We start from the raw sequence: 56,685 nt of genomic DNA, 5'->3' as shown, positions 1-56,685 counted from the left end.
GCGTCAGGCGTGCGCGCCACAGGTCCCACCACAACCACCCACCCCTGCCCCGTGTCCACCGGTCGCACGCTTCCCTCGGCCTCGAGCAGATTAACCACCACCCGAGGTGCGGGCCCGCCTTCCGGCAGGCCCAGAAGTCGCGTGGCCTGTTGGACGGGGGCATCCAGCAGCGGGAGCCAGGCGCGCTGCTCGAAGCGGAAGTCCGGCAGCGTCTCCGCGCGCAGCGCCGTCACCGGCCACTCCTGCTCGGCGCGGGCCAGCAGCTCCTCCAACCCCATGAGGCTCGCGGCGCGGCCTGGAGCCTTCGGTCCTCCCAGGACGCGGGCCAGGTAGACCTCCACCGGCTCCGGGTGCGCGGCGAAGTACGCGCGGGCCTCGGTGAGCACGGCGTCCGGCGCGGAGGCCAGCACCTGGCGGACCCGGGCGCGGGCGCGGGTGTAGCGGATGACGGGGACGGGGTGGGCCCGCTCGACGGGGCCCGCGTCGTAGCCCGCGCGGTTGAGCAGCGCATAGAGCGTGAAGACGCGGACATCCGCGCGCACCTCCAGGCCACCGGGGGTGTACTGGCTGGCGAACCAGTCCTCCTCCGAGGCGATGGAAACCTGGGCGGCCGACCCCGCGAACGCCGGGGGCGACGCCAGGAGCCCGAGCAGTGGGAGGACGGCCAGGTGGGGGGCTCGCATACGGAGCCCCCAGGCTAGCACGCGCCCTTCAGGCGGCCGGCGCCTTTCCGATGAGGGTGCGAATCATGTCCCGGTTGTCCCGGGCCTTCTGGCCGAAGAAGCCGACGATGCCCATCAGCAGCTTCACGCAGGCCTGGGGCTTGGTGGCCAGCAGCTTCTGGAAGTCCGCCGCGCGAATCTCCAGCGCGGACACGTCCGTGACGGCCGTCGCGGTGCAGAGCCGCTCACCCTTCTGCACCAGGGCCAGCTCGCCCAGGGGTTCTCCCGTGCCCACCTCGCCCAGCGACACGTCCTCGCCGGAGGGGCTCCTGGCGCTCAGCCGCACCGTGCCCTCGCCGACGATGATGAGCGACTCGCCCGTCTTGCCCTCGACGAACAACGCGGTGCCCTTGGGGAAGGCCCGAGGCACGGCCACACCCGCGAAGATCTGGATGCCGGTGTCGGTGAAGCCCTTGAAGAGAGGGCACGCCTTGAGGGTGTTCGCAGGCACGAGAGCCATGGTGCCAGGGTCCTAACACGGGCCGCGCGGGCCGGCGAGTCAACGGCTGGCGCGGTACTCGGAGGCGATGTGGACGTAGTGCTGAGCGGACAACAACAGGAACTCCCGCTCTTCCGGAGTCACCGCGCGCTTCACCTTGCCGGGGGAGCCCACCACGAGCGACCCGGGGGGAATCTTCGTCCCGGGCGTCAAGAGCGTCCCGGCGCCGATGATGCAGTCGTCCCCCACCTCCACGTCGTCCAGGAGGATGGCGCCCATCCCGACGAGCACGCGGTTGCCCACGGTGCAGCCGTGCAACACCACGTGGTGCCCCACCGTCACGTCGTCACCGACGACGGTGCTGGAGCGGCCGCCGGTGACGTGGATGAGGGACAGGTCCTGGATGTTGGTGCGCTGGCCGATGCGGATGGGGTTCACGTCCCCGCGCATCACGGTGTTGATCCACACCGAGGAGTCCTCGCCCAGGTGCACGTCGCCCACGACCTGGGCGGACTCGTCCACGAAGCAGCTGGGGTGGACGGTGGGGAGCACGCCGCGAAACGGCCTGAGCGCCATGTCTCAGGCCTCCGCGACGACGTGGAACGGCGAGTCGGGACGCGGCACGGGCAGCGGCTCCACGGTGGGCAGCTGCAGCACCGCCACCTGCTTGCCGGCGAGCTGGTTGGGCGTGGAGCGGTCCACCTTCACCGTGACGAACGCGCCCGCGGGGGCGTCGCCGTCGAAGTTGACGGTGCGGTTCTCCGGCGTGCGGCCGAAGCGCTTGGCGGCGTCGTAGCGCGAGTGGCCCTCCACCATGACCTCCACCTCGGTGCCCACGAGGGCGGCGGTGGTCTCCGCGCTGATGCGGCGCTGCAGCTTCTGCAGGCGCTCCAGGCGGGCGATCTTCACCTCGTGCTCCACCGGGCCCCAGTCCTTCTCGCGCAGCGCGGCGCCCGTCTTGGGACGCGGGCTGTAGATGAAGGAGAACTGGTTGTCGAAGCGGACCTGCTCGGTCAGCTTCATCGTCATCTCGAAGTCCTCCTCCGTCTCGCCGGGGAAGCCCACGATGATGTCGGTGGTGACGGCGATGCCGGGCCGCGCGTCGCGCAGCTTCCGCAGCCGCTCCAGGTACTGCTCCACGGTGTAGTCGCGGCGCATCATCTTCAGGATGCGATCACTCCCGCACTGCACGGGCAGGTGGAAGTGCGGGGCGATCTTGGGCTGCGTGCGGAACGCCTCGATGAGCTCGTCCGACAGGTCATGCGGGTGGCTGGTGGTGAAGCGCACGCGCTCGATGCCCGGCACCTCCGCGCAGCGCAGCAGCAGCTGGGCGAAGGACACGCCGCCCAGGTACGAGTTCACGTTCTGCCCGATGAGCGTCACCTCGCGCACGCCCACCTTGGCCAGCCCGTCCACCTCCTGGAGCACGTCCGGGAAGGCGCGGCTCACCTCGCGGCCGCGCGTGTGCGGCACGATGCAGAAGGAGCAGACGTTGTCGCAGCCCTTCATCACCGTGACGAACTCGGTGACCTTGCCGCGGGACGTCTCCGGGTCGGCGCGCGGGAAGACGTACTCCTCGGAGTCGACGAAGGCCGTCTCGACGACGCGCGCGCGCTCCGACTCGACGCGGCCGATGATGTCCGGCAGGCGCGCGATGTTGTCGGGGCCGAAGACGAAGTCCAGGTACGGCACCTTCTTGATGAGGCGGTCCTTCTCCTGCTGGGCCACGCAGCCGCCCACGCCGATGAGCGCGCCGCGGCTGGCCTTCACCGGCTTGTAGCGGCCCAGCGCGGACAGCATCTTGTCCTCGGCCTTCTCGCGGATGGAGCAGGTGTTGAGGATGATGAGGTCGGCGTTCTCCGGCACCGGCGTCGGCTCGTAGGACATCTTCGCCAGCACCTCGCTCATGCGGAGCGAGTCGTTGACGTTCATCTGGCAGCCGAAGGTGTGGATGAAGTAGCGCTTCATGGGATTTCTCTGAGCAAGAACGTGCCCTTATGCGACGGCCGGGCGTGGAAATCAACCGAACCGGGGACGGCGGTCATCCCTGGCTGAAGAGGCCGGTCATCCGGGTGTGCAGGTCCACCAGCCGCGCCTCGTGGGCCTTGAGGAGCGCCAGGGTGTCCTCGCCATAGCGGCGCGCCAGGGCGTCCGTGGCCTGCTCCTGCTTGACCAGCTCCCCGCGGAGGCGGGCCCTCAGCTCGTCCGTCTCGGGGCTCGGGGGGTGGGACTCGAGCTGACGCAGCTTGTCGTCCAGCTTGCGAGCCGTCCACCGGCGGCCTCCGAAGGCGCGCAGCAGGGACACGCCCTGCTCCAGCGTCTTGGCGTCCAGGCCGGAGGCGTCCTGAGCCTGGCGGTGGGCGGTGGCGAGGGCCTGGGCGCTCCGGTCCGAGCCTGCGTGGGAGAGGAAGGACTCCTGGAAGCGCACCAGGGCGTCGAGCAGCGAGGTGTCCACGCGGGGCGTGGCCATGCGGAGGGTCCGGTCATCCGCCGCGGAGAGGTCCGTGCTGTGGACCTCGCGGTTGGGGACGTCCTGGTAGCCGTGGTCGTCGAAGAGAGAGGGGGCCATGGGCGCTCCTGGGGAAATCGCGGGGATGTGTAACAGGGCCTGGTGCGCCACGGTAGGCTCGTGGCGCGCCGGGTCTCGGGTGGGGGCATGTCGGTCGAGGGCCCGTCAGGCAGGTCGGCTCCTCGTCCCTGCTCCTCCCGGCCGACCGGAATCCGGGGGCGGTTGCGTATCAGGCGATATGACTTCTTGGACAGCACCTGTGGTGGGGCGGTGGTGGTGGTTGGGTCTGCTGGGTGCCCTGCCCGCGTGGGCCGAGCCGGTGCGACTGGCGGATGTGTCGACTCCCGGGAGCGTCGTCAACACGGGGCCCATGGGGCTGACGGCGATGGAGGGGTACGCGCTCTTCTTCGGGGAGAACTCGCGCGAGCTCTATCGGACGGATGGGACGCCCGAGGGGACGAAGCTGCTGCGCACGCTCGCGTGGCGGCCCGAGCCGCTCGGCCCCGACAACTTCGGCTGGCAGCCTCCGCCCCGCTTCGCCGTCCTGGGCGCGAGCGCCTGGTGGCGAGGCCCCGAGGGACTGTGGACCACGGACGGCACCCCCGAGGGCACGCGCTTCATGGGGAGCCTGGGGCTCGCCGAGTCGCCGACCACGCCCGTCTCCTTCGGTGGCGCGCTCTACTTCTCGGCCGGCTCGCGGCTGTATCGCTCGGACGGCACGGCGCAGGGGACGCGGGAACTCGCGGCGTTCGCGATGAAGGACCTCGGCGTGACGCCGGCCGTGGAGGCGGGAGGCCAGCTCTTCTTCGGGTGTGAGTCCGGGACGTCGGGCCTGGAGCTGTGCCGGACGGATGGCACGTCCGCGGGCACGACGGTGGTCTCGGACCTGGTGCCCGGCTCCGGCGGTGGCGCACCTCGGCTGCTGGGCGCGGTGGCGGGCCGGGTGCTCTTCTCCGCGAGCGCGGGGACGGCGACGAGCCCTCGTCGGCTCTACGCGAGTGACGGCACGGCGACGGGCACTGTCCTGCTGCATGCCTCCGCGTCGCTGGGGGACGATGGCGTGGAGGCTCCGCTGGGTCTCCAGGGGCTCGCGCAGTCCCCCACCCTGTTGGACGGCGTGGCGTACTTCCCCTGCGTGAGCGAGGCGACGGGCGAGGAGCTCTGTCGAACCGAGGGCACGGCGGAGAGCACGACGATCCTGGACCTGAATCCAGGCACGGGCGCCACGTCGCCGCGCAAGCCGGCCGTACTCGGTGGGAGGCTCATCTTCCAGGCGTGCGCGTCACTGGGCGTGGGCAACGGTCAGGAGTGTCGGCTCCATGCGAGTGACGGCACGGTGGGCGGCAGCGAGGTTGTCTGGGGGGCGAAGCCCTTCGCGGGAATCGGGATGCGTGCCGGATTGAGCGCGGTGGGCAACCACCTCGTCTTCTACGGTCATCAGGGAGGGGGCTCGAGCTCGCTGTGGGCGACGGATGGCACGCAGGATGGAACGAGGCTGTTGCTGCAGCTCTCACCCGTCGAGCAGTTCGTCATCGCGGACCTGCGACGGGACGCGGTCGTCTTCGGGGGCAAGCTGCTCTTCCCCGCGAGCGATGGACTGCGTGGGTTGGAGCTGCACTTCACGGATGGCACGCAGCAGGGCACGAACATCGTGGCGGACCCCACCCCGAGGCGGGGTACGGGTCGGGTCCTGGACATGGCGGCGCTCGACGAGCGGCTCTATGTGACATCGCACCTGGGGGCGGGCCAGCGACTGATTCGGCTCGACGGCACGACGATGGCCAAGAACCTCCACTTCGCGACGAACAGCCTCAACGATTGGATCCAGCTGGCGCCCTTCCAGGGCCAAGCGTTGCTCTCCACGGCGTCGGGCCTGTGGGCCACGGATGACAGCGCCTCGGGCATCCACCACGTGACGGGGGATGTCTCCTCGGCCCGCATCATCCCCGGCGGGGACAAGGCCTTCCTCACGGTGGGAGGCCAGCTCTGGCGCACGGACGCCACACAGTCGGGGACCTGGCGCATCTCGGATGCCCCTGAGGGCGTGTCCGAGCCGGCGTACGTCCAGGGGAGTCTCTGGTTCAGCGGCAAGACGGAGGATGGTCGCCTGGAGCCCTGGACGACGACGGGAGAGCTCGGCCTGACGCGCAAGCTCAAGGACATCCACGTCGTCACCAGCGACGGGGGCTCGGCTCCACGCGAGTTCACGGGGCTGGGCGCGCTGACGTTCTTCTCCGCGAGGGACCAGGCCGGCCGCGAGCTGTGGAAGTCCGACGGCACCACGAGCGGCACGGTGCGCGTGGCGGACCTCCGTCCGGGGGAGGCCGGTGCGTCACCCGAGCAGCTCTTCGCGTGGAAGGGCCACCTCTACTTCTGGGCGACGGCGACGGAAGGTGTCACGACGCTGTGGAAGACGGATGGGACGGAGGCGGGCACGGTGTCGCTGCGCGCGGCGACGTTGCGGCGTGCTGCCACGGCATATGGATTGGACGACGCGAACTTCGTGGCGTGGGGCGACCACCTGTTCTTCAGCGGCGCGGACGCGGAAGGTGGCCGCGAGCTGTGGCGCACGGATGGGACGGAGGAAGGCACGGTGCGCGTCGCGGACCTGATGCCCGGAGTCGACTCGTCACATCCGAACGCGTTGCTCCTGGCGTCGCCCGAGGGTCCGCTGGTGTTCGCGGCGCTCGGTCCCACGACGGGGCGCGAGCTGTGGCGGCTGGATTCGCCCACGGGGGCGCCGACCCTGCTCGCGGAGATGATTCCGGGGGCGAGAGGCTCGAACCCGAGCCGCCTCACAATGGTGGGCTCGACGCTCTACTTCCAGGCGGATTACGGGCAGGGCATGACGGTCTACAAGCTGGCGGGCCTCATCGCGGACACCTTCCCGCCGAGGGTCAGCTGTCCGCCCAACCAGTCCGTGCAGGCGACGAGCACTCGAGGCGCCGAGGTCCGCTTCGAGGACGCCACGGCCTACGACGACTCGGGTGAAGTGCTCACGCTCGACGCAAGCCACGCCTCCGGAGCGACGTTCCCAGTGGGCACCACGGAGGTGACGTTCACGGCCAAGGACCTCGCGAGCAACGAGGGCACGTGCTCCTTCTCGGTGACGGTGACGGGGACCTCCCAGCCCGACGCGGGCCCGTCCACGCCGGATGCGGGAGGTCCTCCGCCCACGCAGCCGCCGGGCGAGGACAGCGGCTGTGGCTGCCAGAGCGGTGCCTCTTCCCTTCCCTGGGCGATGGCGCTGTTCGCGCTGCTCGGCCTGTCGCGGCGTCGCCCTCGCGTGATGCCCAGGTAGGCATTTGTCGCAGGCCCGGCCTTCCGAGCCGCGCTGAAAGCCGCCTTGCAATCCGTTGGATATATAGCTAGCTATATATCGCGCTATGAATTGGAGGTTCGGCATGGAAGTCGATTTCCTCGCGGGGCTCGGAGTGGGTTTCCTGGGCAGTCGTCTCAAGCGGTTGGCGGAGCGGATGCAGGCCGACGCTGGGGAGGTGGCCCGTTCGTTGGACCTGCCGGTGATGCCCGCGCAGATGTCGTTGTTGATGACGCTGCGGCTGCACGGGCCGATGACGGTGGGCGAGGTGGCGGAGCGTCTGGGGGTGGCGCAGCCGACGGTGACGCGGGCGCTCGGGTCGCTGGAGGAGTTCATCGAGACGCGGCGCTCGCCGGACGATCAGCGCGCGAAGGTGCTGGCGCTGACGGAGAAAGGCGAGGCGCTGCTGGTCCGGGTGCAGACGCAGCTGCTGGCGCGCATCGAGCCCGCAGCGGCCCAGCTGGTCGAGGGCCTGTCGGGGGACTTCATGCAGGGCCTGGCGAAGGTGGAGGCGCGGCTGGCCGAGTCCTCGATGCTGAAGCGGATTGAGGCCGCGGGCCCGCCGGCGATGTGGGTGCGAGACTTCTCCGATGACCAGGCGGAGGCCTTCCACCGCATCAACGCCGAGTGGATCCAGGAGATGTTCAAGCTCGAGGAGAACGACATCGCGCTGCTGTCGAAGCCGCGCGAGTTGATCCTCGACAAGGGCGGCGTGGTGCTGTTCGCGGAGACGCCGCAGTTGGGGGTGGTCGGCACCTGCGCGCTGATGGTGTCGAAGGACGGCTGGGTGGAGCTGACGAAGATGGGCGTGCTGAAGAGCGCGCGCGGTCTGAAGGTCGGTGAGTTCCTGCTCGCGAAGACGCTGGAGCGGGCGTCCAGCCTGGGCATGGACAAGATCTACCTGCTGACGAACAAGAAGTGCGGCCCGGCCATCCATCTGTACGAGAAGCTGGGCTTCGTGCACGACGCCGAAATCATGCAGCGGTTCGGCGCACGCTACGCGCGCTGCGACGTGGCGATGTCGTATCAGCCGAGGAGCCGCTCGTGAGTCCCCTGCCCGGCCATTCAGGCGGCAGCCCGCTCAAGCCGGAACGAGCTGGTCCGCGATGCGCGCCAGGTCCGACACGGAGGTCACCACCACGGCCTGGTGACAGTGCTTCTCGTAGGTGAGCATCTCGCTGTCACCGATGCCCCAGTTGCCGCGCTCCTCGGGGCAGATCCACAGCACGCGCTTCGCCTTGCGACGCAAGTCCTTCAGCGCCCAGACGTTGTTCGCGTTGTAGTTGTTCCGCCCATCCCCAATCACCATCACCGTGGTCCGCCGGGTGATGCTGCCCAGGTGGTCGCGGGTGAAGTCCGCCAGCGCACGGCCATAGTTCGAGTTGGCGCTCAGGGACACCGTCTTCCCCGCCGTCGCCATGTCGATGGCCTCGTCCACGTCCAGGTCCTTGAAGTACTGCGTCACCTCGCCCACGTCGGACACGAAGACGAACGAGCGCACGCGCACGAACAGCGACTGCATCGTGTGCATGAACAGCAGCATCATCCGCGAAGCGTTCCGGACCGAGTCCGACACGTCGCACAGCACCACCAGCTCCGGACGCTCGGGCCTGCGGCTGCGGAACTGGGGCACCATCGGCACCCCACCCCACGTCATGTTCCGACGCAGCGTCCTGCGCACGTTCAGCGCCCCCTTGCGGTGCGAGCGCTGCCGACGAATCAACCGGCTGCGCAGCTTCTCCGCCAGCGTGCGCACGGCGGACTCCATCTGGTCCACCTCCGCCTGCGAGAGCAGGTGCAGCGGCTTGTCCTGCGCCGTGTCCGTCCGCCGACGGATGCGAGCCTCCGCCTGCCGCTTCACCTCCTGCCGCGCGGCGTCTTCAATCTTCCGCATCGCCGCGGCCACGTGCCGCGAGACGATCTCCACGCCCTCCGGCGCCAGCCCACGCGCCTTCAGCTCCGCCTCCAGCGACTTCATGTCGGACCGGGCCTTGTCGATGCCCGCCCCCGCCAGCATCCGCCGCGCGAAGAACCCCGCCTGCAGCGGACTCTCCAGCTGAGACAGGTCCAACTGCAGCGACGCCATCCGGAAGATCTGCGCCAGCCGCGCCCTGTCCCCCTCCAGCACCGCCTGCGCCAACGGCGACATCTCCGGCAGCAACAGGTTCATCTGGTAGGTGACCATCTTCAGCAGGTCCCCATCCAGGTACCCCTCCTCCTGGAGCTGCGCGGCCAGCGACTTGTCGATGGCCTCGAACGTCGCCGCCGCCCCCGAGAAGAAGAAGTCGAACGCGCGGTTGAACGTGTCCACGTCCAGCTCACGCTTCACCAGCGTGGTCCGCAGCACCGCCCGGAACAGCGCCCGGTCCGTCAGTCCCACCTCGGCCGCCGCCTTCAGCGCGTCCTGCACCTCGGACGTGCTCACCCGCACGCCGTTCTGCCGCAGCACCTCCGCGAACTCGACGATGCGCGCGTCCATCAGCCCTGCCCCACCCGCTCGAAGGACATCACCGCCTCCACGTGGTGCGTCTGGGGGAACATGTCCACCACCTGCAGCGCCACGGGCCGATAGCCCGCCTCCACCAACCCCGCCGCGTCCCGCGCCAGCGAGGCCGGGTCACACGCCACGTACACCACCCGCCGGACCCCCAGCGCCACCATCCACTTCGCCAGCCCCGGAGCTCCGGCGCGAGGCGGGTCCGCCAGGCACACGTCGAACCGACGCCCCTCGGCCACCAGCCCGTCGCAGACCTTCCGCGCATCGCCCTGCACGAAGCGCACGTTGCTCACGCCCGCCTCACGCGCACTGCGCTGAGCCAGCTCCACGCCCAACGGGCTCGACTCCACTCCGAGCACCGACTGCACGCCCGCCGCCAACGGGAACGTGAAGTTTCCGTTGCCCGAATACAGCTCCAGCACCGACTCCTCGTCCCGCCCCGCCAGCTCGAAGATGGCCGACGTCACCAGCCCCACGTTCGCCTCCGCGTGCGCCTGGGCAAAGGCATCCGGCCGCAGATACAGCGGCACCTCCGGCCGCAACGGCGAGAGCGAGCGCAGCACCGGCCTGCCCACCAGCCTCGGCGAGCCCTCCTTCGGCACCAGCACCGCCCCTTCCAACCGCAGCGCCCGGACCGCGCCCTCCGCGGCCTCCAGGTGCCGCGCCGTCACCGGCCCCGTCAACGTCACGGCGAAGGCCGCCTTGTCGCCCTCGGCCAGCAGCAACACCTCCTCGGTGTCCTTCGCCAGCGGCTTGAGCAGCGGCACCAGCTTCCCGGGCAGCGCCGTCAGCACGGGCGTCAACGCGCCACACTCGGACACCGCGAGCCGCTCATGGCTGCGCCGGCTGAAGTACCCGAGCGTTCCCTTGCCCGCCGGGTGCAGCACCGCGCGCCGCCGGTAGCCCCAGTCCCGAGGCGCCACCATCAGCGGCCGGACGGTGAAGTCCTCGCGCCGCAGGTGCCCCAGGTGCTCGAGCGTCGAGAGGACGATCTCCTGCTTCGCCTCACGCTGCGCGGACTCCGCGAGCCCCAACCAGTCACACCCACCACACTCTCCGGCCAGGGTGCACGGCGCCGGACGCCGGGCGGGCCCCGGGGTGACGACCTCGCGCAGCACCCCGCGCAGCACCCGTCCCTGGGTTTCCAGATGGACGCGGACGGTGTCGCCGGGAAACGCGCCCGGGATGAAGACGGTGCGCCCCTGCCAGGACGCGACGCCTTCGCCGAGCTGCCCGAGGCGCTCGATGACCAGTGGAATGGGTGTCTCGGGGAGGGGCAGCATGCAGGCGCTCGATGGGGCGCCCTCAGGCGGGCCGCCCTACTTCCGGGTCGCGTCCGACGGGAGCTCCGAGCGCAACCGCTCCACGAACTCGCCGATCCGCGACCGCTTGTCGTCGTCAACGTCCAGGAACTCCACCGCCATCCCCGGGGACTGGGAGGACGCGGCGCCGAGCGCGTTGGTGCGCGTCACCCGGCCCTTCAACTCCACCGGGAAGTGCGCCCCCGGCAACGTCACCAGCAGCTTCACCACCGTGTCGACCGGCAGCGGCTTGTCGGTGTTGATGTAGAGCCCGCCTCGCGACAGGTTGACGGCCCAGTCCGTCACGAACCCCGCCACGCTCCGGTACGCCACCGGCAGCTCGTACTCCACCCGCGGCGCGCGGTGGTCGATGGGGTTCTGCTTCTCCGAGGTATCGGCCATTCGAGGGGCTCCGCCGGGGAAGTCGTCCGTACCACCCTCCCCCAGCGGCGCACCTTAGCCTCGGTCGCTCAGACTTTCATCTCGCGCACGTCCGGGGCGATCTTCAGCTTGGGCTCGGTGAGCTTCTGCACCAGCTCCACCGTCACGCCCGGGGCCACCTCGCGCAGCACCAGGCCCTCTGGCGTCACGTCGATGTAGGCGTGGTCCGTGACGATGTGGTGCACGCACTTGAGGCCCGTCAGCGGCAGCGAGCACTTCTTGAGGATCTTCGGCTGACCCTCCTTGTTCGCGTGCTCCATGGCCACGTAGATGCGCTTGGCGCCCACCGCCAGGTCCATGGCCCCGCCCATGCCCTTGATCATCTTCCCGGGGATCATCCAGTTCGCCAGGTCCCCCTCCTCGGAGACCTCCATCGCGCCCAGGACGGCCATGTCGATGTGGCCCCCGCGGATCATCCCGAACGACAGCGCCGAGTCGAAGAACGACGCGCCCTTCACCGTCGTCACCGTCTCCTTGCCCGCGTTGATGAGGTCCGGGTCTTCCTTGCCCGCCTCGGGATAGGGCCCGATGCCGAGCAGGCCGTTCTCCGACTGGAGCACCACCTCCACGCCCTCGGGGATGTAGTTGGGGACGAGCGTGGGGATGCCGATGCCCAGGTTCACGTAGAAGCCATCCCGCAGCTCCTGGGCGATGCGCTTCGCAAGCTGTTCACGAGTCAGTGGCATGGGGTCCTCAGGCCGTCTTGCGGACGGTGCGCCGCTCGATCCACTTCTGGAGGTTCTTCGCCTGGACGATGCGCTTCACGAAGATGCTCGGGATGTGCACCTGGTCGGGGTCCAGCTCGCCCGGCTGAACAATCTCCTCCGCCTCGACGATGGTGACCTTGGCCGCCATGCACATCATCGGGGAGAAGTTGCGCGCGGTCTTGTTGAACACCAGGTTGCCCCACGTGTCCGCCTTGGCCGCGTGGATGATGGCGAAGTCCGCCTTCAGCGGCGTCTCCAGCACGTGCAGCCGCCCGTCGATGACGCGCGTCTCCTTGCCCTCGGCCACCTGGGTGCCCGCGCCCGTCGGCGTGAAGAACCCGCCGATGCCGCAGCCGCCCGCGCGGATGCGCTCGGCCAGCGTGCCCTGCGGGTTGAGCTCCACGTCCAGCTCGCCGGAGAGGAACTGGCGCTCGAACTCCTTGTTCTCCCCCACGTAGCTCGACACCATCTTCTTCACCTGCTTGTTCTGGAGCAGGATGCCCAGCCCGAGCTCGGTGGTGCCGCAGTTGTTGGAGATGATGGTGAGGTTCTTCACGCCCTTGCGATGAATCGCCTCGATGAGATTCTCGGGGTTGCCACACAACCCGAAGCCGCCGCTCATCAGCGTACAGCCGTCCGGGATGTCGGCGACCGCCTCGTCCGCGCTCGCGTAGACCTTGTTCATGCGCCCTCCTGATAACGGAAACGGGGTGAAGGCCCGTCGAAGGCCCTCACCCCGCCCCTCTCCCCGTGGGGAGAGGGTGGACTACCGCTCCACCATCAGCGCGATGCCCTCGCCGCCGCCGATGCACAGCGACGCGACGCCCCGCTTCTTGCCCTGGTCCTTCATCGTCTGCAGCAGCGTCACCAGCACGCGCGCGCCCGAGGCGCCAATCGGGTGGCCCAGCACCACGCCGCCGCCGCGCACGTTCACCTTCGCCGGGTCCAGGCCGAGGATGCGGTTGTTGGCGATGGACACCACCGCGAACGCCTCGTTGATCTCCCACAGGTCCACGTCCGCCGCCTTCACGCCCTTCTTCGTCAGCAGCGTGTTGATGGCGTCCGCCGGCGCGATGGTGAACTCCACGGGCTTGCGCGCCGCCTGCGCGTAGCCGGTGATGCGGCCGAGGATGGTCTTCCCCTCCGCCTTCGCCCGCTCCTCGCTCATCAGCACCAGCGCCGCGGCGCCGTCGTTGATGGAGGACGCGTTGGCGGCCGTCACCGTGCCGTCCTTCTTGAACACGGGCTTGAGGCCGGGAATCTTGTCCGGCTTGGCGTTGCGAGGACCCTCGTCCTCGGACACCGTCGTCTCCTCACCGGGCTTCTTGCCGGGGATGACCACGGGGACGATCTCCGCGGCGAACAGGCCCTCCTTCTGGGACTGGATGGCGCGGCGGGTGGACTCCAGCGCGAACTCGTCCTGCTGCGCGCGGCTGATGTTCTGCGACGTGGCGCACTCCTCGGCGCAGTTGCCCATGTGGACGTTGCCGTACACGTCCCAGAGGCCGTCGTGGATCATCGCGTCCTTGAACTCCACGTTCCCCATGCGCGCGCCGCCACGCATCGTGTGGCTGATGTACGGCGCGTTGCTCATGGACTCCATGCCGCCCACGACGACGACGTCCGCCTCGCCCAGCGCAATGGCCTGCGCGCCCGCGATGACGGCCTTCAGGCCGGAGCCACAGACCTTGTTGAGCGTGGTGGCGGGAACTCCCTCGGGCAGGCCGGCGAACAGCGTGGCCTGACGGGCGGGCGCCTGGCCGACGCCGGCCTGGAGCACGTTGCCCATGATGACTTCCTGTACGGCCTCGGGCTTGACGCCCGCGCGCTCGAGCGCGGCCTTGATGGCCACAGCGCCCAGCTGCGGAGCCGTCAGCTTGGAGAGCGCCCCCTGGAAGGAGCCGATGGGGGTACGGGCCGCGCCCACGATGACGACTTCACGAGCCATGAATCTGTCTCCCTTGAGGATGTACGGAGGTCCTTCGATAACAGCGGCGCTCGCCCTTATCACCGGGCGTTCCCCGGAGTTCAAGCGTCCTCGCTCGCCGTCCGGGCCGGAGCGTCGCCTGTCCGACCGGTCGGGAGGTCGGCGCCCATTCCCCCGAAAAGGCAACGGCCGGGCCCCCTTGCGGGAACCCGGCCGTCACGCCGTGAAGCGGCTCGCTGACTACTTCTTGGTCAGCTTGCCCATCACGTCGCCGAGGCGCGCCTTGGAGCCTTCCGCCTGCTTGCGGAGGTACTCGCGGTAGTCGTCGCCCTCGCCGATCAGCGCCTTCATGGACAGCGCGACCTTCCGGTCCGGCGTGTTGATGTCGATGATCTTCACCTCGACATCCTGGTTCTCCTGCACCACGTCACGCGGGTTCTCGACACGCTCCTCCTTCAGCTCGGAGACGTGGACGAGGCCCTCGATGCCCGGCTCGATCTCCACGAACGCGCCGAAGTCGGTGACCTTGGTGACCTTGCCCTTCACGCGGCTGCCCACAGGCAGGCGCTCGGACAGCGTCTCCCAGGGGTCCGGCTGGAGCTGCTTGATGCCCAGGCTGAAGCGCTCGTTCTCGACGTCGATGTTGAGGACCACCGCCTCGACCTCGTCGCCCTTCTTGAACATCTCGCCCGGGTGCTTGATGCGCTGGGTCCAGGAGATGTCGGACACGTGCACCAGGCCGTCCACGCCCTCCTCGACGCCGACGAACACGCCGAAGTCGGTGACGTTGCGGATCTGACCCTTGATGACGGAGCCGATCGGGTACTTGTCCTCGAGCAGCGTCCAGGGGTTCTGCTCGATCTGCTTCATGCCCAGCGCGATGCGCTTGGCCTTCGGATCGATGTCCAGGACGACGGCCTCCACCTCCTGGCCGACCTCCAGGATCTTGGACGGGTGCTTGAGGCGCTTGGTCCAGGACATCTCGGACACGTGCACCAGACCCTCGACGCCCTGCTCGATCTCGATGAACGCGCCGTAGTCGGTGATGCTGACGACCTTGCCCTTGACGCGCGTGCCGACCGGGTACTTCTCGTCGGCGCGGTGCCACGGGTCCTCCTGGATCTGCTTCAGGCCCAGGCTGACGCGCTCCTGCGTCGGGTCGAACTTGAGGACGACGACGCGGACCTCGTCACCCACGTTGAACATCTCGCTGGGGTGACCGATGCGGCCCCACGACATGTCCGTGATGTGGAGCAGGCCGTCGATGCCGCCCAGGTCGATGAACGCACCGTAGTCGGTGAGGTTCTTGACCACGCCCTTGAGGACCGCACCCTCCTTCAGGTTCTTGAGGGTCTCCTTCTTCATCTCCTCGCGCTGCTTCTCGAGGAGCACGCGGCGGCTCAGGACGATGTTGCCGCGCTTCTTGTTGAACTTGATGACCTTGAACTCGAATTCCTTCGAGATGTACTGGTCAAGGTTGCGCACGGGCCGGATGTCGACCTGGCTGCCCGGGAGGAACGCCTTCACGCCGATGTCGACGGAGAGGCCACCCTTCACGCGGCCGACGATGGTGCCCTTGACGATCTCATCGCGCTCGCAGGCGGCGCTGATCTCGTCCCAGATGCGCATCTTGTCGGCCTTCTCCTTGGAGAGGACGACCATGCCGGTGTCGTTCTCACGGCTCTCCAGGAGGACCTCGACCGGGTCGCCCGCCTTGACGGAGATCTCTCCGCGAGGGCTGGTGAACTCGGAGATCGGGACCTGACCCTCGGACTTGTAGCCGATGTCGACGATCGCGAAGTCCTTGGTCACCTGCACGACGGTGCCCTTGACGATCTCCCCTTCCTTCAGGATGCCGTCGCCACCGCGCTGCTTGAGCGACTCTTCGAACATCGCCGCGAAGTTCTCATCGCCGGCGTCCGTCTCGATCTGCTGGTTCACGTTCTGCTGCATGGAGTTGGAAGTCCTTTGAAACGGTACAGCTGCCCCCTGATTTGATGGACGGGGCCTCCGCGCGGGGAGCAGCGGGAGGTCACGGACGTCCCCACCTCTGGGGACTTTTGAATGAAGCCGCGCACCCTAGACACCGGTTATTCCGGTAGTCAAGCGCGCTCGTGCCCCATGTGCTGATCACGGGATGTGCTCCGCCGGAACTGTCAAGACCCGGTGGGACCTTCCGCATCACTCGAACTAAGACCGCTCGCCCTCCCGTGCACCCCTGACTTCAGGGAGTCACGCGAGCGACCGGTGCACCTGCCCGGTCAGCGAGCCCGCGCACTGTACTCGAAAAATCCGCTGAAATGCGACCGCTCGCGTGCAGGCCCGTTCCGCTCGTGGGTCGAGGTCCGCGAGTCCGGTGCCCGGCGTGAGTCATGGGGGAGGTGCGCCCGGGGGGGTGGACTGTTTTCCCGCACGTCGGCGGCCGCGGGCCTCTTCCTTCCCTTCCCTCTCATGAGGTCGTCGCCTTCGCTCCGGGCTGGCACCGTGTACTGGGATTCCAAGAAGGACATAGAATGCCGCGTTCACTTCTCGGCTGGCACAGGATGTCCATGCTTCGTTGGAGCCCTTCCCTGCTTCTGGTGGTCGTCGTCCTGCTGGGCGCGGGTCGTGTGTCCGCGCAGGGTGTGGACTCGAACCGGCTCATCCTGTCGCGCGACAGGAACGTGGAGGTCCTGCTCGTCGAGGAGAAGGCCTACGCGGGCGCGTCCCACACGCTGGGGTGGCTCTACTACGACGACCTGGTGTCGCGGGGGTACGTGGACATCGGGAACCCGGATGATCCCAACGACGACGTGCTCATCGACGTCGAGGGCAATGGCATCCCGGACTTCCACGAGGACTTGTACAACCTCAATCCGGACCGGGGTTACATCGGCGAGGCCACGCGGTGCATCCCGGAGCGCATCTTCTTCCATCGGCGGGCGGAGACCGGTGAGGTGCTCCGCCTGCGCGAGCCGGAGCTGCTGACGGGCGGTTGCACGTCGGCCACCAGCTACTCGCCGAATGGTGGGCCCAAGCGATGGCCGGACGATGTGCCGGACTATCCCGCGCGTCCGGTGGGCGCGGTGGTGGGGCAGCGCGTGCGCGATGCGACGGACCTGGTGGATGCCAGCGGGAACTTCCGTTCGGGCGCGGTGCCGGGGCTGCTGGATGCGTACTTCAGCGACCGGGGCGTCTTCCCCCACATCCCCAACCTGCTCGAGCCGGATGATGCACAGAACGGCCACATGGGATTGGGGAACATCATCCTGTTGAGCACGGATGACGATGCGAACCTGTGCCCTGGGTCGCCCGCGGTGGAGTGCCTCACGCCGCGGCTGGCATCCCGGGGCCCGGGGCAGCCGGCGTCGGTGGGACCCATCTGGGACCTGTCGGGCGCGCTGGATGGGCTGCCTGACTACAAGGCGAGCGCATTCGGTCCGGACGGGCGCGTCATCGCGGGGCGGGACGTGACGGCGGCCATCAACGAGGAGGACCGCCGGGTGAGCCTGGGGACGGTGACGGGGGGGCGGGAGATCGTCTTCTTCCTCGTCACGTATCTGGAGCATGACTACGACCGCGCCACGGATGCGTGCTTCCTGCCCGCCATCACCCCCGAGGGCCGGTACCAGTGCGAGCTGTGGGGGCACGGGGACATCAACGTCTTCTTCTCGAAGACGATACTGAACCTGGACCTGCATCAGTCGCTGTCGACGGACCGGGTGACGACGGTCAACCCGAGTTCGAACTGGCTCAGCCCGACGAGCTACTCGCGGCTCCAGTCGCGCGAGTACGGCAAGGTCCAGATCGTCGAATCCTACGACATGGACGCGTGGAGCTATCAGCAGCGCACGCCCCACGTGTTGATGCTGGCGCCCATGGAGTCGACGGACACGTGGGTGATGAGCTGGGAGGATCTCACCGCGGGCGGAGATCTGTCGTTCAACGACCTGACGTTGCTCATCCGGGGCGTGGGCATCGAGCCCACGGTGACGCGGCTGGAGCACCAGGGCGGGCCCATCATCGAGGGCGAGTCGACGTTCTTCACGGCGTATGTGACGGACGTCTCGGGCACTCCGCTGACGACGGGCACGATGAGCTTCTTCGTGAATGGGGACTTCGTCACGTCCCAGGACGTCGACAGCGCGGGGTCCGCCACCGTGGCGCTCTCGTTCTTCCCGATGGGCGAACATCGTGTCGTCGCGGAGTTCGGTGGCATCGAGAACGTGTACTCGTGGAGCATGTCCGAGGAACTGCTGGTGGTCGCCGAGCCTGCGGACGGCGGGAGCCTGCCGGATGCGGGGCAGCCGGATGGCGGCCCTCGGGATGCCGGGGCGCCCGATGCCGGGGCGTTCGACGCAGGACCTCCGGATGCAGGAGCGCCGGACTCGGGTACCCCCGATGCGGGGGTTCCGGATGCTGGCACGCCCGACGCGGGCACCGCCGACGCGGGCGCGGAGCCTGATGCGGGAGCTCCCCCGGAGCCCGACGCGGGTGAAGATGCGGGCACGCCGCCCGAGCCTGACGCCGGTGAAGATGCGGGCACGCCGCCCGAGCCTGACGCCGGTGAGGTGAAGATGCGGGCACGCCGCCCGAGCCTGACGCCGGTGAAGATGCGGGCACGCCGCCCGAGCCTGACGCCGGTGACGACGCGGGTACGACGCCGCAGCCAGAACCGGACGCGGGTGACGGCGACGCCGGCACTGCTCCCGACGCAGGCACCGAGGACGCGGGACCCTCGGACCCCAACGGCCCCAGCGAGCCGGAACTGCCAGGCCCTCGCGACTTGACGGTCACCGGTTGGGGTTGCGGCGCCACCGACGCCAGCAGCGCGTCCTTCGTGATGCTGGCGCTCTGGGTGGGTGTGTCGTTCCTCCGGAGGCGGAAGCTCGACTGACGACGAGGACGGGACTCTCGGTGTGATGGATTGTCAACGCCGAGAGTCGCCCGCCCTCGTGAAGCCCTCGGTCGTGGTGGGCACCTCGGCCCGATGCCTATCGGACGGAGGTGCGATGAAGGAATTGCCCCTCACGGGACAACGACACTTCCTCCAGTGGCTTTCCTCCATGGCTTGTGTTGCATGACAGGTGCTACAGCCACAGGAATGCAAATACAAAACAGCAGCCAATCGAGGCGTGGTGCGTTGCTGGCGTTCGCATTCCTGGCGGCTGCCTGCGGAGGCGGTCTCCCAGAGACGGATGACGCCCCTGCTGAGCAGGAGGGGCTCGGGCAGATGGAGCAGACGCTTCCCCCGCCGCTGCACTGCACCAGCGAGACCTTCGGGTACACCGCCTACTATTCAGACTCTTCGATGACCGTGGAGGTCGGGCGGCAGGATTGCATCTGCGGCGAGCTGTACATGCACGGCTCGCGCAGCATGTATTTCAGGACGCACACCTACTCCAACTGTCGGGGCTGATTCGCCCCAGGCCTCACGGCGTCTTCCAGTCCCCGTAGCACGCCGTGAGTCCGCACTCAGGACACCGGCAGCCGATGTAGACCCAGCGGACATCCGTGGTGCCCTTGTAGAAGGCGAAGCCCACGGCCATCTCGAACGCCCCATTCCCACAGGGGCACTCGGCCTGTTGGAGCTCAGCCTCCTCGAGGAATTCCTCGCTGTCCGCGAGGGGCACCTCGTGCTCGCACTTCACGCAGCACTGCACCGCCGCACCCGCCTCCTCGTCGAGGATGAGATGGGAGCGCTCGTGGCCACACTCCGGGCAGCTCAACTCATCCAGCCGCTCGAGGGGATACTTGTTCGCCTTGCTGTACCGCTCCAGCTCGGGGCGGATGTCCGCGCGCGAATCGCCGTAGTAATGCCGGCCCTTCTTCTTCAACGCCACGCGCCTACCCCAGCAGCTTGAAGCTCTCGCGCGCAATCACCACGCGCTGCACCTCGCTGGTGCCCTCGTAGATGGTCTGCACGCGGGCGTCGCGGAAGTACCGCTCCACCGGGAACTCGTCGATGTAGCCGTAGCCACCATGAAGCTGCACGGCCTTGTCGCAGACGCGGTTGCTCGTCTCGCTGGCGTACAGCTTCGCCATCGACGCCTCGCGGGAGAACGGCTGCTTCTGGTCCTTGAGGAACGCCGCGCGCAGGGTCAGCAGCTCCGCCGCGTCGATCTGCGTCTTCATGTCGGCGATCATGAACCGCGGGCCCTGGAACTCCCCCACGGCCTGGCCGAAGGCCTTGCGGTCCTTCACATACGAGACCGTCGCCTCCAGCGCCGCCCGCGCCACGCCGCACGCCTGCGACGCGATGCCGATGCGCCCGCCGTCCAGCGCGACCATCGCCAGCCGGAACCCCTGCCCTTCCGCCGCCAGCAGGTTCTCCGCCGGAATGACGCAGTCCTCGAACGTCAGCGGCACGGTGTTCGACGAGCGCAGGCCCATCTTGTCCTCGTGACGCCCGACGATGAGGCCCTTCGTCCCGCCCTCCACGATGAAGCAGGACAAGCCCTTGTTGCCCGCGCCCGACGTCCGCGCCCACACCACGAACACCCCGGCGTGCGCACCCGACGTGATCCACTGCTTGCTGCCGTTGAGCACCCACGTGTCGCCACGCCGCACCGCCGTGGTCCTGAGCGCGCCCGGGTCCGAGCCTGCGTGCGGCTCGGAGAGCGCGAACGAGCCCGCCACCGCCTCACCGGACGCCAGCCGCGTCACGTACTTCTCGCGCTGGGCCTCGGTCCCGAAGGCGTTGATCAGCTCGCCACACATGTTCGTGACGGCCATCGTCACCGCGGTGGACGCGTCCGCCGCCGCCATCTCCATCATCGCCAGCGCGTAGGAGACGGCGCCCGCCTCCGAGCCGCCGTACTTCGCCGGGATGTTCACCCCGAGCAGCCCCAGCTCCCCCAGCTCCTTGTAGAGCTCCGTCGGGAAGCGCTCCGTGCGGTCCAGCTCGCGGGCCAGCGGCGCCACGCGCTCGCGCGCGAACTTGCGGGCCGTCTCGCGAATCAGCGTCTGGGTCTCGGTCAGCTCGAGGTTCACGGAGGTCTTCCTACTCGACGGCCTTGAGGTTGAACGGGTACTCGATGGGGTGGTCCGTGCCGTCCGGAGGCTTGGGGAACGTCATGGACGTCAGCACGGCCACCACGCAGTCGTGCAGGTTCGGGTCCTTCAGCGTGCTGCCCTTCTTCACCTTGGCGTTCTTCACCAGGCCATTGGCGTCGATGGTGAAGGACGTGTGCAACTTGCCCTCCACCTTCTTGTCCTTCTCCGCCATGTGGTCCTCGTAGCACTCCTGGATGCGCCCCTGGTTGTAGGCGACCACCTGGCGGATGGAGTCCGGCGTGAAGGGCATCCGCTCCACGTCCGGCGCGTCGCTCTTCGCGGGCGCCGGCTTCGTGGGGGCCGCGGGCTTCCCGCCCTCGGACTTCTTCGACGGAGTGCCCTGGGCGAGCGCCGCGGCGGACGCCAGGACCAGTACGGGAAGCAGTGCCCTCTTCATGATGCCTACTCCTTCAGGACGTTGGCCGAGATGACGATGCGCTGGATCTCGCTCGTCCCCTCGTAGATCTCGGTGATGCGAGCGTCGCGCACGTGGCGCTCCGCGTCCATCTCCTTGCTGTAGCCCATGCCGCCGTGCACCTGGAGGGCCTTGTTCGTCACGCGGTTGGCCATCTCGCTGGCGAACAGCTTCGCCATCGCGCTCTCCGCGCTGTGACGCACGCCCTTGTCCTTGAGCAGGGCCGCCCGCCAGATGAGCAGCCGGGCCGCGTCGATCTCCATGGCCATGTCGGCGATCATGAACTGGATGGCCTGGTGCTCGCGGATGGGCTTGCCGAACGACTTGCGCTCACCCGAGTAGCGGACGGCCTCCTCGTACGCGGCGCGCGCGATGCCCAGCGCCTGGGACGCGATGCCGATGCGGCCGCCGTCCAGCGTGGACATGGCGACCTTGAAGCCCTCGCCCTCCTTGCCCAGCAGGTTCTTGGCCGGCACGCGCATGTCCTCGAAGAACATGGAGCAGGACCAGGCGGCGCTGATGCCCATCTTCTTGTCGGGCTCGGCGCGCGTGAAGCCGGGGGTGTTGGTGGGGACCAGGAAGGCGCTGATGCCCTTGTGGCCCGCCTCCTTGTTCGTCATCGTGAACAGCACGATGGCGTCGGCCTTGGGGCCGTTGGTGATCCAGTTCTTCGAGCCGTTGATGATGTACTCGTCACCCCGGCGCACCGCGACGGTCTGCTGGGCGGCGGCGTCGCTGCCGGCCTCGGGCTCCGTCAGGCCGAAGCAGCCGAGCTTGTCACCCCGCGCGAACGGCGTGAGGAACTCCTCCTTCTGCGCCTCGGTGCCGAACTTCATCACCGGATCACAGTAGAGCGAGTTGTTCACGCTCATGATGACGCCGGTGGAGGCACAGCCGCGGCTGATCTCCTCCATGGCGAGCGCGTAACAGACATTGTCCAGGCCCGCGCCGCCGTACTGCTCGGGGACGGCGACACCGAGCAGCGACAGCTCGGCGAGCTTCTTCACCGCATCGGTGGGCCACGTGTGGTGCTCATCCCACTTGCGGGCGTTGGGGGTCAGTTCCTTGGCGGCGAACTCGCGGCACATCCGCTGGATCTCGCGCTGGACGTCGGTCAGCTCGAAGTTCATGAGGGCTCCATATTACGGGGGGTGCTCCCAGGGAATAGCGAAGACGAAGGACCCGTCCCCAAGCGACGGTTACCGTGCCGAGGAGCCGCCGGTTGGCCGCCCCCGCTCCCCGGATTCCAGGGGCGAGCCCAGGAACATGTTCAGGGGCACCGTGACGTCGAAGGACACGTCCATCCGCGCCCCCTCCCCCGTCCAGGCCCGGCGCAGCACCACCGACACCGTCCACGGCGTCGTGGCCTCGTGCCGTTCAATCAGGTCATACGTGAGGCCCACCCCCGCCACGCCCCCGGAGCCGTCCTGCCCCCACAGGCCCGCTCCCTCGGCGAGCACCCCGAGGCGCGCCCGGTCCGGGAACACCGACACGCGTGCCCCCGCGAGCAGCCGCCACTTCGCGGGGGCCAGGCGGACCTGGGGCTCGAGGAAGGGCGAGACGAGCAGCGTGGGCCCGGGGATGTCCCACGCTCCGAGCGCCCACGGATGGATGGGCCAGGAGAGCACCCAGTGGTCTGGAGCCCCCGAGGCCCACTGGTAGCGGACATCGGGCATCAACGGCTCGAGGAAGCACCCGGTATAGATGCACAGCGAGCGCTTCCACGACACGAGCGGCGAGGCGCGGCCGTGCTCGTCGTCGGGCGGGGCTTCGCGAGCGGGTTCAGGGGGCTCACCCTCGCGCGCGGGCGGACGAACGGGCTCGTCGGCGAGCGCGCGGCTCGAAGGGGCCAGGCGCCCATCGAGGACGCCCGTCGGGACACGCTCGGCGCGGGCCGGCGACGCGGCCAGGAGGACCGTGAGGAGACTCCCGACCGCGCGCGCGTGAATCACACGCCCGTGAAGCTCGCGGGACGCTTGGCGAGGAAGGCCTGCATGCCCTCGCGCTGGTCATGGGAGCCGAACAGCTCCGCGAAGCCCTGGCGCTCGAGCGTGTTGGCCTCGGTGAGGTCCTTGTCCGCGCCCTGCTCGATGACCCGCTTGGCCTTGCCGATGGCCAATGGGCTGTTCTTGAGCATCTTCGCCGCGACGGCGCGGCAGTGCGCGAGCAGCCCGTCGGCCGGCAGCACCTCCAGCACCAGGCCGATCTCCTTCGCCTTGGCCGCGTCGATGCGCGCGCCCGTGAAGATGAGCTCCTTCGCGCGGGCCCGGCCCACCACGCGGGTGAGCCGCTGCGTGCCGCCGAAGCCCGGAATGACCCCCAGGCCCACTTCCGGCAGGCCGAGCTGCGCCTTCTCGGACGCGTAGATGAAGTCGCACGCCAGGGCCAGCTCACAGCCGCCGCCCAGCGCGAAGCCGTTCACCGCGGCGATGGTGGGGATGGTCAAGGACTCCAGCAGCGCGAGCGCGCGGTGGCCCAGGGCGGCGAACTCCTGCGCCTGGGACTCGTTCAGCGCCGCCATCTCCGCGATGTCCGCGCCCGCGACGAAGGCCTTCTCGCCTCCGCCGGTGACGATGAGCACGCGCGTCTCGACGCCGAGCGAGCGCACCGCCGCCTCGAACTCCTGCAGCGTCTTGTTGTTGAGGGCGTTGAGCGCCTTGGGACGGTCGATGGTCAGCGTGGCGACCGCGCCGTCGTGCTCCAGTCGGAGGTTCTCGTAGGTCATGGTCCGGTGTCCTCTCTGGGCTCAGTACTTGTAGAAGCCGCGGCCGCTCTTCTTGCCGTACCAGCCGGCGTCCACGTACTGACGCAGCAGCGGGCACGGGCGGTACTTCGAGTCACCCAGGCCCTTGTGCAGCACCTCGGCGATGTAGAGCACCGTGTCCAGGCCGATGAAGTCGGCCAGCTGCAGCGGGCCCATGGGCTGGTTGGTGCCCAGCTTCATCGCGGTGTCGATGTCCTCCGCGGAGCCCAGGCCCTCCATCAGCGCGTAGCAGGCCTCGTTCAGCATCGGGATGAGGATGCGGTTGACGATGAAGCCCGGGAAGTCCTTGGAGACGACCGTCGTCTTGCCCATGCGCTCGGACAAGGCGCGCGTGGTGGCGTAGGTCTCGTCGGACGTCGCGGCGCCGCGGATGAGCTCCACCAGCTGCATCACCGGCACCGGGTTCATGAAGTGCATGCCGATGACGGACTCGGGGCGCTTCGTGGACGCGGCGATGCGGGTGATGGGGATGGAGGAGGTGTTGGTGGCGAGGATGCCGCCCGGCCGGACGACGGCGTCCAGGTCCTGGAAGATGCGGCGCTTGAGGTCCTCGTTCTCCGTCACCGCCTCGATGGCGAAGTCGACATCCTTCGCCTCGGTGACATTCGTGAGGGTGGCGAGGTTGGCCTCGGCGGCCTGCTGCTTCGCGGCGTCGAGCTTGCCCTTCTCCACCAGCTTCTTCAGGCCCGCGCGGATGCGGTCCTCGCCCTTGGCGAGACCTTCCTTGGACACGTCCGCCAGCGTGACGCGCAGACCCGCCTGCAATGCCACCTGCGCGATGCCCGCGCCCATCTGCCCGGCGCCGACGACGACGATGTGCTCCGTTGCCATGGTGCTCTCGAACCCCTCGGTCGGAATGTGAATGACGTCGAGCGGCCTTAGCCCACGCCCCCGGGGCGGTCAACGAGTCGCGGCGGGCAACTCCACCTGGCGGACGATGTAGCGCTCCTCCCCCACCGACAGGCGCTCCTCCACGCGCTGGCGCTCCTCGCGGCCCGCGAGCTTCACGAAGAACACCGCGCGGAAGTCACCCTCGGGCAGGTCCACCTTGAAGGTGAGCTCCGGGGGCGCGCCGGTGTCGCCGAAGAAGCGCTCCTCGCGCTTGATGAGCTCGCCGTCCGCGCCGCTCACCTGGAGGTCCAGGGCGCGCGCCTGTCGCCAGCCGTCACCCGAGGGATGGATGACCAGCTCGCGCTCGGGGATGCCGGTCACCTGCCAGAACCACAGGCCCAGCCCGACGGCCAGCAGCAGCGGCAGCCGCTTGGCGAGCGGCGAGGAACGGAAGCCCTTCCGCGCGGGCGCGGCGGGTGTTTCAGGGGGAGGCGTGTCCGCCACCACTACTCCTTCTTCGAGCGCCGGGAGCCGGGGCGGCGGGCATTGAGCTCGGAGATGACCACGCGCGCGGTGGGGGCCGCGGCGTGCTTCTTCTCCTTGGGGCGCGGCTCGGCGGCGGGAGGCTCGGGCTCATCCTCACCGAGCTTCTCGGCCTTGTCCGGCGGGACGAGCCGGACCTGCGCCTTGATCTCCAGCGTCATGCCGGAGACCAGCTTGAGGAACTCGTCGCGCAGCTTCTCGGACTGGAGGAAGCGGCGGAGCTCCTCGGTGATCGCGCCCGTGACTTCATCCTTGGTCTTCTCCGCCTGGGAGAGGATGAAGCCGAGGGCTTCTTTCGGGAGCTTGAGCTGGCCGGCGAGGTTGCGGATGCCCTCTTCGGTCATGAAGAGGGCGCCCAGGCCGGCGACGGCCATGCGGCGGACGAACTCCGGGACGAAACCCGCGGGCCCCGAGGCGCGCCCTTCCCGGCCGGAACGGTCCTCGTCGATGAGCGGGTCGTCGGGATACTCGTCGTTGCCGGCCGGGGGCATGAAGCGTCTCCTGGGTGGGTCAGCGTGCCTGCACCACCGGCAGCGGGATGCTCTTGGCGCTCTGCGCGGACACGCGGCCCGCGATGTTGCGAGCGACCTCCAGGAAGGCCTTGGCCTCCGGGCTGTCCTTGGCGCCCACCACCACCGGTACGCCCGAGTCTCCCGACACACGCACCTTCAAGTCCAGCGGAACTTCCCCGAGGAACGGGATGCCGAACATCTCCGCGGCCTTGCGACCACCGCCGTGGTTGAAGATGGGGGTGACGTGCGAGCAGTTCGGGCAGACGAACTGGGACATGTTCTCCACGATGCCCAGCACGGGGATGTGGACCTTGTCGAACATCTGCTTGGCGCGGACCACGTCGGCCAGGGCCACGTCCTGCGGCGTGGTGACGAGCACCGCCCCCGCGGCGCGGATGGACTGCGACAGCGACAGGGCCACGTCACCGGTGCCCGGGGGCAGGTCCAGGACGAGGTAGTCGAGCTCGCCCCAGTTCACGTCACGCACCAGCTGCATCAGCGCGCCGTGGAGCATGGGGCCGCGCCAGATGAGCGCCTGGTCGGCCTCGACGAGGAAGCCGATGGACATGACCTTGAGGCCGTGGGCGATGAGCGGATCCAGCGACTTGCCGTCGGGGCTCACGGGCTTCTTGTCGCCCAGGCCCGTCATCAGGGGGACGGAGGGGCCGTAGAAGTCGGCGTCGAGCAGGCCGACCTTGGCGCCGTGCTGGGCCAGGGCGGTGGCCAGGTTGACGGCGACGGTGCTCTTGCCGACGCCGCCCTTCCCCGCTCCGACGAGGATGATGTTCTTCACCTTGGGGAGCAGCGCGCCCGCGGGGACACCGCCGCCGGCGGAGCGGACCTGGGCGCCCCACTCGATGTTGAAGGACTTCAGGCCGGGGACGGCCTTGAGGGCGGCCTCGGAGTCGGCCTGGATCTTCCCCTTCATGGGGCAGGCGGGCGTGGTGAGCTCGATCTTGAGTTTGACGGTGTCGCCGGTGACGCGGACGTCCTTCACCATTCCGGCCTTCACCAGATCCACGTGCAGCTCGGGATCGATCACCTTCGACATGGCCGCGAGGACGTCGGCCTCGGTAACGCTCATCGGGACACCTGAAACCTTTTGGAAAACGGGCGCTTGGGAGCACCCCCAGGGGCGCGGAACATGCCAGTCCGGGAGGAGCTGTACAACGTCGTTTAACGCGGTGTGGCCCAGGACGCACCCTGGCGGCGGACTGGAGGGCCGGAGGGTGTCGACAGGCTGAAGGTGTCCATCAGGGACACTGTGGGAACGGGCAGGCGGGCCTATTCCAGGGCCAAGACACGGTACTCGCCGTCCTCGAGGACCAGGAGGACGGCGCGCTCGTCGCCCAGGGGGAAGACGGCCTCACCGGCGCCGACTCGCACGTGGGTGTTGAGGGCGAGCCGGGCGCGGCGCAGGCGCTCCTTGGAGAGGGGCTCGCGCTCGAAGTCCTCCTTGAGCCGCTCGGGGGTGTAGCGGGCGCGCAAGGGAGCGGCGAGGAGGCCGTAGGCGGTCTTCCAGTCCTTGGCGTCGGAGGCGTCGAGGAAGCGGCGGAGCGCGGCGCGAGGGACATCGGCCGGGCGGGCCTCGACGACGCGCCAGTCGGGGCCGGAGCGCGCGAGGGTGAGCGCGGGGGCTCGGGCCTCGAGGAGCTCGGTGCTGGAGCGGACGGCGGCGGCGCGCTCACGGCGGGTGGCTTCGTCCGAGTAGCGCTCCAGGAAGGCCGTCTCCCCGTCGGGGCCGTTGGTGGTGAGGGCGTAGGCGTCCTGGAGCCGGCCTTCATCGAGCGCGCGAGCGTAGGCCTCCGCCACGGAGACGGGCTCACGCGACGGCGTGGCGCAGGCGGGGGCCAGCACGAGGAGCCCTGTGAGGACGGTGCGCTTCATGGGGCGCGGACCGTACCACGGAGCTTGTGCGCGAACCGGCGCAGCCACGAGTCGACCTCGGGCTCGTCCGCCAACGACACGAGCATCTCCTTCGCATCGCCGCTCAGGTCCCACGACACCGGGCACAGGGCATACGTGGCCGGGTGCGCTGCGCCCATCAGGAGCTTCAGAATTGACATCCGCGGCGCGGGCGCACCGTAGGACTTCAACTCGAAGTCACCCGGCGCCACCTTCGCGAGCGACAGCGCGTACCGGCACGCCTCCTCGAACCCGCCGAGCTTGTCCACCAGCCCGGCCTCCTTGGCGCGCAGGCCCGAGTACACGCGGCCCTCGGCCAGCGCGTGGATCTCCTCCTTGGTCCGCCCGCGCGCCTTCGCCACGTGCCCCAGGAAGGATTGGTACATCTCCTCGATGTCCGCCTCGAGCGCGGCCCGCTCCCCTTCCGTGAACGCGCGCGAGAACGACAGCAGCCCCGCGTTCGCCCCGCGCGTGATCACCGTCTTGTGGATGCCCAACATCTGCATCAGCCCGGACGTGTCGAACTTGCCCGCGAACACGCCAATGGAGCCCACCACCGCGTGCGGCGCGCTCCACAGCTCCTTCGCGCCCAGCGCCACCATGTAGCCCGCACTGGCGCAGACCCGGTCCATGTACGCAATCACGGGCTTCTTCTTCGCCACCCGCTGCACCACCTCGAGGATCTGCTCCGAGGCGATCGCCGCCCCACCCGGGCTGTTCACATACAGGAGGATGGCCTTGGACCGCTTGTCCCGCGCCGCCGCCCTCAACCCCTTCACCACCGCGTCCGACGTCGCGAACCGGCCCCCCGCGTTCCCGCTCCCGGGGACAATCATCCCGGACACCGGCACGAACGCCAGCCGGGGCTTGCGCTTCCACCGCCGCCACTTCACCGGCGGAAACGGCACCGTCTCCAGGTACATCTCCATCGGCTCCAGCTCCGTGTCGTCATCCTCCGGAGCCGCGCCGTCCTTCTTCTCCACCATCCCCAGGTGCAGCGGCAGGTCCACCTCGCTCACCAGCCCATCCACCAGCCCCGCCGCCTGCGCTCGTTGCGCGCTGTACGGCCCCTGGTCGATGAGCGCCCTCACCTCGTCCGGCGTCTTCTTCCGCGCCGCGGACACCGCCTCCACCAGCGCGGCGTAGCGCTCGTCCAGGAACGACTCCACCGTGCGCCGCTGGATGTCGGAGACCTCCGGGTGCGTGAACAGCTCCGGCGCTGTCTTGTAGTCACCGCGCCGGATGAACTGCGGCCGGATGCCGATGCGCGACAGCCCCTCCCCCAACGCCGTCGACTCCGCCGCGTACCCCACCAGCTCCAGCCGCCCCATCGGCGCGAGCAGCACCTCGTCCGCCGCGCAGAGCACCGGATACGAATCCGTGTCCACCATCACCGCCCACGTCACCACCCGCTTGCCCGCAGCACGGAACTCCGCCAGCAACGCCAGCAGCGCGTCTCGCTTCGCCTGGGGCAACCCCAACCCCTCCACCTCCAGCAACACCCCCTTCACCTTGGCGTCCCGCGCCAACAGCCGCAGCGCCTCGCCGAACTTCTCCAGGGACGTCACGTCCGAGGGCTCCGGCTTCGAGCCACCCCCCAGTGAGAACCGGGGCTTGCGCTGCTCCCGGTACGGCGGATCCCCCGTCAGGCGGAAGCGCACGTAGGCCGGACGGCTCCCGGCCGCGAACATCCGGAAGGGCGCACCCAGGAGGGTTCGCAGGAGCAGCAACAGGTTGGCGATGGCGAGGAAGGGCAGGCGCAGCATGGCGTCCCGAGGTCGATGTGGGCACCCAGGCGCGTACTGGACACGCTCTCCCGGTGCAAGCCCTGTTCAGCAGGCCCGTTGGGTCGTGATAGCCTCCCCCGCCATGCGAACCCCTTCCCTTGCCCGACTCCTCCTCGTCCTCGCGCTCGCGACGGGCGGAGCCGCGCTGGCCCAGCCGCGCAAACCGGTCCAGGAATTCAACGCCCCCCGTGAGCTCACCGCCGAGGAGCGCGAGGCCGCCAAGCAGCGCGCCATGGGCAACAACCTCAACAACTACGGCAAGGACATCCAGGTGAAGACCCAGCCGTTCCCCTGGAAGGCCGCGGGCCTCGCCGGCATCGTGTTCCTCGTCGCCATCCCCTTCGCCATCCGGGCCTTCCGGAACACGTCGAAGGACATGGACAACATCAACACCTTCGGGAACAACTCCAACCGCGCCGACGACGAGGCGGCCTGAAGCACCCTCGCGCTCCAGCTCTCCGTCGAGCTGGAGCCGACGGCGCGGCCTACGGCTGCGCCACCCCCGTCTCGTAGGCCGTGCGGATGCTCTGCGCGCAGGCCCGTGACTTCTCGCCCTCCTCGCTCCCCAGCTGACGCAGGCGCGCCAGGACCATGTACCGGGTCCGGGCCGCGTTCACCCACGGGTAGAAGCCGAAGGCCCCCGCGGACGAGTGTCCCGTCACCGTCCAGGTGCCGCCGACGCGCTCCCCTTCAATCCAGTGCCCCAGCCCGTAGTACGCCTCGCCCGCCGTCCACGGCGTGAATGACACCCCCGTGCCTCCGGGCCCGGCGGGCACGGCGTCCACCGTCAGCCGGGTGGCCAGCGCGGTCTGGTTGTTGAGCAGCTTCAAGAGGAAGACGCGGTACTGCGCCGCGCTCCCGGAGAAGCCCCCCGCGGGGGCCACGTCGCTGTCGGACTCCGGGAAGGTGGTGCCCAGCAAGGGGTTGAGCCAGTCCATCACGCTCGCGATGCCCGTGCCCCTGCGCAGGGGCATGTCATCCAGCGCCAGCTTCTGCATGTGGCCGCCGTTGTAGAAGTAGCGGCCATTCTGCAGCGGGCGGTAGGTGACGTCCTTGAACGACGCCCCGTAGCACGTGGACACGTTCGTCCCGGCCACGTCACACAGCGTGGTGTTCTCGTCGATGTAGCCGCTGGTGAAGTTGAGGCGCTTCTTCTCGTCCACGGTGAGGTTCGCGTAGCCCTTGGACTCCACGTAGGCGCCCGCGTAGAGCCACTTGCTCGCGGAGGCGATGGGCATCACCGTCGTCGCCGTGACGCCGCTCCCCTTCGACAGGCCGTAGAGCGGCCCTGTCCCGGTGCCGATCTCCCAGTAGAAGTTCCCGAGCGACTTGCAGCCCAGCGCTTCGTGGGCCGTGTCGAACGCGGCCTGTTCGTACACCGTGAGGGCCGCGCGCGTCGTCCCTTCATTCGCTTCGAGCGCGGCGTCGGGATGACCACAGCCGACACTGCCCAGGGACCACAGCGCGCACGCCCAGATGAACCGCGTCGTTCCGCTTCGCTTCATGGGACCTTCCTCCTGAAATGGCCCCATGAGAACCCGCACCCCGCGCGAAGGTTACGCGGCGAAGTCGCCGTTCTTCAGACCTCCTTGAAGTTCCAACCCGCGAGGTGCTTCAGGTCCTTGGCGCCACCGACGGGGATGCGCATCGGCATGGGTTGGCGGTGCGCTGGCGCGGGCACGCCCACCGCGATGCGCTTGATGCCGGTCGTCTTGTCGAGGCTCGCGCACCAGGTCTGCCAGCGCTCGCCGTTCAAGCGGTCCCGGAACTGGAGGCCCACGACCTGCTCCGCCGTGGGCGGCGTGGGGGACAAGAGGTCGAGGAACTCCATCCGGCCGCGCAGGGTTCCAGAGGGCTCATCGGTGCGCACCTGGTGGCAATAGGCCGCGCCCCAGAGGTCCTCGCGGAACTGGATGGCATACACGCTGCCCGGCGTCGGCGGCCCTGGGAGGGACTTCGGCTTCGCGCTGGCGGGAGTCGCCGCGCTGACCGGCTTGCGTCGCTTCGTGGCCGGCGGTGCCGGGGCGGCGACGGGTTCCTTCTTCGGTCGATCGAGGTGGCCGAACAGCTTCTCGACGTTCTCGTTCCGGACGCCGTCCTTGGCCGACCACCACGCCAGCGGGGCCGGGACCTCGACCCGAATCGTGGGGCGCTGGTCGCGCTCCACGGCCCGGGTGAAGCGGGTCAGCAGGCCCGGGTGCTCGGGCGTCTCGAGGATGCTGATGAACGCGAGCGCCTCCAGCACCGTCTCGCAGCGATAGGTGCTGCTGGCGCTCAGCAGCTTCGCCTTGTGGAGCGCGGTGCGCGCATGGCTGTAGCGCGACGCGGGCGGAAGGCGGCGCAGCAGGTCCAGTATCTGGTGGAACACCCAGACATCGCGCGGCGTGGGCTTGGGCCACCCGGCGGCCTTCTGGTCCAGGGCCCGCGTCAGGGTGAGCACGCCCTCCGTCGGTTGCGCCGCCCCCCACATCGCCCCCTGGACGTGATTCAGGTACGCGGTGCAGGTGGCGTCGACGGCATCTTCCTCGAAGAAGCAGACCCGGCAGTGGCCACCGCCCATGGGGTCTTCCTTGTGGGTCGGCATCGCGCGCCCGAGGATGGCGGCGGGCAGGACGGCCAACCACGCTACATCGGCGGAGGTCATCGAGGCCACGAACGCATCCGCGGCGCGTTGCAGGTCCACGGCCTTGGCGGCCTTGCGCAGCTTCTGGATGACCTCGTCGTGCTCCCACTGCACGAAGGTGTTGGGCACCATCCCCGCGGTCTTCAGGCGCTGGTGGTCCTCCTTCGTGAAGGAGGTGGGGATGCGGTGGCAGTAGTTCCCGTCGTCGTCGAAGAAGGTGCTGTTCGTGCCGTAGACGCGGGCCAGCAACGCCATGACTTCGGGGTCAGGAGGACTCATCCCGCGGGGCGTACCTCGACGGCCCCGCTCGCGTCCACCTGGACGCGCACCGGCAGGAAGCGCTCCACGACGCGCGCATGCGTCGTCAGGTGGTCCGTCACCCGCGCCGCCGTGAAGCGCGTGGTCCCGGGCTCCGCCTTCCCCAATCGGCCCGAGGCCAGCAGCGCCGCGGGCAGGAGGATCTGATCCGCGAGGTACTCGTCCAGCGCGCCGCCGGTCTCCATGAAGTGCGCCAGGGCCTCGCCCGCTTCGCGCCCCACCTCTTCCGCGGGACGGCCCTTCTCTCCCAGCGCCGTGAAGCCCGCGATGGTGTGCTCGAACTGGGCGAGCACGAAGGTCACCGTGCCCGTCGAACGCGTCACGGGCAGCGGCCGGTTCTCCGCCTCCGCGACGATGCCTCGCTCGCGCAGCGTCGCCACCGTGGCTCGCGACTGTCGCTCCGCGATGCTGAAGGGCAAGCCGCCCACGAAGGACGAGACATGCACCTCGTGCAGCATCCCACGCGCGGGCAGCTCCACCAGCAGCGGCGGCTGCCTGGGCGCGCCCACCTCCGCGACCAGCTCCCCCGCGCCCTCGGGGTAGAAGCCCGCCTGCGGCATGGTGAGGTGCACCGGCAGCCCGTATGCCATGGCCACCGGCTGCCAGACCGTGGCCACGTAGTGGAAGCTGGGACTGTGCGGCAGGTGCGTCCCACCGCGCAGCGTCAGCCGTCCGCCGCCCGCGAGGGCCAGCGGATAGACGAGACACTGGAACAGGAGCGGTGTGCTCCCGGCGGTGCCCACCTCGACCAGGTAGTCCCCGGCGCGCACGGAGCCCGGGGTGAAGGAGAGCTCCGAGGCGCCCACGGAGGCGCCCTCACTCGTGCCGCCCAGGACCTCCGCGCCGCGCACACACGCCAGATGTTGCGGACGCAGTCCGGGAGGGTCCCTCCGCGAGCGCAGGTGGGTGATGTGGAACGGTCGGCCGGTGATGAGCGACAGCGACAACGCCGAGCGGAGGATCTGCCCTCCTCCCTCGCCCTCACTCCCGTCGAGTCGCACCAGCCCGTTGTCGGGCCCCTCGGTGCCAGTCACTGTCCCACCCTCCCGTCCGTCGTCCCGCGATGCGGCGAAACCTAACAGGAACGGGAGGGGATCTCCCGTCCGTCAACCCTCACGCCTCGTCGAGCGGGCGATGCCTGACACATGCGCCCTCGGGCCCGCCACCCTGTGCACCCCGGGGTGGCGCCATGCCCACCTCGAGTGCGGCTGAGGCTACGAGCCAGGGTGCATCGAGCGGTCCTGGGTGTCCGGCGCCGCAGAATGGACCTCGGAGAACCCTCTCGCCGTGCCTCCTCGGCGGGTGCCGAAGGCGAACCGAATGCCGTGTCATCCTTCGACCGTCGTCGCGCCGGTCGGCTGTTGACGGCGCGTCGTCCGCCACCGCGCGGACGACCGTGCCGCGCCCCCACCTCATGCATCCAGCGAGGATGCGTCCTCCGCCACGGAGCGAGCGGTCAGGCAGGGCATCACCCGCCCTGCGCGTCCAGCGACGGCAGCACGCCCACCTTGAGCGAGCTCGGATGCGTGGAGGAGTGGTACACGCGATGGAAGGCGCGCGTGAAGTCCGACTCCTTCGCCTCGAAGATGTTGGGCACGTAGGTCTGCGGGTTCCGGTCGATGAACGGGAACCAGCTGGACTGGACCTGGATCATCACCCGGTGCCCGCGCTGGAACGTGTGGAACACGTCGTTCATCGTGAAGCGCACCTTCGTCACCTCGTTCGGCTTGAAGGGCTTGGGCTCGCTGTAGCTGTCGCGGAAGCGGCCGCGGAACGGCTCGCCGCGAATCAGCGTCTGCTGCGCGCCCCGGTTCTCCAGCCCCTTCTCCGCGTCGGCGCGCGACCAGCCGCGCATCGTGCCCGGGTTCACGTCCACCAGCTTCACCACCCAGTCCGCGTCCGAGCCCGTCGTGGAGACCCACAGCTCCGCCTCCAGCGGCCCCGCCACCGTGAGGTCCTGCTCCAGCGGCTCCGTCTGGAACACCAGCACGTCCGGTCTCGTCGACGCGAAGCGCTGGTCCTCCGCCATGAAGCTGCTGCTCCAGCGCGTCAGGATCTCCTGTGTGTACGGCACGGGCTTCGCCGGGTCGCTGATGTACTCGGCGAAGGACTCCGCCGGGTTCGTCCCCGCGGGCGCCTTCATCGACAACCCACCCTTGGGCTGGAAGAACAGCCGCGTCTCACGCAGCCCCTTCGGCGGCCACGCGTCGAACTGACGCCAGCGGTTGGCGCCCGTCTCGAACACCATCGCCTCCGGCACCTCGGGCTTCGCGCCGCCCTTGAGGTGGTACTTGAAGAACCCCTGCGCCAGCGTCTGGAACGCCTCCGCCGTGTTGAAGCCGAACTCCGTGTCCGCCAGCTTGTCGACCTCGCCCCGCGCCCAGCCACCGTGCGGCCACGGTCCGATGAGCAGCGTGTTCTGCGTCCCCGGGTTCTGCTTCTCGATGGCCGCGTACGTCCGCAGCGGTCCGTACAGGTCCTCCGTGTCGTACCACCCGCCCACCGTCAGCACCGCCGCCTTGATGTTCTTCAGGTGCGGCAAGAGGTTCCGCGCCTGCCAGAAGGCGTCGTAGTTGGGGTGCGCGACCACGTCCTTCCAGAACGCGACGTCCCCCTTCATGTGCTTCGTCTCCGCGTTGCTCAGCGGCCCCAGGTCCAGGAAGAACTGATACCCATCCGGCGTGCCGAACGGGAAGCGGTTCCAGTCCTCGTTGTCCGTCGGCGCGGGCCTCGGCTTGCCGAAGCTGGAGAAGAAGTTGAACGCCAGCGTCAGGTTGAAGGCGCCATGCCGGTGCATGTCGTCCCAGAACCAGTCCGCGATGGGCGCCTGCGGCGACACGGCCTTGAGCGCCGGGTGCGAGTCGATGGCGCCCGCCGACGTGTAGAAGCCCGGATACGAGATGCCCCACTGCCCCACCTTGCCGTTGTTGTTCGGCAGGCGCTTCACCATCCAGTCGATGGTGTCGTACGTGTCCGTGCTCTCGTCGATGTCCTTGGGCCCGCGCTTGTTCGGGTTGTGCGGCCGCACGTTGACGAACTCGCCCTCCGACATGTTCCGGCCGCGCACGTCCTGGAAGACGAAGATGTAGCCGTCCTTCTCGAACTCCTCACCCGGCCCCAGGGCGCCGCGGTACCGGTCCAGCCCATAGGGCGCGACGCTGTAGGGCGTGCGGACCAACAGGATGGGGTACTTCTTCGCCGGCGACGCATCCACCGGCGCGTAGACGGACGTGAAGAGCTTCACGCCGTCCCGCATGGGGATGCGGTACTCGAACTTGGTGTAGCCCTTGCGGATGCGCTCGGCACGCTCCGGAGGCGGGCCCTCGGGCGGTTTCGAGCGCTGGGCCACCGCGGGACTGCCGAGGACGCACAGCAACACTGCCACGAGGCGACGGGATACGGGGGACATGCACGCTCCTGGAAGAGACGCGACATCGTGGGGGACGCAAGCCGGCCCCGAACTCCCCGGAACGACGTTTGTTCCCGAGCCGCCCGGGTTCAGCCCTTCCCCTCTCCGCCTTCCTCGGGGGCGCTGTCCAGTCCGTATTTGCGCAGCTTGTCGTGGAGCGTGGCCCGGCCAATGCCCAGACGCCGCGCCGCGCCACTGCGGTTGCCGCCCTCGATGCGCAGCGCGTCCAGGATGAGCCCGCGCTCGTAGGCCTCCACCCGCTCCTTGAGCCCCAGACCTGCCCCAGCCTCCTCGCCGCGAGGTGGCACCTCGGACTGCGCCATCGTCGCTGGCGCACCGGTGGTGACGGGGGGCGGCAGGAGGGCCAGGTCCAGCTCGCCGTCACTGGACAGCGCCACCAGGCTCTCCAGCGTGTTCTCCAGCTCGCGCACGTTGCCGGGCCATGGCAGCGCGGAGAGCTTCTCGAAGAACCCCTCCGGAAGCGCCAGGCGTCCCGTGTGGAAGCGGCCGCTGAAGCGGTCCAGGAACATGCGCGACAGCACGGGGATGTCCTCCGGCCGCTCTCTCAGCGGTGGCACGCGGAGCTGCACCACGTTGAGCCGGTAGTAGAGGTCCTCGCGGAACTGTCCCTCCGCCGCGCGCTTGCGGAGGTCGCGGTGCGTCGCCGCCAGGATTCGCACGTCCACCTTCACGGGTCGGTCCTCTCCCACCGGGCGGACCTCGCCCTCCTGGAGCACTCGCAGCAGCTTGGCCTGGAGCGGCGGTGCCAGCTCGCCGACCTCGTCCAACAGCAGCGTGCCACCATCGGCCTCGCGGAACAGCCCCTGGCGTGACTTGACGGCCCCGGTGAAGGCGCCCTTCGAGTGTCCGAACAGCTCCGCCTCCGCGAGCTCCTCGGTGAGCGCCGCGCAGTTGAAGCGCAGATAGGGACGGTTCGCGCGCGGCGAGGCGCGCACCAGCGCCTCCGCCACGCGCTCCTTGCCCGTGCCGCTCTCGCCCGTGATGAGCACCGTCACGTCTCGCGAGCCCGCGCGCTGGACCAGCTGCGCCAGCCGCCCCATGGACTCCGAGGAGAAGACCAGCGAACGCGAAAGGTTGAGCTCTCCGGTCAGTCGCTCGTTCTCGTCCCGCAGTCGCACGGACTCGAGCGCGCGCGTGACGACGGCGAGCAGCTCGTCCACGTCGAAGGGCTTGCGGAAGTAGTCGTAGGCGCCGGCCTTCACCGCCTCCACCGCGAAGCGCTCCGAGCCATGCGCGGTGATGACGATGAGGCGCGGAGCCCTCGGCGTCGCGCTCACGCGGCGCACCAGCTCCAGACCGTCCATCCGGGGCATCCGCAGGTCCGTGATGACCAGCTCGAAGGAACGCGCCGCGAGCTTCTCCAGCGCGGCCGCGCCGTCCTCGGCCTGCTCCACCTCCACGCCCCGCAGACTCCGGAGCATCTCCTTGAGCGTGAAGCGCACGCCCGCGTCGTCATCGACCACGAGCACGCGAGTCGTCTCGTTCGCCTCAGCCCGCACGCGCCACCTCCCGCTCCCGCACGCCATCGAGCGTGCCCGCGGGCAGCTCCCGAGGCAACATCAGCTCCGCGATACAGCCCCCCGTGTCCTCGTTGCGCAGCGTCACGTCGCCCCCGTGTTGCCGCGCCAGCGCGCGCGCCACCGTCAACCCCAGTCCCGAGCCCCGCGCCTTCGTGGTGACCCCCGCCTCGAAGACGCGGTCGACCAGCTCCGGCGACAGCCCCGTCCCCGAGTCGCGGACGGTGACGCGCACGTCGCCCGCGCTCCCCGACTCGACATCCATGGACACCTGGCCTCCCGGAGGGCTGGCCTCGATGGCGTTGTGGAGCAGGTTCATCACCACCTGCTTCACCTTGCGAGCGTCACACACCGCGAGCACCGGCCCGTCCCCACCGCGCGACAGCCGCACCTGGTGCTCGGTGGCCAGGCCCTCGTGGAGGACGAGCGCCTCGTCACACAGCGACGCCAGGTCCACCTGGTTGACCGAGAGCGGGACGAGCGGGCGCGAGAAGTTGAGGAACTCCTCCAGGATGCCCTGCATCCGCGTCACCTCGCCCGCGAGCACCTCCAGTCGCTCGCGAGGCTGCGCGCGCCCGTCCTCTCGGAGCATGAGCTGCGTGAGCCCCTTCACCGTGGCCAGCGGGTTCTTCAGCTCGTGGGCAATCTCCCCCGACAGCGCCTCCAGCGTCCGCGCGTGGGTGCGGTGCGTGGCGAAGAGCTCGTCACGCTGGAGGAAGGACTCGGTGAGCATGTCCTCGAAGGTGCCGCGGATGGCGGCGCCCACGATGTTGGCCGCGACGACCAGGAACAACATCCCCACGGCGATGGCGAACAACATCGCCTTGGGAGGCTCGCCCAGGAACGACAGGTGCAACGGCGGGGTCCACTCGAACAGGTGGGCCGCCGACAGGAGCGACACCAGGACCAGCTCCGCCGCCATCAACGCCCACCGCTGCCGCTGGGGCAGCACGGCGGCGCCCACGAAGGCGAGCGGCAACACCAGCGGCAGCAGCGGACTGGCCAGCCCTCCCGTGCCCCAGGTCAGGCTCTGCTCCAGGAAGATGCCCAGCGCGAGGTTGCCGGAGATGCTCCGGGTGGTGAGCCCCTCGCGCTCGTAGCGGCGCAGCTCGTAGAAGAAGAACGACAGCGCCACCACCACCTGCCCCACCAGCCAGTAGCGTCGCCAGGGCGCGCCATCCGCGAGCGCCGCGGTGGACACGGCGAGCATCAGCACCGCGCCGCCGTACGCCCTCAGGCGCACCATGCGCCCGAAGATGTGGGCGATGTGCTTGAGCTGGATGGCCTGGAAGCTGCGTCGACTTCGCGGTTCCATTTGCGCCTTCTGTCAGCGAGCGGCGGGCCCGCCTGGAGAGGTGACGGTGACAGGGCCGTCCATGCCCGTCGAGAGCACCGGATGCTGCGCCGCCGTCTCCCACGTGAGCGTGGGCCACCACTGCTCGCGGACGGGCTCCGCGTCCGGCTCCACGCTCTGCCCCGGCCGGGGCAGCAGCAACGTCACGGAGGCGCTGGTGGCCGCCGCGCGCACCCGCTCGGCGGGCTCCGTCCAACCGTGGTAGGCGAGCCCGAAGAGGGCCCAGTGGATGGGCAGCATCACCTGCCCCCGTAGCATCTGGTGTGCCAGCACCGCCTGCTCCGGACCGATGTGCCAGTCCGGCCACGCCCGGTGGTACTGCCCCGTCTCAATCATCGTCACGTCGAAGGGCCCCAGCTTCTCGCCGATGTCCTTCATCGCCGGGAACAGCCCCGTGTCGCCGGAGAACCAGGCTCGGCGCGTGGGGCCCACGAAGGCGTAGCTGGCCCAGAGCTTGGCGTCGTTGTCGAACAGGTACCGGCCGGACGCATGGCGCGCGGGCGTGGCGACGATGTCCACCGCCCCCACCTTCGTGCGCTCCCACCAGTCGAGCTCCACGATGCGGTCCACCGGCACGCCCCAGTACTCCAGGTGCGCACCCACGCCGAGCGGGACGATGAAGACCGCCTTCGTCTGCTCCTTCAGCGCCACCATCGTCGGCTGGTCCAGGTGGTCGTAGTGGTCGTGGGAGACGACGACGGCGTCGATGGGCGGCAGGTCCTTCATCGCGATGGGCGGCTGGAACCAGCGCTTGGGGCCCGCCCAGGTGAAGGGGGACACGCGCTCGCTCCACACCGGGTCCGTCAGGATGCGCAGGCCGTCGAGCTCCACCAGCTGCGACGAGTGCCCCATCCACGTCACTCGCAGGCCCGACGCGGGCGGCGTCTGGAAGCGCTTCGGGTCGATGGGCTCCACGGCGAGCGGGGCCTGGGGGCTCGCATGGGGGCTGGCGTCGAGCAGTCCCCCGAACATCTCCCCGTAGTGGTTCACCAGGGGCTGTGGGTTCACGAAGCGCCCGTCCTTCCACTGGGGCGAGCGCTCCATGCGCGCCCTGCGCTCCCCCGTCGCCCGCTTGCCGAAGGCCGTGTAGCCATCCACGACCAGGAAGAGCGTGCCCAGCACCAGCGCCGCGCCCAGTCCCATCATCCCTCGACGCAGCACGCGTCGGGCCGTTCCTCGTGTCTTCATCGGGCTGCTCCCAAGGGCATGCACAGCGCGCGCACGGCGAGGGTCAACCCATCGACGAAGGCCTCGCGTGTGTCACCGCTGTGTTTGAGTCCTCGCGCCGTGGCGTTCAGCGTGTCCACGAGCTGCCGGGCGGACAGTCCCGCCGGCTTGTAGGCGGCCGCGAGCCCCGAGGCCCGCACCACCTTCGTCACCGCTTCCACGAACAGGGCCTCGTGCTGGACGACGACCTCGCGCGCGGCGGTGCCGTTCACCACCTCGGTCAGGTCCGACGCCCCCGCGCCCACGCTGCCCACGAAGTGTCCCATCCACGCGTCGAACCCGCGCACCAGCCGGGCCTCGATGGACAGGGAGTCGTCCGAGAGGCCCTCGCGGGCCCGCTGGAGCGCGCCCTCCATCGCGTGCCGCAAGGTGGCCTGGAACAGCTCCTCCTTCGTCGCGAAGTGGAGGTACAGCCCCTGGCGCGAGATGTCGGCGGCCCGGGCCACCTCGTCCATGGACGTCTTGCGGAAGCCGTAGCGCAGGAAGACGCCGAGCGCCGCGTCCAGCAAGCGGTGCCTCCGTGCGTCCTCCGCCGCGGGCCTGGCGGGAGTCTTCGTGTCCGTGCCCATTCTTGTCAGATTTGACAAGATGGACCCAGATTGTCAACTCGACCTGCCGGGCCCGTGGCTGAGCTCAGCGGAGGCTGGAGCGGCCGCCGTCGATGGCGCGCAGCGCGGGCTTGGAGGTGCGACGGGCCGAGGCCTTGGGCTTGCTCGCCGCCTTCTTCTTGGGAGGCGCGGCGGCCTTGGGCTTCTGGGCCGGCAGGCGCTTGCGTGGGTGTGGGAGTGGCAGGCTGAAGAACAGGTACATGTCGAGCAGCATGGGGCCTCTTCGCCTTCGGGACTTGCGCGTGGAGCGTGGCGCGCGGCCGTAGAGCAATGGCGGTGCCACGGCGAGCGCAAGGTGCCATGGCGCTGCGTCCACGGGCGTGAAGAAGCATGAAGAAGGGATGTTGGACTGTCGTGGGGTGTCGGGCTTCCGGCGGGGGTGCCGGATATCCGGCGGGGTGGCCGCGCGGGACTCCGACACCTGGCGGGCGGCCCTGGTGTGGAAACCCTGGCATGCGGTTTGCCATCGAGGGCGGTCGTCACGCGGCGCGAGGCCGCGGCATCGAGGGGAGACTCCATGCGACGTGCCGTCGTGTTGTTCGTGGTCCTGGTGGTGGCGCTCGCCACGCTCCTGGGGGTGCGCATCCTGAAGGACCGACGGGCCGCGGAGGGACCCGCGGGGGGCTCGGGGGTGGTGGAGGGCACGGCGGTGGACCTCCGCGCCCGCATCAACGCCCGCGTGCTGTCGCGGCAGGTGGAGGAAGGCGCCCGCGTGGAGAAGGACGCGGTGCTCGTCACGCTCGATTGCACCGAGCCCGAGGCCGGGCTGGAGGAGGCCCGCGCGAGGTTGTCCATGGCCCAGGCGCAGGCGGACGCGGCGCGAGCGGCGGCGGTGGCCGCGAGCCGCAGCAGCGAGGCGGTGGCGGCGCAGGCGCAGGGAAGCCAGGCGCAGATCGCCTCGCTGGCGGACCAGCAGGGCCTGGCCCAGCGGCAGGCGGACCGGCTCCAGAAGATGGGTGATGCGACCACGGAGGCCGCGCTGGACCAGGCCCGCGCGCAGGCGCAGTCGTTGGAGCAGCAGCTCGCGGCGGCGCGCCATGCGAGCACGGCCGCGTCCCGTCAGGCGCGCGCGGCCACCGAACAGGAGCGCGCGAGCCTGCAGCAGGCGGAGTCCGCGCTTCGCGCCATCCAGGCCGCGGAGGCCACGGTGAGGCGGGCCCAGGTCGCCGTGTCGGAGTGCGAGCTGCGCGCGCCGCTGAGCGGGACGGTGGAGACGCTGGCGCTCGAGGTGGGTGAGCTCGCCCTGCCCGGCGCCGTCGTGGCGCGGCTGGTCGACACGCATCGTCCCAAGGCGACCTTCTATCTGCCGAACGCGGAGCTCGCGGCGGCGCGGCCGGGCCAGTCCGCCACGGTGCGCGCGGATGCGTATCCCGACCGGACCTTCAATGCCCGCGTGGTGACGGTGGCGCGCGAGGCCGCCTTCACGCCTCGCAACGTGCAGACGCGCGGCGACAGGGACAGGCTCGTCTATCCCGTGGAGGTGCACATCGAGGCGCCCGCGGACGTGCTGCTGCCCGGCATGCCGGTGGAGATCACCCTGGGCCCGGTGAACGACGCGGCGGTGGCGGAGCAGCGGCCATGAGTCCCTGCCCCGACGTGGACGTGTCGCTGGAGGACGTGCGCCGGAGCTTCGGGAAGGCCCTGGCGCTGCGAGGCGTGTCGCTGGCCGTGCAGCCCGGCGAGGTCTACGGACTGGTGGGTCCGGATGGCGCGGGGAAGACGACGGCCATCCGCTTGATGGCGGGGCTGCTGCTGCCGGACGCGGGGCGCGTGAGGATGCTCGGTGAGGACCCGGCGGACACCCGCTCGGCGGTGCGCGAGTCCCTGGGCCTGGTGCCCCAGCGCAACACGCTCTATGGCGACCTGAGCGTCGACGAGAACCTGCGCTTCTTCGCGCGGCTGTTCGGCCTGTCCCGCGAGGACTTCGCGGAGCGGCGCGAGCGACTGCTCGACATCACCCGCCTGGGCCGCTTCACGGAGCGGCGCGCGGATGCGTTGTCTGGAGGCATGTACAAGAAGCTGGCGCTGGCGTGCGCCCTGCTCCACCGGCCGCGCGTGCTGCTGCTGGACGAGCCCACCAACGGCGTGGACCCGGTGAGCCGCCGCGAGCTGTGGGAGCTGCTCTACTCGCTGGTCCACGAAGGCATGACGCTGCTGGTGTCCACGCCGTACATGGACGAGGCGGCCCGGTGTCATCGGGTGGGCCTGCTCTACTCGGGCACCCTCATCGCGGAGGGAGACCCCCGGGCCCTGGCGCGTGAACACGGCGCCGCGGCGTCCAACTTCGAGGCCGTGTTCCTGGCGCTGGTCGAGAAGCACACCGGCGGGAGGGCCGCATGACGCCGGCCATCGAGGTGCGTCACCTGACGCGCAGGTTCGGCGCCTTCACCGCCGTGGACGACGTGAGCTTCGACGTGGGGGTCGGGGAGATCTTCGGCTACCTGGGCGCGAACGGCGCGGGCAAGTCCACCACCATCCGGATGCTGTGTGGCCTCTTGCGCCCCACGGGCGGAGACGCGCGCGTCGCCGGCTTCGACGTGGAGCACGAGCCCGAGCGCGTGAAGGCGGGCATCGGCTACATGTCCCAGAAGTTCTCGCTCTACCTGGACCTGAGCGTGCGCGCGAACCTGGAGTTCTTCGCGTCCGCGTACGGTGCGCATGGGAAGGAGCTGCGCACGCGCATCGGGGAGATGGTGGAGCGCATGCAGTTGGAGGCGGTCCAGGACGAGGTGACGGGCGCCCTGCCCGGCGGCATGCAGCAGCGCGTGGCGCTGGCGAGCGCGGTGCTGCACCGGCCTCGCATCGTCTTCCTCGACGAGCCCACCGCGGGCGTGGACCCGGTGCAGCGGCGCTCCTTCTGGGAGCTGATTCGCGACCTCGCGTCCCGCGGCACCACCGTCTTCGTCACCACGCACTACATGGACGAGGCGGAGAACTGCGCCCGGATCGGCATCATGGTGGACGGGAGACTGGTGGCGCTCGACACGCCGGCGGGCCTGAAGGCGACACACGCGCCGGGCCGGGTGCTGGAGGTGCGCGGGCCGAACCTGTCCTCGGCGCTCGACTCGCTGCGCGGCATGGACGGGGTGCTGGACGTGAGCCGCTTCGGCTCGGGGGCCACGGTGCGGGTGGACCCGGCGCGGCTTCCCTCGGAGACGCTGGCCGGGTGGCTGCGGGCTCGGGGCGTGGACCCGTTGGAGCTCGAGGACTCCGCGCCGACGCTGGATGACGTGTTCCTGGCGCTCACGGCCCGCGCCCAGCGGGGGGATGACTGACGCCATGGCCGCGACACGCGCGAATCATCGGGTGGGACGCATCCTCGCGATGGCGGAGAAGGAGGTGCTGCACATCCGCCGGGACATCCGCACCCTGTATCTGGCCCTGGCGATGCCGGTGCTGATGCTGGTGCTGTTCGGCTTCGGCATCAGCTTCGACGTGGACCACCTGGAGCTGGCGGTGGTGGACCAGGACCGCACGGACCTGTCACGCGAGCTGGTGCGCCACGTCACCGCGTCGAACGAGTTCGTCGTCACGCACGAGGGCACCTCCCCCGAGGACGCCCTGGGCGAGCTGCGCCGTGGCGCCGTGACGGGCGTGCTCCTCTTGAACAAGGGGTTCGCGGAGGACGTGAAGCGCGGCGGCGCGCAGGTGCAGTGGCTGGTGGACGGCTCGGACGGGAACACGGCGACCCAGGCGCTCGCGAAGGCGCAGGCGCTGGTGCAGATGGCGGGTCGCTCCATGGGGGGCACGGTGCTGCTCGCGGCGCCGCCGCTGGAGGCGCGCGTGCGGACGCTGTTCAACCCGGATGCGCGCTCGGCGATGTTCCTGGTGCCGGGGCTGGCCGCGTACCTGCTGGCCATCGTCGCGGTGCTCATCACCGCGCTGACGGTGGCGCGCGAGTGGGAGCGCGGCTCCATGGAGCAGCTCTTCGCGACGCCGGTGGGACGGTTGGAGATCGTCGTCGGCAAGCTGCTGCCCTACCTGGGCATCGGCCTGCTCCAGGTCCTGCTGGTGCTGACGGTGGGGGCCTGGGTGTTCGACGTGCCGGTGCGCGGCAGCCTCGTGGTCCTGGGGCTGGGCTCGGTCCTGTTCCTGGTGGGGATGCTGGGCCAGGGGCTGCTCATCTCGGTGGTGACGCGCAACCAGGTGGTGGCGACGCAGGTGGCGACGATGACGTCGGTGCTGCCGTCGATGTTGCTGTCGGGGTTCATCTTCCCCATCGAGAACCTGCCGGTGCCGCTGAAGCTCATCAGCACGTTGATTCCGGCGCGGTACTTCGTGGCGACGCTGCGCGGGGTGCTCCTGCGCGGCAATGGAATGTCGGTGCTGTGGCCTCAGCTGGTGGCCCTGGCCCTGTTCGCGCTCTTCATGCTGGTGCTGGCGACCCGCCGCTTCCAGCGGCGCCTGGATTGAAGGGAGGGACACGGACATGCATCCGCTGATGGTGCAGTACCGGGCCGTGGTGGTGAAGGAGGTGCGCCAGACGGCCAGGGACAGGCGCGTCATGGCGCTGCTGACGCTGGCACCCCTGATGCAACTCTTCCTGCTGGGCTTCGCGGTGAACTTCGACGTGCGCCATGTCCCCACGGTGGTGGTGGACCGGGACAGGACGGCGGAGAGCCGCGACTACACGCGCTCCCTGCTCGCCGGGGACACGCTGGACTTGAAGGCGGAGCTCTCCGACGAGCGCACCGCCGAGGAGGCCTTGGAGCGAGGCGAGGCCTCGGTCGCGCTCATCATCCCCCGGGACTTCCAGAGGGATGTCTTGAAGGGCCAGGGCGCGCAGGTGCAGGCGCTGGTGGATGGCTCGGACCCGACGCGCTCGTCCGTCGCGGGGAACGCCGTGGCACAGTTCGCGGTGCTGCGCGCGACCCAGCTCGCCTCGGCGCAGGCCCAGCGGCAGGGAGACCTGCTTCCTCTCGCCCCCGTGGAGCTGGTGCCACGCGTGCTCTACAACCCGGAGCTGGCCACGTCCGTGTACGTGGTGCCGGGCATCGCGGCGATGCTGCTGCTCATCGTCACCACCGTCATCATGGCCATGGGGTTGTCGCGTGAGCGTGAGACGGGGACGCTGGAGCAGCTCCAGGTGACGCCGCTGCGCCCCGGCATCCTGATGGCCGGCAAGGTGACGCCGTTCCTGCTCATCGGTCTGGTGGACGTGGGGCTGGCGCTGTGCGTGGGCGTGTGGGTCTTCGGCGTGCCGCTGCGTGGCAGCCTGACGCTCGTCACGGTGGCCACGCTCTTCTATCTGTTGTCCACGCTGGGCGTGGGGCTGCTCATCGCCACGGTGAGTCGCACGCAGCAGCAGGCGTTCGTCGGAGGCTTCCTCTTCGTGCTGCCGGCGGTGCTGCTGTCGGGGGTGATGAGCCCCGTCCGGGCGATGCCGGACTGGCTCGCGTGGGTGACGTACCTGAACCCGGTGCGCTACTACGTGGAGGTGCTGCGCGGTGTGCTGCTGCGAGAGGCGGGGCTGCCGGACTTGTGGCTGCAGCTGGTCCTGCTCGCCTTCTTCGGCATCTTGATGATGGCCGTGGCGGCGCGGCGGTTCCGGAAGACGTCCGCCTGAGGACGTGTGGGGTGGAGTCGTCAGGGGAGCGAGCGCTGCGGAGGCCCGCTCCCGTGCGCTCGCACTGAGACTGGAAAGCGCGCGGGGCGTGCGTTACAGGCGGGCACCAGCATGTCCGAGACCGCCGCCCCTGCCCTCTCCGTCTTCCGTCATCGCGATTTCCGCCTCTACCAGATCGCCCGGCTCTGCGCGGTGCTCGCGATGCAGGTCGAGTCGGTGGCCATCGGCTGGCAGGTGTACGAGGTGACCGGGAGCGCGCTGGCGCTCGGGTACACGGGGCTCTCGCAGTTCGTGCCCTTCCTGTGCTTCTGCCTGATTGGGGGACAGGTCGCGGACCGGTTCGACCGACGGAAGATCCTCGCCATCTGTCAGGGCGTGATGCTGCTGTGCAGCCTGGCGCTGCTGTCGTTCTCGCTGGGGCACATCCGGGATGTCCGCTTCGTGTATGGCGTGCTGGTGCTGTTCGGCACGGCGCGCGCGTTCTATGCGCCGGCGGGCTCGGCGCTCACGCCGCACCTGGTTCCGAAGGAGGAGCTGACGCGCGCGGTGGCGGTGAACTCCACCACGTGGCAGGTGGCCACCATCGCGGGTCCGGCGGTGGGCGGTGTGCTCTACGGGTGGGCGGGACCGACGGGCGCGTATCTGGGCTCGGCCACGCTGTGCGCGCTGACGGTGGTGTGGATCCTCTCGCTGAAGGTGCGGACGGGCCGGGCCTCCTCGGCGCCCCTGTCGTTCTCCACGCTGGTGGCGGGGCTGGGGTTCGTGCGTCGGCAGCGGCTGTTGCTGGGCAGCATCACGCTGGACCTGTTCGCGGTGCTGCTGGGGGGCGCGGTGGCGCTGCTGCCCATCTATGCGCGGGATGTGCTGCACACGGGGCCGTGGGGGCTGGGGCTCTTGCGGTGTGCTCCGGCGGCGGGCGCGGCGTTGGTGGCGGTGGTGCTGGCGATGCGGCCGCTGGGGGGACGGGCGGGCGTGAAGATGTTCGTGGCGGTGGCCATCTTCGGCGGGGCGACGCTGGTGTTCGGGATGAGCCGCTCGCTGCCGTTGTCGCTGCTCGCGCTGGCGGTGGCCGGCGCGGCGGACATGGTGAGCGTGGTGGTGCGTCACACGCTGGAGCTGATGGCCACGCCCGACGAGATGCGTGGGCGGGTGGGCGCGGTGAACATGATGTGCATCGGCGCCTCCAACGAGCTGGGTGAGTTCCGCGCGGGTTGGCTCGCGGAGCACGTGGGCGCGGTTCCCGCCGTGGTGACGGGCGCGGTAGGGACGCTGGCCATCGTGGTGCTCTGGGCCTGGGGCTTCCCCGAGCTGCGGCGCGTGGACCGGCTGGAGACGGCGACGCGAGGCACGCAGCCCGAGCCCCGGGAGGCCGAGGCTCCCGCGTCACAGGCAGGGTGAGGTCAGGCCGCGGCGCCCTCATAGCTGACGCGCAGGCCACGGTGCGTGACGGTGATGACGGGGCGGCCCATCCATCCGCAGTGCTTGCAGACGCCGCTGGGACCTGACGCCGTGACACGCACGGGCAGGTCCGATGCGCAGACAGGGCAACCCTCGGGAATCTTGAAGTCGCGCGATGCGGGGTGTGCTTCGGTCATGCATTTGAGGTAACGCAGACGTCGACCTCCGCAAGCACGCGGGCGGTGCTGGGAGCAGGCGGGCACACGAGGGGCCGTGCGCCGTGTCGCTTCAGGTGGCCTCGTCAAGGAGCCGGCGATAGGCGCTGACGATCTCCGCGTCGGTGAGGTCGTTGAGGCCCTCGGTGACTTCGAGCTCGGTGTCGATGATTCCGGGGACGCGTGTGGGGGCGAAGCCTCCCAGCCAGATGCGTGACTGCTTCGCCTGGGCGAGGGAGCGGAGCGAGAAGGCCTGGGCGTCGCCGCGGACGTAGACGCGGAACATGTTCGTCTGGATGGGACGGGGTTGCACGGTGAGCCGTGGGTCCGCAGCCAGGGCTTCGCTCAAGGCCTTGGTGCGGCGGAACAGCGCGGGCAGGCCGGCGATGGCGCCATCGAGCCGCATCGCCGCGGAGGCGACGGAGGGATAGTGGTGGTAGAGGTTGCCGCCGTGTCGGTGGCGCCACAGGCGGGCCTCGCGGATGAAGTCCTCGCTGCCCACGAGCATGGCCCCGCTCAGCGCGCCGATGTGCTTGTAGAGGGAGACATAGACGGAGTCGAAGCCTCGGCAGATGTCGGCGAGGGGGCGGTCGTAGAAGGGCTGGCACTCCCACAGGCGGGCGCCGTCCATGTGCAGCTTCACGTTCTTTTCTCGACAGGTGCTCTTGAGCTCCTGGAGTTGTTCCCAGGTCTGGAGCTGACCGCCCAGCCAGCGCACGGGGAGCTCGACGCTGACGGTGCCGAGCGGGTCCGGTGAGTGTTGTACGTCGCGGGCGAGGAGCGGGCGCGTCCAGGGCGAGAGGATGACGTCGCGCAGGTTGTGGAGGACGACGTGGCTGCTGTCCTCGTGCAGCACGTGGTGCGAGGACGGGTGGAGGCCGACGTTCCGGTTGCCGCGCGCATCCGCGTAGATGCGCAGCGCGATGAGCTGGGCCATGGTGCCGGTGGGCATGTAACAGCCGGCCGGGAAGCCGAGCAGCGTCGCGAGCTTCTTCTCGAAGGACTCGACCAGCTCGCCCTGTCCGTAGAAGTCGCTGCCGGTGCCCTGGCGGCGCATCCATTCACCGATGGCGATGAGCTCCGCGGCGGGGTCGGGAGCGATGGTGCCGGTGACGGAGCCGCGACAGGCGCGGCGGATCGCATCGACCTCTGCGCGGGTGGGCGGAGCGGTCGCGGGCTTCGAGGCCTGGGGCTTCGCGGGGGCGGCGTGTGAGACGACGGGGGCGAGCAGCGCGCTCCCCGCGAGCAGGCGGGTCAACGCGAGGAACTCACTTCGGCTGAAGCGGTGGTGGGACATCGAGCACTCCTCGGGGCACGGATGATGGTCCTCGCGCTCGAGCGTAATCCCGTGGCCCGTGTGACTTGGGCGATTCCCGCCTCTGGCACACGCAATCCCGGATGCGGACCTCCGCGCCCGAGTCACCCGTGCCCCGCCTTGATGCGCTGGAGGCTTTCGCGCGAAGGTGATGTCCACCATGGCGGAGAGCCCTCCTCGCGCGAACTCCTGGTGGACCTGGCCCCGTTCGCTCCTGCTGGCGCTCGCGCTGGGCACCCTCGTCTCCCTGCCCTCCCTTCGCGTCGGACTGCTGCTCGATGACCTGGTCCACCGTCTCGCCCTCTCCGGGCAGGTCGCCGCGCTGGGCGATTGGGGACCCCTGACGCTCTATGAGTTCGTGGGCGGCCCGCGCACCGATCCACAGCGACTCCGTGAAGCCGGGCTGCTCCCCTGGTGGACCTCGGACACGTTGTCCATTCGCTTCTTCCGCCCCATCCCGAGCGCCCTGCTCTCCGCCGATGAATGGCTCTTCGGCGACGCTCCCCTCCCCGCCCATCTGCACAGCCTCGCCTGGTTCCTCGGTCTCATCGCCGTGGTGGGCTGGCTCCATCGACGACTCCTTCCCGCCCCCGTCGCCGCGCTCGCCACCGTCCTCCACGCCATCGCCGCCGCGCACCTGTTCCCCGTCGCGTGGCTCGCCGCCCGACATCCCCTGGTCTCCGCGCTGCTGGGCCTCCTCGCCCTCGCCGCACACCTGCGCGCCCGTGAAGACAGCTGGGCTCCCGGTCGTGTCCTCGCGCCCCTCGCCCTCGCGCTCGCGTTGCTCTCGGGCGAAGCCGCGCTGAGCGCCGTCGCCCTCCTCGGCGCCTACGAGCTGTTCGGCCGTCGCGACACCCTCCACACCCGGATTCGCTGGCTCGCGCCCTACGCGGTCCTCGTCGTCGCCTATCTCGCCTTCTACGCAACCCAGGGCTACGGCGCGCGCGGCAGCGGCGGCTACCTCAACCCCATCGCCGCTCCCGGCGACTTCCTCGCCACCCTCCTCCAGCGCGTCTTCATCCTCATGGGCGAGCTCGTCGTGGCCACCCCCTCCGACGCCGCCGCGGGCACCCCCGCCTCCCACGCGGGCTTCGCGGCCTGGGGTGCCCTCACCTCGGCACTCGTCCTGCTGATGTTCCGCGCCATCCGCCCGCTCCTCTCCGAACAGGAGCAACACTCCCTCCACTGGCTCATCCCCGGAGGCATCGCCGCCACCCTCCCCGGCGCCGCCGGCATCATCGGCGGCCGGGTCCTCATGGTGCCGCTCCTCGCCGGCAGCGCCCTCATCGCGACGCTCATCCTCCGCGGCTGGACCGCCGCTCGTGAAGCCCAACGTCCCCGTCGCCATCGACTGCTGCTCTGGACGGCCGTCAGCGCCCTCGTCCTCGGCCACTGTCTCCTGGGCCCCGCGTTCCGTGTGGGACTCGGCATCTCCCTGGGCCGCCTCGCCGACGCGCAGTGGCGCATCGCCCGCGAGGCGCCTCCTTGCAAGGGGACCCTCGTCCTGGTCGTCGCCGCGGACCCGAGCATCTCGCTCTACGTCCCCGCCGCCATGGCCCTCCAGGGCCGCGCCCCCCAGCACTACCGCCTGCTCAGCGCCGCACCCCATGACCACGTGCTCGAGCGGACCTCCGCCCACGCGTTCGACCTCATCGTGCGCGGCACACCCCGCAACCTGGGGTTCTGGGAGCAGGTCAACCGCGACGTGCCTCCGCCTCCAGGCTCACGACTGACGTTGGGCGACCTCCTCGTCACCGTGAAGGAGTCCACCGACACGGGCTTCACCCGCGCGAGCTTCGACTTCGGCCGACCCCTCGAGTCCGACGCGTTCTGCTTCGTCACCTGGAGCGACACCGGCCTGCGTCGAATCGACCTGCCCGCTCCTGGCCAACATCTCGCTCTGCCTTACAGCCGGGGTCCCGCAGGGATGTGAACACTCCCCCGCGAGGGGCTGTGCATGAGCCGACGCGGGCCCGGCAGGTCGATTGCCCGAGCCAGGGCACCGGCGCGCAAATCGCGCCACTCCACCCCTGCCCCAGGCCCTCATGACGCCACTCCGCATGCTCCGCCTCGCACCGCTCCTCGCTTGCGCCCCGTTGTTCCTCTCCGCCTGCAACGACGACAGCGACGATGACTCGCTGGAGCCCGACGAGGCGCAGTTCAAGGTGATGACCCGCAACATCTACCTGGGCGGCAACATCGAGCTGCTCGCCACCGCCCAGGCCCCCCAGGACATCCCCGCCCTCGCCGCGCGCATCTACACCACGGTCCAGGCCACCGACTTCGCCGCGCGCGCCAAGCTGATCGCGGATGAAATCCAGGCCACCGACCCCGCGCTCATCGGCCTGCAGGAGGTCTCCCTCTTCCGCACCCAGAGCCCGAGCGACTTCAGCAACAACCCGCTGCCCAACGCGACCACCGTGACGTACGACTTCCTGGCCATCCTCCAGGCCGAGCTCCAGGCCCGGGGCCTGAGCTACCGCGTCGCCGCCACCATCCAGAACGCGGACGCGGAGGTCCCCGCGGCGCTCGCCGGCAACGCCACCGACCTCACCGATGTCCGCCTGACGGACCGCGACGTCATCCTCGCGCGGGGCGACGTGCAGATCGCCAACGTGGAGACCGCGAACTTCGCCTTCGCCCAGGACGTCCCCGTGGGCGGCGCGTCCATCCGCTTCACGCGCGGCTACGCCAAGCTCGACGCCACGCTGAACCGCGTCCCCTTCACCTTCGTCAACACCCACCTGGAGACGCTCCGCCCCGGCAACGAGAACCAGGCCGCGGAGCTGGCCGCCCTCGTCAACACCTACAAGCGGCCGCTCATCGTCGTCGGCGACATGAACACCGGCCCGGGCGCGGTGACCACCGGCTACGACACCCTCGTCAGCGCGAACACCGGACTGGTCGATGCCTGGACGCGCGTGGGCACTGGCGACGGCTTCACCTGCTGCTTCAGCGAGACGGTGAACGACACCACCACGGCCGCGCTCGACGAGCGCATCGACCTGGTGCTGTTCGCCGACGATGACGACGACATCGACGTGCGCTCGGCCATCATCGTCGGCAACCAGCTGGACGACCGCAACGCCGCGGGCCTCTGGCCGTCCGACCACGCGGGCGTGGTGGTGGAGTTCCGCGTCGAGCGCTGAGGGGGTGACACACGGAGGGCTGGAGGTCTCCCGGGTCCGGGAGTATTCAAGCCCCCACATGTCTCTTCGCCTCATCAAGCGCCTGTCGCGGGACTGGTTCCTCCTGGGGATGCTCGGTGCCGTGGGGCTCGCGCTCCTCTTCCCCGACTTCGGCAGGTCCGGCGGCGCGATGCACGCCGACGTCGTCACCAACGTCGGCATCTTCCTGGTCTTCTTCCTGCACGGCCTGGGCATGCCCACTTCCCAGCTCAAGGCCGGCGCCCTCCAGTGGCGGTTGCACGTGCTGGTGCAGTCGTTCACCTTCCTCGTCTTCCCCGCGCTCTGGATGGTGCTCAACCTCATGGTGGGCCGGTGGGTGTCGGACGAGGTGTCGCTCGGCTTCCTGTTCCTCTGCGCCGTGCCGTCCACCATCTCCTCTTCCGTGGCGATGACCGGCGTGGCCCGGGGCAACGTGGCGGGCGCCATCTTCGACGCGAGCCTGTCCAGCCTCCTGGGCATCGTCCTCACCCCGCTCATCGTCGGCCTGCTCGCGCAGACCACCGGGGCGCGCCTGTCCATGGGCGAGGCCATCCTCAAGCTGTCCGCGCTGCTGCTGTTGCCCCTGGCCCTGGGACAGCTGGCCCGGCCGCTCCTGGGCGCGACGTTCGCCCGCCATCGCAAGTACACCAACGGCATCGACCGGCTGTTCATCCTGGTGCTCGTCTACGCGTCCTTCTGCGACTCGGTGGCCTCCGGCATCTTCGGCCTCCACGGCGGCGCCACCCTGGCGCTGGTGCTCGGAGGGGCGGCGCTCATCCTGGTCATCGTCCTGACGCTGAGCACCCAGGCCGCGCGGCGACTGGGGTTCGACAAGGAGGATGAGATCGCCGCGGTGTTCTGCGGCTCGAAGAAGACGCTCGCCTCGGGCGTGCCCATGGCGCGGCTCCTGTTCGGCGCGCACCCGGCCCTGGGGCTCATCGTCCTGCCCCTGATGTTCTACCACCAGCTCCAGCTCCTGGTGTGCTCGGTGCTCGCGGAGCGCTACGCGGCCCGCCCACAGGGGCCCTGAATCGGCGATGCTACGCGGATGGCACCGATGCGACGTGACCCCACCGTGGCGGCGGTTCGGCACTTCAACCGCTTCTACACGCAGAAGATCGGCGTGCTGGACGAAGGCCTGCTCCACAGCGAGTTCTCGCTCACCGAGGCGCGCGTCATCTACGAGCTGTACCACCGCGAGTCCCCCACCGCGACGGAGCTCAGCCGCGAGCTGGCGCTCGACGCGGGCTACCTGAGCCGGCTGTTGCGCAACTTCAGCAACCAGGGCCTCATCGAGAAGGTCCCCTCCGCGCTCGACGCCCGCCAGCACCTGGTGCGGCTCACCGACAAGGGCGAGCAGACCTACAACCGGCTCAACAGCCGCTCCAACGACTCCATCCGCGCCCTGCTCTCCCCGCTGCGCGCCGACGAGCGCCCGCGCCTCCTGGACGCGATGCAGACCATCGAGGAACTCCTGGGCGAGCGCTCCACCCAGGCCGCCCCGCCCCACGTCGTCCTGCGCGAGCACCGCCCCGGGGACATGGGCTGGGTCGTCCAGCGCCACGGCGTCCTGTACAGCCAGGAGTACGGCTGGGACCTGCGCTTCGAGGCGCTGGTGGCCGGCATCACCTCGCGCTTCATCCAGGAGCGGGACCCGGCGCGGGAGCGCTGCTGGATCGCCGAGCTGAACGGCCGCCCCGTCGGCTCGGTGTTCCTGGTGCGCGACACCAAGACGGTGGCGAAGCTGCGCCTGCTGCTCGTGGAGCCCTCGGCCCGGGGCCACGGCGTCGGCACGAAGCTGATGGACGCCTGTCTCCAGTTCGCCCGCGAGGCCGGCTACCGCAAGGTGCGGCTGTGGACGGAGCAGCAGCTCCACTCGGCGCGCCGCATGTACGAGCGCGCGGGCTTCACGCTCGTGGGCAAGGAGCCGCACGCCATGTTCGGCGAGGGCCTGATGAGCGAGACGTGGGAGCTGAAGCTCTGAACGAGTAAGGCGGCCCCACGCGTGAGCGCGAGGCCGCCGGGAGGCCCCCGGGCGACGGTGGGAGCGCCCCGCGCGAGCGCGCCCCACCGTGCCGGAGGTCAGGGTGAGCGCCGGACTACAGCGGGCTCACGCAGGTGCAGGTGCTGGCCGCGCCGTAGCAGGCGGCGCTGCTGCCCGCGGCGACGACGGAGTAGCAGGTGTTGTGGCCGGAGAGGACCTCGCCGTCCACGTAGTTGGTGGCCGTGGTGGTGGCGACGCGCGCCTTGCCGTACTGGCAGCCGTTGATGCCGTCCGACTTCATCACCCAGTACTGGGTCGCGCCGCTGACGGCGCTCCAGCTCAGGGAGACCTGGCCCGTGGCCGGCGTCACCGTGACGGTGGGCGCCGCCGAGGGGCCGCCCGAACAGCCGCTGTTCACCGGCGCCGGGGTGGAACAGGCGATGTTGTGGCGGTTGAACGCATTGTAGATGGCCGTCATGTGCGGCGTGCCATCGTTGATGTTGCCGTTGTCGTCGTCCGCCGCCAGCCACTGCTTGTAGCCGTTGGTGGCCGCGCAGCCGTCGGACGTGCCCGCCGTGCAGTTGCAGGCGTGCCACGAGCCGATGTTGCCGCTGCCCTGGTAGAACACCTTGTTGCCGATGTTCTGCGCCGTGTTCCAGTCGTAGTTGAACGGCGCCGAGCGCAGGTCCCGCGCGATGAAGTCCCACGCGGCCTGACGCACGGGGGACGCGGCGCAGTGCACCTGACGGCTGCAGGGGCCGGTGCCGCTGGAGCAGCGCGTGCAGACGAAGTTCTGCGGGGTGGTGGGCGTGGGCGGGTTGTGGGCCGCGTAGTCGGCGTCCCGGACACCCGAGCAGTTGGTCGCGCACCAGGCCCCGCCCGTCTGCGCCTCGTTGACGTTGTAGCCCGTGCCATCGGCCGTCATGCCGCAGCCGTTGTTGAGCGTCTGGAAGAAGCCGTAGCCCACGCACGAGGCCGGAGACTGGCCGGAGGTCGGCGTGGCCGACGGGTTGAACGGCAGGCGGTACATGGACGCGATGTCGGCGTAGGCCTCGCTGGAGTTGCTCAGCGTGCCGGCCGTGTCGTTGTCATCCATGCCGTGGCCCCACTCGTGGTCGAACACGGCGGCAATCTCACCCGTGTTCCGGCAGCCACCGCCGCTGCGGTAGAAGTTCACGGTGGAGCCGTTCCAGAAGGCGTTGCAGGTGCTCTGGATGTTGACGTTGGCCGTCATGGACGCCTGCAGCCAGGTGTTGGTGGGCAGCCAGCCGCGCGCCAGCTCCTTGATGCGGTTGAGCTCGTAGAACGCGCTGCGGGTCGCCGCCGTGTTGCCGCTCGTCGGCGACGGGCAGGTCACGGTGCCGGTGCCCAGGTTGATGTTGCCCGCGCCGGACGCGCTGAGCGAGCCGCAGGTGTCGGAGAGGCGGATGTACCGGCCGTTGAGCGTGGTGGTCGTCGTGCCGGAGGTGTAGTTGTAGACGCCGTAGCCGTCCGTGTAGACGCCGGTGCCCACGTTGGCCCAGGGCATGGGGTAGTTGGGCTGGTGGGCGCCGCAGAACGAGCCGGGCGTGCACGGGTTGGGGATGCCCGTGTTGGTGAACACGTAGGCGCCGCCCGTCACGGACTGGTCGAAGTAGTGGTTGTCGTCCTCGAGCGCGAGCACGTCACCGGTGGCCGCGTCCACGGTGACCTTCCAGCGCTCGTGGCCCTCGGTGGTGGTGAAGCCGTACGTCCACACCAGCTGGTGCGTCATGCCCCGGCCGAAGCCCGCGTTGGGCACGGACACCGGCGTCACCTCCAGCGTGGGCTCCTTCCAGATGCCCTCCGGGCTCTCGTACAGGCCGAAGCGCTCGTGCGCGAGCACCGTGGCCTTCTCCGCGTCCACCAGCGGCATCGGCGACACGCCGATGTTCGCCCAGGACTCGGTGCCCAGGAGGATGAGGTTGCCGTGGCTGATGGTGGCCGCCAGCCGCCCGTACCGCACGGGGATGCCCTGGTACTGCTGCGGGATGGAGACCTGCCACAGGTCCGGGGTGATCTGATCCGCCCGGGCCTCGCCCAACTGCAGCAGGTCCACGCCCACCGCGGCGCGGTTGGCCTCCACGAACTTGAAGACGAGGTCGGCCACGACGGCCCCGTCCACCTTGTCGACCGAGCGACCCAGCTGCCGGCCCAGGCTCCCCAGGGTCAGCTTGTTGCCCACCCCGTTGCCGGGGATGAGCGGGACGGCGCCCTGGATGTTGGCGGCCGTCCCCGTCACGACGTCGATGTAGATCTCGAAGTTGTTCCCGTTGCGGGCGAAGAAGTCG

The 56,685-nt window shown here is 69.7% G+C and carries 51 protein-coding genes (2 of these 51 cut by a window edge); 15 read left to right on the top strand and 36 right to left on the bottom strand.

The features are described from left to right. The 5 genes from K8625_RS17205 to K8625_RS17185 all read right to left on the bottom strand — a co-directional run. Positions 1 to 683: the 5' portion of a hypothetical protein gene (locus K8625_RS17205; RefSeq protein ID WP_223783311.1), read on the bottom strand. It extends 337 nt beyond the left edge of the window; the window shows 683 of its 1,020 coding nt (coding positions 1-683); its start codon is at positions 681 to 683; its stop codon lies off the left edge, out of view. A 28-nt stretch (positions 684 to 711) separates the two neighbouring features. After that, positions 712 to 1,182, bottom strand: a complete 471-nt coding sequence (locus K8625_RS17200; RefSeq protein WP_141330461.1) for a cyclic nucleotide-binding domain-containing protein — start codon at positions 1,180 to 1,182, stop codon at positions 712 to 714. A gap of 39 nt (positions 1,183 to 1,221) precedes the next feature. Continuing rightward, complete coding sequence (locus K8625_RS17195) at positions 1,222 to 1,737, bottom strand: gamma carbonic anhydrase family protein (protein ID WP_046713821.1); 516 nt, start codon at positions 1,735 to 1,737, stop codon at positions 1,222 to 1,224. A 3-nt stretch (positions 1,738 to 1,740) separates the two neighbouring features. Further along, the gene (gene miaB / locus K8625_RS17190; protein ID WP_141330456.1) at positions 1,741 to 3,129 is read right to left on the bottom strand and encodes a tRNA (N6-isopentenyl adenosine(37)-C2)-methylthiotransferase MiaB; all 1,389 of its coding nucleotides are present in this window, start codon (positions 3,127 to 3,129) and stop codon (positions 1,741 to 1,743) included. A gap of 73 nt (positions 3,130 to 3,202) precedes the next feature. Continuing rightward, positions 3,203 to 3,730, bottom strand: a complete 528-nt coding sequence (locus tag K8625_RS17185) for a hypothetical protein (RefSeq protein WP_223783310.1) — start codon at positions 3,728 to 3,730, stop codon at positions 3,203 to 3,205. A gap of 220 nt (positions 3,731 to 3,950) precedes the next feature. Between K8625_RS17185 and K8625_RS17180 the strand changes: the two genes are divergently transcribed. Both K8625_RS17180 and K8625_RS17175 read left to right on the top strand, forming a co-directional pair. Then, positions 3,951 to 6,971 (top strand): HYR domain-containing protein, encoded by a 3,021-nt coding sequence (locus tag K8625_RS17180; RefSeq protein ID WP_223783309.1) that lies wholly within the window; start codon positions 3,951 to 3,953, stop codon positions 6,969 to 6,971. 103 nt (positions 6,972 to 7,074) lie between these two features. After that, positions 7,075 to 8,037: a GNAT family N-acetyltransferase gene (locus K8625_RS17175; RefSeq protein WP_223783308.1), complete on the top strand. Its 963-nt coding sequence runs from the start codon at positions 7,075 to 7,077 to the stop codon at positions 8,035 to 8,037. 33 nt (positions 8,038 to 8,070) lie between these two features. Here the strand turns inward: K8625_RS17175 and K8625_RS17170 are convergent, their stop codons facing one another. The 7 genes from K8625_RS17170 to K8625_RS17140 all read right to left on the bottom strand — a co-directional run bounded on the left by K8625_RS17170 (position 8,071) and on the right by K8625_RS17140 (position 15,815). Beyond that, positions 8,071 to 9,468, bottom strand: coding sequence for a VWA domain-containing protein (locus K8625_RS17170; protein WP_141330448.1), 1,398 nt, complete (start codon positions 9,466 to 9,468; stop codon positions 8,071 to 8,073). After that, positions 9,468 to 10,769 carry a class I SAM-dependent RNA methyltransferase gene (locus K8625_RS17165; RefSeq protein WP_223783307.1) on the bottom strand — a complete coding sequence of 434 codons (1,302 nt, stop codon included), beginning with the start codon at positions 10,767 to 10,769 and terminating at the stop codon, positions 9,468 to 9,470. The genes K8625_RS17170 and K8625_RS17165 overlap by 1 nt, the downstream gene beginning before the upstream one ends. 36 nt (positions 10,770 to 10,805) lie before the next feature. After that, the gene (locus tag K8625_RS17160; RefSeq protein WP_141330444.1) at positions 10,806 to 11,189 is read right to left on the bottom strand and encodes a TIGR02266 family protein; all 384 of its coding nucleotides are present in this window, start codon (positions 11,187 to 11,189) and stop codon (positions 10,806 to 10,808) included. Positions 11,190 to 11,257: 68 nt separating this feature from the next. Then, positions 11,258 to 11,914 (bottom strand): CoA transferase subunit B, encoded by a 657-nt coding sequence (locus K8625_RS17155; protein ID WP_223748569.1) that lies wholly within the window; start codon positions 11,912 to 11,914, stop codon positions 11,258 to 11,260. Positions 11,915 to 11,921: 7 nt separating this feature from the next. Next, entirely contained in the window at positions 11,922 to 12,620 is a 699-nt protein-coding gene (locus K8625_RS17150) for a CoA transferase subunit A (RefSeq protein ID WP_046713813.1), read from the bottom strand. 81 nt (positions 12,621 to 12,701) lie between these two features. Further along, positions 12,702 to 13,883: an acetyl-CoA C-acetyltransferase gene (locus tag K8625_RS17145; protein ID WP_223748570.1), complete on the bottom strand. Its 1,182-nt coding sequence runs from the start codon at positions 13,881 to 13,883 to the stop codon at positions 12,702 to 12,704. A 219-nt stretch (positions 13,884 to 14,102) separates the two neighbouring features. Beyond that, positions 14,103 to 15,815: a 30S ribosomal protein S1 gene (locus K8625_RS17140; RefSeq protein WP_141330440.1), complete on the bottom strand. Its 1,713-nt coding sequence runs from the start codon at positions 15,813 to 15,815 to the stop codon at positions 14,103 to 14,105. A 596-nt stretch (positions 15,816 to 16,411) separates the two neighbouring features. On the opposite strand from K8625_RS17140, the gene K8625_RS17135 reads away from it, so the two are divergent. Both K8625_RS17135 and K8625_RS17130 read left to right on the top strand, forming a co-directional pair. Continuing rightward, complete coding sequence (locus tag K8625_RS17135; protein ID WP_223783306.1) at positions 16,412 to 18,631, top strand: Ig-like domain-containing protein; 2,220 nt, start codon at positions 16,412 to 16,414, stop codon at positions 18,629 to 18,631. Between the two features lie 443 nt (positions 18,632 to 19,074). After that, entirely contained in the window at positions 19,075 to 19,260 is a 186-nt protein-coding gene (locus K8625_RS17130) for a hypothetical protein (protein WP_223783305.1), read from the top strand. A gap of 13 nt (positions 19,261 to 19,273) precedes the next feature. Here K8625_RS17130 and K8625_RS17125 read toward each other — a convergent pair whose 3' ends face one another. The 12 genes from K8625_RS17125 to sppA form a co-directional block, all read right to left on the bottom strand. After that, positions 19,274 to 19,684, bottom strand: coding sequence for a hypothetical protein (locus tag K8625_RS17125; protein ID WP_223783304.1), 411 nt, complete (start codon positions 19,682 to 19,684; stop codon positions 19,274 to 19,276). Positions 19,685 to 19,688: 4 nt separating this feature from the next. After that, complete coding sequence (locus K8625_RS17120; RefSeq protein WP_141333060.1) at positions 19,689 to 20,834, bottom strand: acyl-CoA dehydrogenase family protein; 1,146 nt, start codon at positions 20,832 to 20,834, stop codon at positions 19,689 to 19,691. A gap of 10 nt (positions 20,835 to 20,844) precedes the next feature. Continuing rightward, positions 20,845 to 21,294, bottom strand: a complete 450-nt coding sequence (locus K8625_RS17115; RefSeq protein ID WP_223783303.1) for an AgmX/PglI C-terminal domain-containing protein — start codon at positions 21,292 to 21,294, stop codon at positions 20,845 to 20,847. Positions 21,295 to 21,299: 5 nt separating this feature from the next. Beyond that, the gene (locus tag K8625_RS17110) at positions 21,300 to 22,442 is read right to left on the bottom strand and encodes an acyl-CoA dehydrogenase (RefSeq protein WP_223748574.1); all 1,143 of its coding nucleotides are present in this window, start codon (positions 22,440 to 22,442) and stop codon (positions 21,300 to 21,302) included. A 69-nt stretch (positions 22,443 to 22,511) separates the two neighbouring features. Next, on the bottom strand, positions 22,512 to 23,264 hold the full coding sequence (locus tag K8625_RS17105; RefSeq protein WP_223748575.1) for a hypothetical protein: 753 nt from the start codon (positions 23,262 to 23,264) through the stop codon (positions 22,512 to 22,514). Beyond that, positions 23,261 to 24,037 (bottom strand): enoyl-CoA hydratase/isomerase family protein, encoded by a 777-nt coding sequence (locus K8625_RS17100; RefSeq protein ID WP_223783302.1) that lies wholly within the window; start codon positions 24,035 to 24,037, stop codon positions 23,261 to 23,263. The genes K8625_RS17105 and K8625_RS17100 overlap by 4 nt, the downstream gene beginning before the upstream one ends. 21 nt (positions 24,038 to 24,058) lie before the next feature. Beyond that, on the bottom strand, positions 24,059 to 24,907 hold the full coding sequence (locus K8625_RS17095; RefSeq protein ID WP_141324919.1) for a 3-hydroxyacyl-CoA dehydrogenase family protein: 849 nt from the start codon (positions 24,905 to 24,907) through the stop codon (positions 24,059 to 24,061). Positions 24,908 to 24,976: 69 nt separating this feature from the next. Beyond that, complete coding sequence (locus K8625_RS17090) at positions 24,977 to 25,411, bottom strand: hypothetical protein (RefSeq protein ID WP_223783301.1); 435 nt, start codon at positions 25,409 to 25,411, stop codon at positions 24,977 to 24,979. A gap of 2 nt (positions 25,412 to 25,413) precedes the next feature. Further along, entirely contained in the window at positions 25,414 to 25,941 is a 528-nt protein-coding gene (locus K8625_RS17085) for a hypothetical protein (RefSeq protein WP_141324923.1), read from the bottom strand. A gap of 19 nt (positions 25,942 to 25,960) precedes the next feature. Further along, on the bottom strand, positions 25,961 to 27,046 hold the full coding sequence (locus K8625_RS17080; RefSeq protein WP_141324925.1) for an Mrp/NBP35 family ATP-binding protein: 1,086 nt from the start codon (positions 27,044 to 27,046) through the stop codon (positions 25,961 to 25,963). A gap of 200 nt (positions 27,047 to 27,246) precedes the next feature. Then, complete coding sequence (locus K8625_RS17075; RefSeq protein WP_223748578.1) at positions 27,247 to 27,849, bottom strand: hypothetical protein; 603 nt, start codon at positions 27,847 to 27,849, stop codon at positions 27,247 to 27,249. Then, a complete protein-coding gene (gene sppA / locus K8625_RS17070; RefSeq protein ID WP_223783300.1) occupies positions 27,846 to 29,633 on the bottom strand; it encodes a signal peptide peptidase SppA in 1,788 nt (595 codons plus the stop codon). The genes K8625_RS17075 and sppA overlap by 4 nt, the downstream gene beginning before the upstream one ends. A 103-nt stretch (positions 29,634 to 29,736) precedes the next feature. On the opposite strand from sppA, the gene K8625_RS17065 reads away from it, so the two are divergent. After that, a complete protein-coding gene (locus tag K8625_RS17065) occupies positions 29,737 to 30,090 on the top strand; it encodes a hypothetical protein (RefSeq protein ID WP_141324930.1) in 354 nt (117 codons plus the stop codon). 49 nt (positions 30,091 to 30,139) lie between these two features. Here K8625_RS17065 and K8625_RS17060 read toward each other — a convergent pair whose 3' ends face one another. From K8625_RS17060 to K8625_RS17020, 9 genes are all read right to left on the bottom strand, one after another. Next, positions 30,140 to 31,159, bottom strand: coding sequence for a hypothetical protein (locus K8625_RS17060; protein WP_223783299.1), 1,020 nt, complete (start codon positions 31,157 to 31,159; stop codon positions 30,140 to 30,142). Between the two features lie 74 nt (positions 31,160 to 31,233). Next, positions 31,234 to 32,556, bottom strand: a complete 1,323-nt coding sequence (locus K8625_RS17055) for a hypothetical protein (protein ID WP_223783298.1) — start codon at positions 32,554 to 32,556, stop codon at positions 31,234 to 31,236. Beyond that, positions 32,553 to 33,629: an RNA 3'-terminal phosphate cyclase gene (gene rtcA, locus K8625_RS17050; protein WP_074952728.1), complete on the bottom strand. Its 1,077-nt coding sequence runs from the start codon at positions 33,627 to 33,629 to the stop codon at positions 32,553 to 32,555. Before rtcA ends, K8625_RS17055 begins: the two co-directional genes overlap by 4 nt. A 434-nt stretch (positions 33,630 to 34,063) precedes the next feature. After that, on the bottom strand, positions 34,064 to 36,004 hold the full coding sequence (locus K8625_RS17045; RefSeq protein ID WP_223748581.1) for a CocE/NonD family hydrolase: 1,941 nt from the start codon (positions 36,002 to 36,004) through the stop codon (positions 34,064 to 34,066). An 89-nt stretch (positions 36,005 to 36,093) separates the two neighbouring features. Next, a complete protein-coding gene (locus K8625_RS17040) occupies positions 36,094 to 37,446 on the bottom strand; it encodes a sigma-54-dependent transcriptional regulator (RefSeq protein ID WP_370640372.1) in 1,353 nt (450 codons plus the stop codon). A gap of 67 nt (positions 37,447 to 37,513) precedes the next feature. After that, entirely contained in the window at positions 37,514 to 38,857 is a 1,344-nt protein-coding gene (locus K8625_RS17035; RefSeq protein WP_223748583.1) for a HAMP domain-containing sensor histidine kinase, read from the bottom strand. Between the two features lie 12 nt (positions 38,858 to 38,869). Then, positions 38,870 to 40,084: an MBL fold metallo-hydrolase gene (locus tag K8625_RS17030; RefSeq protein WP_223748584.1), complete on the bottom strand. Its 1,215-nt coding sequence runs from the start codon at positions 40,082 to 40,084 to the stop codon at positions 38,870 to 38,872. After that, positions 40,081 to 40,692, bottom strand: a complete 612-nt coding sequence (locus K8625_RS17025; protein WP_223748585.1) for a TetR/AcrR family transcriptional regulator — start codon at positions 40,690 to 40,692, stop codon at positions 40,081 to 40,083. The genes K8625_RS17030 and K8625_RS17025 overlap by 4 nt, the downstream gene beginning before the upstream one ends. 64 nt (positions 40,693 to 40,756) lie before the next feature. Continuing rightward, positions 40,757 to 40,945: a hypothetical protein gene (locus K8625_RS17020; protein WP_223783297.1), complete on the bottom strand. Its 189-nt coding sequence runs from the start codon at positions 40,943 to 40,945 to the stop codon at positions 40,757 to 40,759. Positions 40,946 to 41,248: 303 nt separating this feature from the next. Here K8625_RS17020 and K8625_RS17015 point away from each other — a divergent pair, with 303 nt between their 5' ends. The 6 genes from K8625_RS17015 to K8625_RS16990 all read left to right on the top strand — a co-directional run bounded on the left by K8625_RS17015 (position 41,249) and on the right by K8625_RS16990 (position 47,695). After that, on the top strand, positions 41,249 to 42,313 hold the full coding sequence (locus K8625_RS17015; RefSeq protein ID WP_223748587.1) for an HlyD family secretion protein: 1,065 nt from the start codon (positions 41,249 to 41,251) through the stop codon (positions 42,311 to 42,313). Next, positions 42,310 to 43,071, top strand: a complete 762-nt coding sequence (locus tag K8625_RS17010) for an ABC transporter ATP-binding protein (RefSeq protein WP_223748588.1) — start codon at positions 42,310 to 42,312, stop codon at positions 43,069 to 43,071. The genes K8625_RS17015 and K8625_RS17010 overlap by 4 nt, the downstream gene beginning before the upstream one ends. Next, entirely contained in the window at positions 43,068 to 44,006 is a 939-nt protein-coding gene (locus K8625_RS17005; RefSeq protein WP_141324951.1) for an ABC transporter ATP-binding protein, read from the top strand. Before K8625_RS17010 ends, K8625_RS17005 begins: the two co-directional genes overlap by 4 nt. 4 nt (positions 44,007 to 44,010) lie before the next feature. After that, positions 44,011 to 45,144, top strand: coding sequence for an ABC transporter permease (locus tag K8625_RS17000; RefSeq protein ID WP_223783296.1), 1,134 nt, complete (start codon positions 44,011 to 44,013; stop codon positions 45,142 to 45,144). Between the two features lie 16 nt (positions 45,145 to 45,160). After that, a complete protein-coding gene (locus K8625_RS16995) occupies positions 45,161 to 46,297 on the top strand; it encodes an ABC transporter permease (protein WP_223748590.1) in 1,137 nt (378 codons plus the stop codon). A gap of 111 nt (positions 46,298 to 46,408) precedes the next feature. Beyond that, entirely contained in the window at positions 46,409 to 47,695 is a 1,287-nt protein-coding gene (locus K8625_RS16990; protein ID WP_223783295.1) for an MFS transporter, read from the top strand. 2 nt (positions 47,696 to 47,697) lie between these two features. Here K8625_RS16990 and K8625_RS16985 read toward each other — a convergent pair whose 3' ends face one another. Both K8625_RS16985 and K8625_RS16980 read right to left on the bottom strand, forming a co-directional pair. Further along, positions 47,698 to 47,892, bottom strand: a complete 195-nt coding sequence (locus K8625_RS16985) for a hypothetical protein (protein WP_046713785.1) — start codon at positions 47,890 to 47,892, stop codon at positions 47,698 to 47,700. Positions 47,893 to 47,983: 91 nt separating this feature from the next. Beyond that, positions 47,984 to 49,207, bottom strand: a complete 1,224-nt coding sequence (locus K8625_RS16980) for a low specificity L-threonine aldolase (RefSeq protein WP_223783294.1) — start codon at positions 49,205 to 49,207, stop codon at positions 47,984 to 47,986. 178 nt (positions 49,208 to 49,385) lie between these two features. Between K8625_RS16980 and K8625_RS16975 the strand changes: the two genes are divergently transcribed. The 4 genes from K8625_RS16975 (at position 49,386) to K8625_RS16960 (ending at position 54,376) form a co-directional block, all read left to right on the top strand. Then, a complete protein-coding gene (locus tag K8625_RS16975) occupies positions 49,386 to 51,158 on the top strand; it encodes a hypothetical protein (protein WP_223783293.1) in 1,773 nt (590 codons plus the stop codon). Positions 51,159 to 51,285: 127 nt separating this feature from the next. After that, entirely contained in the window at positions 51,286 to 52,374 is a 1,089-nt protein-coding gene (locus K8625_RS16970; RefSeq protein WP_223748594.1) for an endonuclease/exonuclease/phosphatase family protein, read from the top strand. Between the two features lie 58 nt (positions 52,375 to 52,432). Continuing rightward, positions 52,433 to 53,422 (top strand): bile acid:sodium symporter family protein, encoded by a 990-nt coding sequence (locus K8625_RS16965; protein ID WP_223783292.1) that lies wholly within the window; start codon positions 52,433 to 52,435, stop codon positions 53,420 to 53,422. Positions 53,423 to 53,449: 27 nt separating this feature from the next. Beyond that, a complete protein-coding gene (locus K8625_RS16960; protein WP_223748596.1) occupies positions 53,450 to 54,376 on the top strand; it encodes a helix-turn-helix domain-containing GNAT family N-acetyltransferase in 927 nt (308 codons plus the stop codon). A gap of 115 nt (positions 54,377 to 54,491) precedes the next feature. On the opposite strand, the gene K8625_RS16955 is transcribed toward K8625_RS16960, so the two are convergent. Continuing rightward, a protein-coding gene (locus K8625_RS16955; protein ID WP_223748597.1) for a hypothetical protein crosses the window boundary here: on the bottom strand, positions 54,492 to 56,685 show its 3' portion. The gene runs 203 nt beyond the window's last position; 2,194 of the gene's 2,397 nt are visible here — the last part of the coding sequence; the start codon falls outside the window, past its right edge; the stop codon is at positions 54,492 to 54,494.

This window comes from Myxococcus sp. AS-1-15, from assembly GCF_020037055.1.
Lineage (GTDB): Bacteria > Myxococcota > Myxococcia > Myxococcales > Myxococcaceae > Myxococcus > Myxococcus fulvus.
This window is presented reverse-complemented; position numbering and strand designations above follow the sequence as displayed.

Bases quoted from the DNA above. Each gene is read 5' to 3' on its own strand.
- K8625_RS17055 (WP_223783298.1), bottom strand. From the start codon at position 32,556: ATGAGTCCTCCTGACCCCGAAGTCATGGCGTTGCTGGCCCGCGTCTAC.
- K8625_RS17075 (WP_223748578.1), bottom strand. From the start codon at position 27,849: ATGAAGCGCACCGTCCTCACAGGGCTCCTCGTGCTGGCCCCCGCCTGC.
- K8625_RS17045 (WP_223748581.1), bottom strand. From the start codon at position 36,004: ATGTCCCCCGTATCCCGTCGCCTCGTGGCAGTGTTGCTGTGCGTCCTC.
- K8625_RS17135 (WP_223783306.1), top strand. From the start codon at position 16,412: ATGCTTCGTTGGAGCCCTTCCCTGCTTCTGGTGGTCGTCGTCCTGCTG.
- K8625_RS17025 (WP_223748585.1), bottom strand. From the start codon at position 40,692: ATGGGCACGGACACGAAGACTCCCGCCAGGCCCGCGGCGGAGGACGCA.
- sppA (WP_223783300.1), bottom strand. From the start codon at position 29,633: ATGCTGCGCCTGCCCTTCCTCGCCATCGCCAACCTGTTGCTGCTCCTG.
- K8625_RS17000 (WP_223783296.1), top strand. From the start codon at position 44,011: ATGGCCGCGACACGCGCGAATCATCGGGTGGGACGCATCCTCGCGATG.
- K8625_RS17140 (WP_141330440.1), bottom strand. From the start codon at position 15,815: ATGCAGCAGAACGTGAACCAGCAGATCGAGACGGACGCCGGCGATGAG.
- K8625_RS17200 (WP_141330461.1), bottom strand. From the start codon at position 1,182: ATGGCTCTCGTGCCTGCGAACACCCTCAAGGCGTGCCCTCTCTTCAAG.
- K8625_RS17080 (WP_141324925.1), bottom strand. From the start codon at position 27,046: ATGAGCGTTACCGAGGCCGACGTCCTCGCGGCCATGTCGAAGGTGATC.
- K8625_RS16975 (WP_223783293.1), top strand. From the start codon at position 49,386: ATGGCGGAGAGCCCTCCTCGCGCGAACTCCTGGTGGACCTGGCCCCGT.
- K8625_RS17035 (WP_223748583.1), bottom strand. From the start codon at position 38,857: ATGGAACCGCGAAGTCGACGCAGCTTCCAGGCCATCCAGCTCAAGCAC.
- K8625_RS17040 (WP_370640372.1), bottom strand. From the start codon at position 37,446: ATGCTCCGGAGTCTGCGGGGCGTGGAGGTGGAGCAGGCCGAGGACGGC.
- K8625_RS17095 (WP_141324919.1), bottom strand. From the start codon at position 24,907: ATGGCAACGGAGCACATCGTCGTCGTCGGCGCCGGGCAGATGGGCGCG.
- K8625_RS17030 (WP_223748584.1), bottom strand. From the start codon at position 40,084: ATGAAGACACGAGGAACGGCCCGACGCGTGCTGCGTCGAGGGATGATG.
- K8625_RS16970 (WP_223748594.1), top strand. From the start codon at position 51,286: ATGCTCCGCCTCGCACCGCTCCTCGCTTGCGCCCCGTTGTTCCTCTCC.
- K8625_RS17175 (WP_223783308.1), top strand. From the start codon at position 7,075: ATGGAAGTCGATTTCCTCGCGGGGCTCGGAGTGGGTTTCCTGGGCAGT.
- K8625_RS17195 (WP_046713821.1), bottom strand. From the start codon at position 1,737: ATGGCGCTCAGGCCGTTTCGCGGCGTGCTCCCCACCGTCCACCCCAGC.
- miaB (WP_141330456.1), bottom strand. From the start codon at position 3,129: ATGAAGCGCTACTTCATCCACACCTTCGGCTGCCAGATGAACGTCAAC.
- K8625_RS16960 (WP_223748596.1), top strand. From the start codon at position 53,450: ATGCGACGTGACCCCACCGTGGCGGCGGTTCGGCACTTCAACCGCTTC.
- K8625_RS17065 (WP_141324930.1), top strand. From the start codon at position 29,737: ATGCGAACCCCTTCCCTTGCCCGACTCCTCCTCGTCCTCGCGCTCGCG.
- K8625_RS17110 (WP_223748574.1), bottom strand. From the start codon at position 22,442: ATGAACTTCGAGCTGACCGACGTCCAGCGCGAGATCCAGCGGATGTGC.
- K8625_RS17020 (WP_223783297.1), bottom strand. From the start codon at position 40,945: ATGCTGCTCGACATGTACCTGTTCTTCAGCCTGCCACTCCCACACCCA.
- K8625_RS17060 (WP_223783299.1), bottom strand. From the start codon at position 31,159: ATGAAGCGAAGCGGAACGACGCGGTTCATCTGGGCGTGCGCGCTGTGG.
- K8625_RS17185 (WP_223783310.1), bottom strand. From the start codon at position 3,730: ATGGCCCCCTCTCTCTTCGACGACCACGGCTACCAGGACGTCCCCAAC.
- K8625_RS17005 (WP_141324951.1), top strand. From the start codon at position 43,068: ATGACGCCGGCCATCGAGGTGCGTCACCTGACGCGCAGGTTCGGCGCC.
- K8625_RS16980 (WP_223783294.1), bottom strand. From the start codon at position 49,207: ATGTCCCACCACCGCTTCAGCCGAAGTGAGTTCCTCGCGTTGACCCGC.
- K8625_RS17165 (WP_223783307.1), bottom strand. From the start codon at position 10,769: ATGCTGCCCCTCCCCGAGACACCCATTCCACTGGTCATCGAGCGCCTC.
- K8625_RS16990 (WP_223783295.1), top strand. From the start codon at position 46,409: ATGTCCGAGACCGCCGCCCCTGCCCTCTCCGTCTTCCGTCATCGCGAT.
- K8625_RS17160 (WP_141330444.1), bottom strand. From the start codon at position 11,189: ATGGCCGATACCTCGGAGAAGCAGAACCCCATCGACCACCGCGCGCCG.
- K8625_RS17130 (WP_223783305.1), top strand. From the start codon at position 19,075: ATGGAGCAGACGCTTCCCCCGCCGCTGCACTGCACCAGCGAGACCTTC.
- K8625_RS17100 (WP_223783302.1), bottom strand. From the start codon at position 24,037: ATGACCTACGAGAACCTCCGACTGGAGCACGACGGCGCGGTCGCCACG.
- K8625_RS17010 (WP_223748588.1), top strand. From the start codon at position 42,310: ATGAGTCCCTGCCCCGACGTGGACGTGTCGCTGGAGGACGTGCGCCGG.
- K8625_RS16965 (WP_223783292.1), top strand. From the start codon at position 52,433: ATGTCTCTTCGCCTCATCAAGCGCCTGTCGCGGGACTGGTTCCTCCTG.
- K8625_RS16995 (WP_223748590.1), top strand. From the start codon at position 45,161: ATGCATCCGCTGATGGTGCAGTACCGGGCCGTGGTGGTGAAGGAGGTG.
- K8625_RS16985 (WP_046713785.1), bottom strand. From the start codon at position 47,892: ATGACCGAAGCACACCCCGCATCGCGCGACTTCAAGATTCCCGAGGGT.
- K8625_RS17170 (WP_141330448.1), bottom strand. From the start codon at position 9,468: ATGGACGCGCGCATCGTCGAGTTCGCGGAGGTGCTGCGGCAGAACGGC.
- K8625_RS17155 (WP_223748569.1), bottom strand. From the start codon at position 11,914: ATGCCACTGACTCGTGAACAGCTTGCGAAGCGCATCGCCCAGGAGCTG.
- K8625_RS17145 (WP_223748570.1), bottom strand. From the start codon at position 13,883: ATGGCTCGTGAAGTCGTCATCGTGGGCGCGGCCCGTACCCCCATCGGC.
- K8625_RS17015 (WP_223748587.1), top strand. From the start codon at position 41,249: ATGCGACGTGCCGTCGTGTTGTTCGTGGTCCTGGTGGTGGCGCTCGCC.
- K8625_RS17085 (WP_141324923.1), bottom strand. From the start codon at position 25,941: ATGCCCCCGGCCGGCAACGACGAGTATCCCGACGACCCGCTCATCGAC.
- K8625_RS17150 (WP_046713813.1), bottom strand. From the start codon at position 12,620: ATGAACAAGGTCTACGCGAGCGCGGACGAGGCGGTCGCCGACATCCCG.
- K8625_RS17115 (WP_223783303.1), bottom strand. From the start codon at position 21,294: ATGAAGAGGGCACTGCTTCCCGTACTGGTCCTGGCGTCCGCCGCGGCG.